Here is a 57,671-nt window from a genome sequence, read left to right on the forward strand (position 1 = left end):
CAGCAGCGGGTCCAGGTACGGCGGGAGCGGGTCGAACCGCAGCGTGCCGTGTTCCTGTTGCTGATCGGGAAGGCCAGTGCTTTCGTCGGCGCGTTGTGCACCGGTGTGTACGCAGGGTTCGCGTTATCCTTCCTGCGAGGCGTGAGCGCCTCGGGACCTCGTAACAGAGTGATCATGGCCGGCCTCGCCGCTGTGATCTCAGTGCTGGTCGTCACGGCCGGATTGTTGCTGGAACGTGCGTGTCGTATTCCCGAGGACCCCGACGAGACCGCCTAACATGACGGTCCATGGGGTCAAGGGGTAGCCGCCGTCGAACCAGGACCACCGTTCTCACCGTCGCCAACGCTCTGCTGATCGTTGTCTGTCTCGGTGTCAGCGTTGCGCTGTTCACTCAGAACACCTGGATTCTCCGCACCGCAGCGATTGCTGCGGTGGCGGTAGCGATTGCTGCCTCGGTGCTGTTTCGCCATCAATTGCTGGTCGAACGGCTCGCCCACGCCGACGAACGCGTGCAGGTCGCGCAGGAGTACTCGCGAATCACCAGTGCCCGCGTGGTCGAGAACGCGGAGTTCGTCGACCTGATGCAGCGCCGGCTGGACAAGATTGATGCCCGCCTGGACAAGATCGACGAAGAGGTCGCCACGGTCGTTGCCGCAGGCGACAAACACTCCCAGGCCGACGCGCCGACCGTCGTCGATCTCAAGCTCCGCGGTCTCGCCGCCTCCTGAGACCCGGCAAACGCGTTCCGTGACTCAGGTAGGTTCTGGGTTGTGGATCTCGCTCAGCTGCTGAAAGTCGCCCAGGCTGCCGTCGACCAAGGACGGACAGTGACCGATACCCGGGGACCCGGGACGCTCACGTTCAAGAGTGATCGCGACATGGCGTCCGAGGTCGACTTCGCGGTCGAGCGGAAGATCCGGGAGTTCCTGGAGCGCGAGACGCCGCAGATCGGGATCGAGGGCGAGGAGGAAGGCGGCCCGACCGAGGGCACCCGCTGGGTCCTCGACCCGATCGACGGGACGGTCAACTTCGTCCACGGTGCTCCGTTGTGGGCGATCTCGCTCGGTTTGATCGTTGATGATCGAGCGGTCGCCGGCGTGATCGATCATCCGCCGCTCGGCACCCGGTACGCCGCGGCCGAGGGGCTGGGCGCGACCTGCAACGGCAAGCCGATCCGGGGCGGTGAGTGCACCAATCTGCGCGAGTCCCTGATCGCCATGGGTGACTATGCGATCAGCGAGGACGCGGCCGAGATCAACCCGAAGCGGATGGAACTGCACAACCTGCTGGTCCCGCGGGTGCAGCGACTCCGCCAGATCGGTACGGCGGCGACCGCGCTGACCTGGACCGCGAACGGTTTCTTCGACGCGACGATCATGTACTCGAACAAGCCGTGGGACACGATGGCCGGAGTCTCGATCTGCCGCGAGGCCGGTCTGCAGGTCCTCGACCTCGACGGCAGTCAGCACTCCCCGGCCTCCCGCGGCACCTTCGCGGTCGCGCCCGCACTCGCCGACGAACTCACCGAGCTGATCGCCCAATCCGGCGTACAGGGTGTCACCGCGAAATAGCCGGGCCGGGTCGTGGGTTGTCTTCTCGTATGACGACCCTTGGCATCATCGGAAGTGGAAACATCGGGACCGTAGTGGCGAAGCTCGCGGTCGCGGCAGGTATAGACGTCGTACTGGCCAACTCGCGCGGACCGGAGAGCCTGCGGGAGAAGGCCGCTGAGCTGGGTGTCCGAGCCGGTACGGCGGTGGAGGCCGCCGAGGCGGGCGATGTCGTGGTGGTGACGATCCCGCTCGGCCGGTACGCCGAGGTCCCGGTCGAGCCGCTCGTCGGCAAGGTCGTGATCGACACCATGAACTACTACCCGAGCCGCGAAGGCCGGATCGAAGAACTCGACAACGAGACCAGCAACGTGGCCGACCTCCTGCAGCGGCACCTGCCGGAGTCGCGCACGGTCAAGGTGTTCAACAACATCGCCGCGATCAACCTGCTCAACCTGGCCCGGCCCAGCGGTGCCGAGGACCGCAGCGCGCTCCCGCTCGCGGGCAACGACGCTGACGCCCGCAAGACGGTGGCAGAGCTGCTGGACCAGCTGGGTTGGGACGCGGTGGACATCGGCCCGCTGAGCGAGAGCTGGCGGATCGAGACGGAGACCGCCGTGTACGTCGACCCGTACGTCTCCGAAGGCAGTTCGCTGGAGCGGATCATGGGCGGGTACGACGACCCCGGCAAGACCGCCCCGGCCGCGGACATCGAGAAGCTCGTCGCCACGGCCTACCGCCCACCGGTCAAGGACCGCCAGTTCTAGTTACTTGTCTATGTCGCCGACGACGAAGAACATGCTGCCGAGGATGGCGATCATGTCCGGGATCATCGTGCCGGGCAGGAGTGCCGGCAGGGCGGAGATGTTGTTGAAGCTGGCGGAGCGGAGTTTGAGGCGCCACGGCGTCTTGTCGCCGCGGGACACCAGGTAGTAGCCGTTGATGCCGAGCGGGCTTTCGGTCCAGGCGTAGGTCTGGCCCTCGGGGACCTTGAGGATCTTGGGGAGCCGGACATTCACGGGGCCTGCCGGCATCGACGCGAGCTTGTCGATGCACGCGTCGACGAGGTCGAGCGACACCTTCACTTGCTCAAGCAGCACCCAGAAGCGCGCGAAGCAGTCGCCGTCGGGTCGGGTGACCACCCGGAGCACGTCCTGGAGGTCGCCGTACGCGAGGTAGGGCTCGTCGCGGCGGAGGTCCGCGTCGACCCCGGAAGCCCGGGCGATCGGGCCAGAGACGCCGTACTGGGCGACGAGCTCGGGGGAGAGCTTGCCGATGCCGACCGTGCGGGCGCGGAAGATCTCGTTGCCGAGGATCAGGTTCTCGATGTCGGGCAGCCGCTTGCGGACCGCGGCGGAGGCGTCGGCGGTGCGGCCGAGCCAGCCGTGCGGCAGGTCTTCCTTGAGGCCGCCGACCCGGTTGAACATGTAGTGCATCCGGCCGCCGGACAGCTCCTCCAGCACGCCCTGGATGGTCTCGCGCTCGCGGAACGCGTAGAAGACCGGTGTGATCGCGCCCAGCTCGAGCGGGTACGAGCCGAGGAACATCAGGTGGTTGAGGACCCGGTTCAGCTCGGCGAGCAGGGTGCGCAGCCAGACCGCGCGGACCGGCACCTCCAGCCCCATCATCCGCTCGACCGCCAGTACGACGCCAAGCTCGTTGGCGAACGCGGACAGCCAGTCGTGCCGGTTCGCGAGCACGATGATCTGCCGGTAGTCGCGGACCTCGAACAGCTTCTCCGCACCGCGGTGCATGTAGCCGACGATCGGCTCGCAGCCCGCGATCCGCTCGCCGTCCAGAGTCAGCCGCAGCCGCAGTACGCCGTGCGTCGCCGGGTGCTGTGGACCGATGTTGAGCACCATGTCGGTGGTCGGCAACTGCGAGTCGTCCCCGGTCCCACCCCGCTCGAACGCAGGGTCGAATCCGGCCGCTCCCGCGCCGACACCGACCACCTTCTCGATACTCATAACCCCTAGTGTGCCGTGAGCACTGGAGCTTGGCGCTGCTGACGCCCAGGCACGCACCTCGCGGGCCTTGAGGAACAGCCACGATGGACCCGCATCGAGGCTGCCCCTCAAGCCCCCCGATGCACGCACCTGGACGCCAGCATCGTTCAAGCTCCAGCACTCACGGCACACTTCGTGACAGGCTGGGTGTGTGGACGACCTCTTTGCACCCTCCGATGTCAGCTGGACGCCGGTGTCACCGCAGCTCGCCTCGGTCCGGCGAGTCAGTGCGGCGATCACGGCCGGAGTGTTCGGGATCGCGGTGCTGCTCGCGCTCGGACTGACCCTGAGCTGGCTGTACGGCGTACTCGGGCTGGTCCTGGTCGCGGCCCTGTTCGGCTGGTCGTGGGTGCTGATCGGCCGCAACCAGCGCTCGTGGAAGTACGCCGAGCGCGAGGACGAGCTGATGGTCAGCCACGGGATCCTGTTCCGCGAACTGATCGTGGTGCCCTACGGGCGGATGCAGTTCGTGGACGTGGCCGCCGGGCCGCTGGAGCGCGCGTTCGGGATCGCCACGGTCGAGCTGCACACGGCCACCCCGGCGACCGACGCCAAGATCCCCGGTCTGCACCCGGATGAGGCCGCCCGGCTGCGGGACCGGCTGTCCGCTCTCGGCCAGGCACAGGCGTGGGGCCTGTGACAGAGCCGACCCCGCCCCCAGTGGTCGAGCAGATGGGTGCACGCCTGCACCCGCTGACGCCGTTCGTGAAGGGCTGGGGGTACTTCGTTGTCGCTGCGGTCGCCCTGGTCAACAACGAGGGCCTGCGCAGCAATCTGGAGGTCGCCGGCATCGGACTGGCCGGCGTACTGGTCGGTGGCATCCTGCTCGGCGCACTGTCCTGGTGGTTCACCAAGTGGCAGCTGACCGACGAGGCGATCCGGGTAGACAGCGGCTTCCTGTTCCGGCGGACCCGGATCATCCGGTTCGACCGCATCCAGGCGATCGACGTGGCGCAGCCCTTCGTGGCCCGGCTGTTCGGCATGGCCGAGCTGCGGATGGACGTGGCCGGCGGTGGCAAGAGCGACGGCAAACTGAGCTACTTCAAGTACGCCGATGCCGGCCAGCTGCGCACGACCCTGTTGGTGCGCGCCAAGGGCGAGCAGGTAGCCCAGCAGCAGGGCCAGGAGCAGCAGGACGAGGCCCCGCCGCTGCTGGTCGTTCCGACCAGCCGTCTGCTCGGTGCGACCCTGCTGTCGTCCACAGTCCTCGGCAGCGCTGCCGCACTGATCTGGTTGATCGTCGCGACCATGGTGTTCGAGTTCCACGTCGGTCTGTTCGCCGGACTGCCGCTGCTGCTCGGTGTTGTCCAACCGATCTATAAGCAGGTTGTCGGCAACCAAGGCTTCACGCTGTCCCAGACCGACCATGGCCTGCGCACCAAGCGCGGCCTGGTCGACGTACAGCGCCAAACCATCCCACCGGGTCGCGTCCAGGGCTTGCTGATCACCGAGCCACTCATCTGGCGTCTGCTGGGCTGGTCCCGGGTCGAGCTGGACATCGCAGGTGTCGCAGGTAGCAAAGAGGACGGCGAAAGCGAGAACGAGGGCGCACAGCTACTCCCCGTCGGCGAGCGCAGCGAGGTGGCCGCCGTACTGGCCCGTGTCCTCCCTGGCTTCAACCTGGACGCCATCGACCTGCAGCGCGCCCCCGAGCGCGTCAAATGGCTCCGGCCGATCGGCTGGCGCTACCTGGCCTACGGCGCCGACGAGCAGGTCTTCGTCACCACCAACGGCTGGATCAGCCGCCGTACGTCGATCGTCCTGCACCACAAGACCCAGTCCGTCCGCCTCACCCAGGGCCCCCTCCAGCGCCGCCTCAACCTGGCCAACGTGCACATCGACACTCCCCAAGGCCCCACCAACGCCGTAGCCCTACACCGCTCCGCCGAAGAAGCCGCCTGGCTCACCCAAGCCCAAGCCCACCAGGCCAGGCAGGCACGCCAGGCCATCGAGACCACCCGATCCGACCAGTCCTAAGCAGTGCCCTTACAGCTGCAACTTTTGTGGTCTGGTCCGCATCGGGTGGGTATGAAGACTTTGAAGCGTGCTGCTGCGGTGACCGCGTCCGTCGTACTGCTGGGAAGCGTGGCTGCGGCAACTGGGGGTACGGCGGTGGCTGCGCCGGCCGCGGCCTGTAAGGCGTCGCTGGCATCGATCAACAGTGCCGGCGACTGGAACGTGACCGACGTCGACGGGACGAAGCCGCCGACCAGTGCGAGCGGGACTCCCGTGCACCTGTTCCCGGCGGGTACGGCGAAGATCGCCTCCCGGTGGAACTGGGGGCCGGATCCGGCAGGGTCGTCGTACACCGGGTTTGTCGTTCTCGGCTCGACCTTGAACCAGTCGGTCTACTCGTACTCGGAGACGACCGGTCAGTGGGATCACCGGCTGACGAAGATCGCGGACGGGTGGGACAAGTTCACCATGGTGGAGGAGTCGTTCGTTTCGTCCACCAGGAACGCTCGGTACGGGCTTCGGAACGACGGTGTGCTGTTCCGCTGGACATCGGGCTGGAACACCGTTGCGTCGGCGCCGGGGTTCGCAGGGGTCAAGGCGATGACGCTGATCAGCCAGACCGCCAGCTATGACACGTTTCTGGCCACCACCAAGGCCGGTGTGCTCCAGACGATTCGCATTCCGACTACTGCGCCGCTGAAGCCGGTTGTGAAGACTGTGCGGGGTTCCACCTGGCAGGGCTTCGAGACGCTGGTTGCGGACAAGTGCGGCACGGGCACACTGCTCACTGCGATCGACCGGGACACCAACTCGGCGTACGTGTACTCGATCGGTCACGCGACCGGTACGACTACCCCGATCACCAACCTCGGCAAGCTGTCCACGAGTTTCGCCGACCCGGTCTACTCCCGGTTCAGCACCGACGACGATCTGCCGCTGGCCGGCGAGTGACCGAGCTGACAGAGGTAGCCGCAACTTGTTGCGGTCGGCCCGCATCGTGATGGATATGGAGACCAAGGACGTGTTCAAGCGCGCCGCAGCGGTGGCGGCATCCGGAGTGCTGGTGGGAAGTCTGGCTGTGGTGACCGGCGGGACGGCGAACGCTGCGGTGACCGGTATCGCGGCTGAGCCGTGCCATGTGTCGATGCACGCGGTCGCCGAGACCGGCAAGCGGTCGTTCCCGAGCGTGGTCGGGTGGACGCCGCCGGCGCTCAGCCGCGGCGGGTACGCGCCCACGTTCACCTCGGGCACGCCGAAGATCGCTTCGCGGATGAACTGGGGCGCCGATCCGGGCGGGTCGTCGATCGTCGGCTACGTCGTTCTCGGGTCGAGCCTGTACCGGTCGGTCGACATCCACACCGACGGTGAAGGCGGTGGGACCGGCGAGTTCGAGCACACGGAGACGAAGATCGCCGACGGCTGGGACAAGTTCACGATGATCGAGGAGTCCTGGGCCGGGACCACGCCGACCGCGCGGAACGCGCGCTACGGGCTGCGGAACGACGGTGTCCTGTTCCGCTGGACCAACGGCTTCAAGACGGTCGCCTCGGCGCCCGGGTTCACCGGGATCAAGGCGATGACGCTGATCAGCCAGACCGCGACGTACGACACCTTCCTGGCCAACACCAAGGCCGGTGTCCTGCAGACGATCCGGATCCCGACCACAACGCCGCTGAAGCCGGTCGTGAAGACAGTGCGCGGTTCCACCTGGCAGGGCTTCGAGATGATGGTCGCGGACCGGTGCGGGACCGGTGTGCTGCTCACTGCGATCGACAAGGACACCAAGTCGGCGTACGTGTACAAGCTCGGTCACGCGACCGGCACGACCACACCGATCACCAACCTCGGCAAGCTGAACGAGCCGTTGGGTGACGTGGCCTACTCGCGCTACACGGTCGACGCCACTCCGCCGCTCGCCGGCGAGTGACTGAGTACCCAGCCGAACGCTCCTAGGCCACTGCGGTCCAGGAGCTCAGCGGCCTCACCGGCTGTAGACAGGGCGGTCAGATAGCCGGTGGGGTCGCTGGTGGCTTGGGCGAGCGGCGGACGGCGGGCCGAGACGCCCAGTTGGGTAAGAGCGTCGTACTGCGTCTGCAGGCTGCCGTTGACCGCGGCCGCCAGCGAGTCCAGCGCCACATGGGCCGTGATGTCACAGGTGCCGTCCAGCACGGGCTCGCACTCACGGCCGCCGCGGAAACCCGTCAGGGTCCCGTACGGCGGTCTGTCGTCGGCTACATGCCCGTAGTCGATGGCCAGTGCGGTCCCGTGCTGGATGCGGTCGACCACGCCGGCCCACGCCTCGTCTCGGGGGAGTCCGATCTCGGCCCGGTCGCCTGGCTCGCCAGTCCACCACCGCTGCAGCCACTCCAGGTCGTTGCCCTCGACAACATCACCTGGTGTTAGTTCAGCGGTCAGATAATGCGGTACGCCGTCCTCGTCCCACTCGGCCAGTTCGCAAGGGACGTTGTCGAGCCATTCGTTGGCCACGACCAGACCGGTCAGTTCGTCGGGCAGTTGGTCGTCCAGCTCGATCTCGACCACCTTCAGACCCTCGGCCCGCAGTACTCGGCCCAGCTCACCAGAGCCGGCGGCGATATCGGTCACCTGGTCAGCACCGACCTGACGCGCCAGCCGCGCGATTGCACGACCGAACAGCTCGGACGCGTGCACCGACGTACGGAAGTGGGCTGCCGGCCGCTCACGCCGGTAGAAGCCTTCCGGGCCGTAGAGCGCCTGCTGCCAGGCGACGCGGTAGGTCATCCGCCCAGCGGGACGGTGTCGAACTGGCTCCACACGCCGTTCTTGTCCTCGCGCCACAGGCCCAGCTCGGCCAGCCGGACGACGGGCGCTGGTTCGGCGTCCAGAACGGTCTGTGCCTCGGCCACCACGGTCGGACCGCCCTGCTTGGACGACGAGATGGTCAGATGCGGATGTGGGTCCGCGAACTCACCGCCGTACGGCGGGCACTCGGGGAACGCCGCGTAGACGCTCGCCAGCAGCCCACGGACCGCATCGAAGGGCTCCGGTCGTAGCCACGCGGTGCCGTTCGGGAACTGACCGGCCGTCGGGAAGCTGAGGTCGAACGGCTGCACGGACCGGGTGACTGCCCGCAGCCGGTCCACATCGTCCTCAGTGGGCTCTACGACCCACGGGACCAGCACTGTCACGTGAGGTGGGATGAGCTCGGTCAGCGGGACGTGTGGTCGCGCACTGGACCGTGACACCGAACGCCAGCGATCCGTGTACGCCGCCAGTTCGGGGACTGTGATCAGAATCGCGGTCAGTTCCGTGCGAGCGGCCCAGGCATCGTTCACCACACCATCCTCGCATCGTGGGTGCCTCGTCGAGGGTCGTTGGCACGCCTGGCGGCGCCCCAGACGCCCGCTGGCGGCGTTGTCGTCGTCGCGAGATGCTCCGCATCGCGCTCCTCCTCCGCCTTGCCAGCGAACGACTGGACCACCGCCAGACGCACCAACGACCCTCGACGAGGCACTAGGCTGACTGGGAGCTCGTCTGGTACCCCGCCCGGGGACTGGAACGACGAAGAGAGTGAACAGATGGAACGGATCGGCTTGATCGGAGCCGGCCGGGCCGGAACCGCCCTGGGAGCAGCCATGGCGGCAGCCGGGTATCCCTTGGCCGGAGTCTCCGCGCGGTCGAGCGCGTCACGTGATCGCGCCGCCCGCCTCCTTCCGCATGTGCCGGTGCTGTCGCCCGAAGAGGTGACCGCCCGCGCCGACGTCGTGCTGGTTGCTGTGCCGGACACCGCGATCGAAGCGGTTGCGCACAAGCTTCCACTGACCACCGAGCAGTACGTCGTGCATCTGTCGGGTGCGCACGGGTTAGCGCCACTGCACGGGCTCCAGGCGGTCCCGGTGGCGCTGCATCCGCCGATGACTTTCACCGGTGTCGACGCCGTTGACCTGCAGGACGTGGTTTTCACCGCGACCGCGCCGGATGCGGCTCGCGAGGTCGTGGAACGGTTGGTGAAGGCACTTGGCGCACAGGTGCAGTGGGTGGCCGACGAGGAGCGGGCGCGCTATCACGCCGGTGTGGTGCATGCCGCCAATCACCTCACCACCTTGCTGTCCCAAGCATTCGCCGTACTGCGAGAAGCCGGTGTAAACGACCCTTCTGCAACACTCCGGCCACTCCTGACGGCAACCCTCGACAACACGCTGCGATCCGGTCATCATGCGCTCACCGGACCGATCGCCCGGGGCGATGTCGACACAGTGGCAGCACATCTGGCAGGACTGCACGGCCGCACAGCGAGCACGTACGCCGAGCTGGCGCGGGCGACGGTGGACCTGGTGGTGGCGGACGGACGGCTGGACGCGGGCACGGCAGCCCGGTTCGGCGAGGTGCTGGAGCGGTATCGGACAGGGGAGGCACCGCGATGAGACTGACCCAGACCAAGGCGGAACTGCGGGCGGCGACGGCGGTCCGGCCGCGCGCGGTGGTGATGACGATGGGCGCGCTGCACGAGGGACATGCGGCGTTGCTGGCCGAGGCGCGCGAACGCGTCGGCCCTGAGGGCAGTGTGGTGCTGACGATCTTCGTGAACCCGTTGCAGTTCGGGCCGACCGAGGACTTCGACCGCTACCCACGCACCCTGGCCAGCGACCTGGCGATCGCGAAGAACGAGGGGGTCGACCTGGTCTTCAACCCGTCCCGCGACGAGCTCTACCCGAACGAGCCCTCGATCACCGTGCACCCCGGACCACTGGCCGACGAGCTGGAGGGGATGGTCCGGCCGGGTCACTTCGGCGGTGTCCTGACGGTGGTGTCGAAGCTGCTGCACCTCACCCAGCCGGATCTGGCGCTGTTCGGTGAGAAGGACTACCAGCAGCTCACCCTGATCCGCGAGATGGTGTGTGACCTCGATTGGAACGTCGACATCGTGCCGGTGCCGACAGTTCGCGAGCCCGACGGTCTCGCCATGTCCTCACGCAATCGGTACCTCGACGAGACCGAGCGTGACGAGGCGCTGGTCCTCTACCGCGCTCTTACGGCCGGTGCGAAGGCCGGCATGAACGGACCGGACGCCGTACTGGCTGCTGCGCACTCCGAGCTGGAGGCGGTTCCGTCGGTCAAGATCGACTACCTGGCCCTGCGTGCGCCCGACCTGGGGCCGGTCATCGGCCCAGGCGAGGCCCGCATGCTCATCGCTGCCCGAGTGGGTCAGACTCGTCTCATTGACAACATTTCCATCACGCTCCGATGAAATCGGTTGATACGGTCCTTGAATGACTGCCCCCGCTGTCCCGCAACGGCTGGCTGCACCTGAGCCGGGCTGGACCGACACTGTCGACGTAGTGGTGATTGGCTCGGGTATCGCCGGGCTGACCGCTGCACTCAAGGCCCGTGAGCTCGGGACCGTGCTGGTGGTGACGAAAGACGTTGTCGCCTCCGGCTCGACCCAGTGGGCCCAGGGCGGCATCGCTGCCGCGCTCAGCCCCGAGGACTCACCGGAAGAGCATCTGCAGGACACCCTGGTCGCAGGGGCCGGACTGTGCGACCCAGACGCCGTACGGGCGCTGGTGACCGAAGGGCCTGATGCTGTTCGGGACCTGATCGAGCTGGGGGCTCGGTTCGACACCCAGGCCAACGGTGAGATCTCGCTGACGCGTGAGGGCGGGCACCACCGCAACCGCATCGCGCACTCGGGCGGTGACGCTACGGGTGCGGAGATCGAGCGTGCGCTGGTCGCTGCGGTGAAGCGGGCGCCGGACATCCGCCTGATCGAGCATGCGCTCGTCATCGACCTGCTGCGCGCCGAGGACGGCGCTGTAGCCGGTGTGACGCTGCACGTGATGGGTGAGGGCCAGCTCGACGGTATCGGCGCGATCCGCAGCCGCGTGGTGATTCTGGCGTCCGGTGGTCTTGGTCAGCTGTATGCCGCGACCACCAACCCCAGCGTCTCGACCGGCGACGGTATGGCGCTCGCACTGCGGGCCGGCGCGAAGGTGCGCGACCTGGAGTTCGTGCAGTTCCACCCGACCGTGCTGTGGCTGGGCAAGAGTGCGAAAGGCCAGCAGCCGTTGGTCTCCGAGGCTGTCCGCGGTGAGGGTGCGTTCCTCGTCGACCACGAGGGCAAACGCTTCATGGAGGGGCAGCACGAGCTGGCCGACCTGGCCCCGCGCGACATCGTGGCGAAGGCGATCACCCGGCAGATGCTTGCCGCTGGCAAGGATCACGTGTATCTGGATGCCCGGCACTTCGGTGATGAGAAGTGGCGGGTGCGATTCCCGACCATCCTGGCGTCCTGCCGCTCGCACGGTATCGATCCGGTCCGTGAGCTGATCCCGGTCGCACCTGCGTGCCACTACTCGTCCGGTGGCGTGTGGACCGACCTGAACGGGCAGACTTCGGTGCCAGGTCTCTATGCGTGTGGTGAAGTCGCGTGTACCGGTGTCCACGGTGCCAACCGGCTCGCCTCGAACTCCCTGCTCGAAGGACTCGTGTTCGCGCACCGCATCGCCGCTCACCTGGCCAAGGGCCTTCCGCAGCTGCGGGAACCGGCTGTCGACACGCGCGTCCCCGGTCTGGTCGATGCGGACGTCGTACCGGAGTTGCAGCGGGTGATGACCGTCGGAGCCGGAGTAATCCGGAGCGCGTCCGGTCTGGCCGAGGCAGGTGCCGCGGTGGCCAAGCTGATCGAGCAGCCGGCCGGTGAGCCCGGCACTCCGGGCTGGGAGGCGACCAACCTGGTGACGGTCGCCTCTGCCCTGATCGCTGCCGGCACTGTGCGCGAGGAGAGCCGCGGCTCGCACTGGCGCGAGGACCACCCGGATCGCGACGACCAGCACTGGTCAGGCAATCTGGACCTGACACTGCTCGCCGACGGTGAGCGTGCCCGCCCCGGAGCGACCTTCGTTCCGCAGAGCAAGGAGAATCGGCAAGATGGATGACACCGTCGACCGGCAGTGGGTCGGTGACCTCGTGCGAGCCACGCTCGAGGAGGACCTCGCCGGTGGTGTGGACGTCACGACGACCGCCACGGTCGACCCGGACCAGGTCTCGGTCGCCGAACTGGTCGCCCGGGCCGACGGCGTGGTCGCCGGGCTGGAGATTGCCGAACTGGTGATTCGGCAGGTCGCAGCCCCCGAGCAGGTCGAGCTGGAGTACTCCGTGGCCGATGGCGCGTCGGTACGGCGGGGCGACGTGCTGATGACGATTCGCGGCAAGACCCAGCAGTTGCTGATTGCCGAGCGCACGTCGCTCAACCTCCTCTGTCACCTGTCCGGTGTGGCCACGCTGACCCGGCGCTGGGTGGATGCGGTCGAGGGCACCGGTGCGGTCATCCGGGACACCCGCAAGACGATGCCGCTGTTGCGCTCACTCGAGAAGTACGCCGTGCGCTGTGGTGGCGGTAAGAACCACCGCATGGGTCTGTCCGACGCCGCACTGATCAAGGACAACCACGTGATCGCGGCCGGTGGCGTGGCTGAGGCGTTCCGGCTGGTGCGCAAGGCCTTCCCGGAGATCGCCGTCGAGGTCGAGGTGGACTCGGTCGAGGACGCGTTGATCGCAGTGGAGGCCGGTGCCGAGCTGATCCTGCTCGACAACATGGATGTCCCACTGCTGCGGGAGGCCGTCGAGAAGGTGGCCGGCCGCGCGAAGCTGGAGGCGTCTGGCGGGCTGACGCTCGACAAGGCCCGGGAGGTCGCCGAGACCGGCGTGAACTTCCTGGCGGTCGGTGCGCTCACGCACTCCGCACCGGTGCTGGACATCGCCCTGGACCTCAAGGCCGTCTGATGTTGCTGGCCGTCGCAGTCGAGAACACCAGGACCCTTGTGGGACTGGTGTTCGAGGGCACGGTCAAACGCCACTGGTGGGTCGGCACGGACTCCCGCCGTACGGCGGACGAGTGGGCGGTGCTGATCCAGGGACTGCTCACCGGTGAGGCCCCGGTGTCGGGGATCGCGGTCTGCTCCGCCGTACCGCAGGTGCTGCACGAGTTCCGCGACCTGGTCACGCGCTACTACCAGGACGTGCCGAGTGTCGTGGTGGAGCCCGGTGTGAAGACCGGGCTGCCAGTGCTGGTCGACAATCCGCGTGAGGTCGGCACCGACCGGATCGCCAACGCACTCGCTGCGGTCCAGCTGTACGGCGCTCCCTGTCTGGTCGTCGACGTCGGTACGGCGATCACCATCGACGTGGTCAACCCGGCCGGTGCGTTCGCCGGGGGAGTGATTGCCCCCGGCATCGAGACTGCGACCGATGCACTGGGTGATGTGGCTGCCCAGCTCCGCCGCGTCGAACTGGTCCGGCCACGCACTCTGGTCGCCAAGAACACGGTCGAGGCACTGCAGTCCGGCGCTGTGCACGGTTTCGCCGCCATGGTCGACGGCCTGGTCGACCGGATCCGCACCGACCAGTCCTTCGCTCCGGACACACCCGTCGTACTGACCGGCGCCTTGGCGTCGCTACTGCTGCGCGACCTCGCGACACCGGTCCAGCACGAGCCCTTGCTCGCCTTGCGCGGCCTGCACCAGGCCTACGCGCGCAACCACTCTTAGCTCCCGCACGGTATATCGTGCAGCCGTCGGTTGTGAGGCAGCTGAGACGAGGTGGTTGGGGTGCGGCGGATACTCGCCGTTGCGCTGGTCGTTGTGACCAGTGGGTCTTTGCTGACCGCCTGTACGGCGGATGCGTCGCCGTCGGCCGTGTCTGTCGGCTGGGTGGGGGCTGCGAAGAACTCCGTCCGGGTGACGTGGAAGGACGCCGACGCGCCGAACCGGATCACGATCGAGGGTGTGCTCAGCGAAGGGCCGTCGTACGTCCAGTACCTGCCGGCTACGCAGCCGAACAGTTGGGACATCCCGACCTCGGCGTTCCCGCCGGACGGCAACTACCGCGTGGTCGTCACCAACGGGACGACGAAGGAAGGGCTGACCGGTAAGCCGGCCAAGTCGCCGGTGTTCGACACCGACGGACCGGTCCGGCCGAGCTCGGCGTTCGCGGTCGCCCAGGGCCGTGGCGTGCTGATCCGCTGGGCGGTACCGGCTGCACCGCAGGACTTCACCCCGAACGACCCGCTGGATGTGGACGGTCCGAAGGCGCAGAAGTACGTGCCGATGATCGGCCGGCCCGGTAGCCAGCCCGCACCGATCGGTCCGGGGACCACCTCACCCCGGCAGGTGATCAACAGCATCAAGCCGCCGTTCCTGTTCCAGTTGCGCACCGAGAACGAGTGGTCGAGCAATCTCGGTGGACAGGTGGTCGGTCTGACCAGTTCGGCGACAGTGTTCGTTCCGCCGCGGGCGCAGTACAGCCTGCCGGTCCGGGTGCGGGGCCGTGTGGTCCTGCAGGAGACGTTCTGCGCTGCCGAGACGAACTGTGCGCTGCAGCAGACCACGTCGGCAGGGATACCGCTGACCGTGCTGACCCAGGTGACGCCAAAGGCGCGCTGGAGTCCGGTGGCTCGTGGGAAGACCACGGCTGGTGGGCACTACGACATCCCGGTCGTCACTGCTGGTAGCCGTCCGTACAAGGTCGTGGCGAGTCCCTACGCCAAGCCGGGCGTCCTGACGAGTGAGTCAGCCAGTCCGGCGGTCTTCACCCGCGCAGTGGTCCGGCTGCTCGCCGGTGGGTACCTCGGCGGCAACAACAAGAAGCGTGGCGAGATGGTCACCGTCTTCGCCAGAGTGGCTCCGGCGTCCACGTCCGTGGCGACCCTGCAGCTGTGGAACCGGCAGACCCGCAGGTGGCAGTCCGTGAAGCTGGTGGCGTTGCGCCGCGGGCAGGCGGTCTTCGGCTTCAAGATCAATGCCGTCGGCACCTATTCGTACCGCTGGGTGCTGCCACCGGCAGCCTCCGGGGGCCGCAACATGGACGGCCTGACGACTCCGAAGCTGGACCTGCGGATCCGGCCCTAGGCCTCGGCGGACTCGGTCTCCAGGACCGGCTCCTCGGTGCGGTGCTTGCGGCGGATCTTGAAGTACGCGTACGCCGCGACCGCGCCGACGACGACCACCACGAGCGCCCAGATCGACAGCTGGCCGAAGATCTTGTCCGCGTTGTCACCGATGTGGAAGGCAACGATCCCGATCGTGGTGGACCAGGCGATCCCGCCGGTCGCGTTCGCGATCAGGAACTTCGGGTAGGGCATCCGCAGGGTGCCGGCCATCGGGCCGGCGAAGATCCGGAGCAGCGCGACGAACCGGCCGAAGAAGACCGTCCAGACGCCGTACCGGTGGAAGTACTTCTCGGCGCGCTCGATCCGGTCCGGCGAGAAGTGCTTGAACCGGCGGCCGAGCCGGTCGAACAGGCCGCGGCCGGCCCGGCGGCCGATGTAGTAGCCGATCGAGTCGCCGATGATCGCACCCGCCGCGGCGGCGCCGATCACCCACTCGAGCCGCAGGTCGCCCTGTGACGACAGCAGTGCCGCAGCGATCAGCGTGGTCTCGCCCGGCAGCGGCACTCCCATACTCTCGATGCCGATGACGAGCCCCACCACCAGGTACGCCAGGACAGCCAATCCACCGGTCGGTATCGCGATCGCGAGCGCTTCCCCCATGTACCCATAGTTACATCGGTCGGCAACCAGTTAACTGACCTGTGAGGTACTTCGGGGGAAATTCAGGGTTGCGGTGCCTCACCGGACGGTACGACGGTGAACATGATGTGGATCGAACGGGTGCCCTCGGGGTGGTCGGCCGCCGTCCGTCCCTTCCGGTAGCCGTTGACCAGCTTCTGCAGGTCGGCGCCGAGCTGTTCGGCCTCTTCATGGGTGAGCCACACCCGGGAGCGGCTCATCGCGCTGATGTCGTCCCAGGGGTCGTCACCGGGCAGCTTGTCGAACAGCTCGAGCATCCGGTCGGTGGCGACGCGCATCATCGCCTGATTGGCGGTGCGGCCGGCCATCGAGGACTGTGACGGGATCACCATGCCCTGCGCGGGCGCGCGCCACGGGCGCTCCCGGCCGTCGGTCGACTCGGCCCGTTCGACAATGCCCCAGCGCTCCAGCGCCCGGAGGTGGTAGCTCATCGCGGACGGAGTCAGTCCGGCCAGCTCCGCGCACTCGGTCGCAGTCAGCACCCTGCCGCTGTAGAGCTCGTCGATGACCAGCTGCCGGGCCGGGTGCGCCAGGGCGCGGATCGCCCGCGGATCGGTCAGCACCACCTTCTTCTCGCCCACCGCGCCAGCCTAGCCGCGCCCACCCCGGGCACCCGCCCCTCACCCTCGTCCCCAAAGGTGGGTCGCCTTCTCTTTGTGCACGAGATCCATCTTTGTGTATCCACCAACCACTTTTGGGGGCTCTGCATGGTTGGTGGGTTCCCAAAGATGAGCGGGGTGCACAAAGAGCAGCGGACCCACCTTTGGGCGCGGGGTGGGTGGGGTGGGTTGACGGTGGGGGATGTGAAGGGTTTACTTCAGGTTTGTGAAGCAAACCCTTCAGATTTCGCTGTGGTCGAACCGGGACATGCGGCTGGTCTTGCCGGCGCGGGCTGTGTCGTACGCAGGGGACGCGATCGCGATGGTCGCGTTGATGCTCCGGGTGAAGGACTACGGCGGTACGACGGGGATCACGATCCTGCTGCTGGCATTCGCCGTACCGACCGTGGTGATGATTCCGGTCGCCGGGCGGATCGTGGACAGCTACGACTCGCGGGTCGTGCTGGTCTCGTCGACAGTGCTGCAGGCGGTGGCCGGGGTGGCGCTCGCGTTCAGTCACGACCTGGTGAGCACGGTGGCTCTGGTCTGTGTGCTGCAGGTGGGACAGGCGGTGGCCGGGCCGTGCTGGGGTGCACTGATCCCGCGGATCGTGGGGGAGGAGCAGGTCGGCCGGGCTACTGGGACCAGTCAGGCTCTGGTCGGGGTGGCGATGCTGGTCGGGTCGGCGACCGGTGGGTTGCTGGTGGAGTGGATCGGCGGTCGCGATGCGCTGCTGGTCGACGCGGTGACCTTTGGATTGCTCGCTGTGGTCGCCGGAGTGGTGCGGACTCGGCGTCGGCCGGTCCCTGGAGTGGTCAAGGAGAGTGGCGGGTTCAGTGCTGGCCTGCGGACCTTGCTGGGCGATCCGCTGTTGCGAGTGCTGGTGGTGTGCCTGTGGCTGTTCGTGGTGGTCGGCGAGGCCGTGAACGTGGTCGAGGTCTTCCTGGTGACCGATGAGGTCGGGCTGAATGCGGCCGGCTACGGCTGGGTGCTGGCGGCACAGGGGGCCGGTGCGATCGCCGGTGCCTGGGGCAGCGGCCGATTGGCCACGTCCGCCGGCCGGGCGCGCGCCGTACTGGCTGGGATGGCCGGCATCGGGCTGGGCGTGGTGTGCATGGGCCTGGCGAATGGTGTGGTGCTGCTAGTCGTCGGGGCGGTGGTCACCGGGGCCGGGGGTGGTCTGCTCAACGCGGCCAGCAGCACGCTCATCGTCACGCGGGTTGCTGAGGAGCTGCGGGGTCGGGTGGTCGCCGCGCTCTCCGGGACCGTCCGGGCGTGCAGTCTGGCCGCGCTGCCGCTCGGTGGGTTGCTAGGCGGTCTGCTCGGGCCGCGGATGACGTTCGTGGGGTGCGGAGTGGTGTGTGCGGTGGGAGCGATGGCCGCTGCTCTGCTGGTGGCCAGGACAAAGGATTCGGCTGTGGAGGTGGTCAGTCACTAGCCTTGGCACATGACTGATACACACGTGGACCCGACTGACGACCTGCCGGAGCAGATGCGGGTTCGCCGGGAGAAGCGTGACCGCCTGCTGGCGGAAGGAGTGCAGCCCTACCCGATCTCGGTAGCGCGGACGCACCTGCTGAAGGACCTGCGCGCCACGTACGACGGCCAGGAGCTGGAGCCCGACACGAAGACCGGCGAGCAGGTCTCGGTGGTTGGTCGGGTCATCTTCCTGCGTAACACCGGCAAGCTCTGCTTCGTCCGGCTGCGTGAGGGGGACGGAACCGAGCTGCAGGTGATGCTGTCGCTGGCCGACCTCGGTGAGGAGGAGCTGGCCCGGTTCAAGCAGCTCGTCGACATCGGTGACCTGCTCGCCGTCCAGGGCGAGGTCGTCACGAGTCGCCGCGGAGAGCTGTCGGTGCAGGCGACCGGCTGGCAGATGGCTGCCAAGACGCTGCGCCCGCTACCGAACGAGCACAAGCCGCTGAACGAGGAGGCGCGCGTCCGGCTCCGGTACGTCGACCTGATCGTGCGGCCGGAAGCCCGCGACATGGTCCGGATCAAGGCCGCGGTACTGAAGTCGCTGCGGGCCACCTTCGACGGGCAGGACTTCGTCGAGGTCGAGACGCCCGTCCTGCAGCTCACCAACGGCGGTGCCGCGGCCCGGCCGTTCAGCACCCACCTGAACGCGTTCGACCAGGAGATGAAGCTGCGGATCGCGCTCGAGCTCGATCTGAAGCGCGCGATGATCGGCGGTGTCGACCGGGTCTACGAGATCGGCCGCACGTTCCGCAACGAGGGCCTGGATTCCACCCATGCCGCGGAATTCTCGATGATCGAGGCGTATCAGGCGTACGGCGATTACGACACGATGGCCGAACTCCTGCAGGAGCTGATCCGCAACGCCGGCCGGGCGATCGGCCGGACCACGGTCACCGCCCGCGACGGTTCGGAGATCGACTTCGAGCAGCCGTTCCGGCATGCGACGCTTTTCGGGTTGCTGTCCGAGGCGGTCGGCGAGAGTGTCGACCAGACCACGGATCTGCCCGCCCTGCTCAAGTTGGCCGAGCAGCACGAGGTCGAGCTGCAACCGGGCCGGAATGCCGGTGAGATCGCCGTCGACTTGTTCGAGAAGCTGGCCGAGCACACGCTCATCCAGCCCACCTTTGTCCGTGACTATCCGGAGTCGGCGCGGCCGCTGGCCAAGCCGCACCGGGAAATCCCGGGGCTGGTCGAGGCCTTCGACCTGTTCGTCAACGGGGTCGAGCTCGGGGTCGCGTACTCGGAGCTGAACGACCCGGTGATCCAGCGCGATCGCCTGGTGGAGCAGTCGTTGCTGGCCGCGGCCGGTGATCCCGAGGCGATGGATCTCGACGAGGACTTCCTGCGCGCGATGGAGTTCGGGATGCCGCCGGCCGGCGGTCTCGGGATGGGACTGGACCGGTTGATCATGCTGTTCACCGGCGCCGGTATACGGGAGACGATTCTCTTCCCGTTGCTCCGGCCGGAGTGATTCGCTGATTTTCCCCGAAGCGGGCCGTGGATGCTGCATAGCACATCCGCGGCCCGCTGCATTTTCCGGGGCTATTTGAATACGGAAGGTCACGAGGTGGGCGTCACAACTTTCCGGAACATTCCCGACGGAGAATGACAAGTGGGTGGTTTGTGCGGTACAAATCAGGTGCAAACAATTCGGCAGGGGATTGTGCCCGGTGACGGGTGCAGGAAGGATTGTCATCGATGGCGCAAAGGGTGCAGGTGGTCCTCGAGGACGATCTCGACGGCGGTAAGGCCGACGAGACCGTGACCTTCGGGCTGGACGGGACGACGTACGAGATCGACCTTTCCAAGAAGAATGCCGCCAAGCTGCGCGACGCCCTCGCCGGGTACGTCGGCTCGGCCCGCCGGGTGGCCGGCCGCCGCGGCGCCGCCGGACGGGCCCGCGGTCGCGGCCGGTCCGCATCGGACTCCGCCGACATCCGGGCCTGGGCCAAGGAGAACGGCTACGAGGTCAGCGAGCGCGGCCGGATCTCGGCCGAGGTGCGCGCGGCGTACAACGAAGCCAAGTAATTTCGGCAAGGACTTGCGATCCCGGTACCCTTGAGGGCCGAAGTCGTGGGCGGGATGTGTCCGCAGAAAGCGCGGACCATCCCGCCTTCGGCGTGTCATGGGGAGCTCCGCTCCCTTGGGGGATCGTCCGCATTCCGGTTGTTTCAGGATGTGGACATCCCGGTCGCGACGGACGGTCGCCGGAGTGCCTGACCCGGCAGTCATCCAGCAGGAATTCGCTGGTGGCGAACATGCTGTCCGATCGTGGTCAGGCGGGAACACCCTGGAGATCCGTGGGGTTGTTCCCTTGTGATGCCGCCCGGGTGTCCGATCCAACAGTGATTGTTTGTTCGCCCAGAGCGAGCTTGTAGGTACCGGGGACTAGCATGCATGTACGGGGGTCGGCCCACACGGCACGTCCGACTCCTCTGAGGCAAGGAGCGCTTTGGCGATGTTTGAACGATTTACGGACCGCGCCCGTCGGGTAGTCGTCCTGGCTCAGGAAGAGGCCAGGATGCTCAGCCACAACTACATCGGGACCGAGCACATCCTGCTCGGCCTGATCCACGAGGGTGAAGGTGTCGCCGCCAAGGCTCTCGAGAGCCTGGGTATCTCGCTCGAGGCCGTCCGCTCCCAGGTCGAGGAGATCATCGGCCAGGGGCAGCAGGCACCGAGCGGGCACATCCCGTTCACCCCCCGCGCCAAGAAGGTGCTGGAGCTCTCCCTGCGCGAGGCCCTGCAGCTGGGCCACAACTACATCGGCACGGAGCACATCCTGCTCGGCCTCATCCGCGAGGGTGAGGGTGTCGCAGCGCAGGTCCTGGTCAAGCTCGGTGCGGACCTGAACAAGGTCCGGCAGCAGGTCATCCAGCTGCTGAGCGGGTACCAGGGCAAGGAGCCGACCACCGCCGGTGGGGCCACCACCGAAGGTGCGCCGAGCAGCTCCCTGGTGCTCGACCAGTTCGGCCGGAACTACACCCAGTCCGCTCGTGAGGCGAAGCTCGACCCGGTGATCGGGCGCGAGACCGAGATCGAGCGGGTCATGCAGGTGCTGTCCCGGCGGACCAAGAACAACCCTGTCCTGATCGGTGAGCCGGGTGTCGGCAAGACGGCGATCGTGGAGGGTCTGGCTCAGCAGATCGTCCGTGGCGACGTCCCGGAGACGCTCAAGGACAAGCAGATCTACTCCCTCGACCTCGGCGCCCTGGTGGCGGGTTCCCGCTACCGCGGTGACTTCGAGGAGCGCCTGAAGAAGGTGCTGAAGGAGATCCGCACCCGCGGTGACATCGTGCTGTTCATCGACGAGATCCACACCCTCGTCGGGGCCGGTGCGGCCGAGGGCGCGATCGACGCGGCGAGCATCCTGAAGCCGATGCTGGCCCGCGGCGAGCTGCAGACCATCGGTGCGACCACCCTCGACGAGTACCGCAAGTACGTCGAGAAGGACGCCGCGCTGGAGCGCCGGTTCCAGCCGATCCAGGTCGCCGAGCCCTCGATCGCGCACACGATCGAGATCCTCAAGGGTCTGCGCGACCGCTACGAGGCGCACCACCGGGTGACCATCACCGATGCCGCGCTGGTGAACGCCGCGCAGATGGCCGACCGCTACATCTCCGACCGGTTCCTCCCGGACAAGGCGATCGACCTGATCGACGAGGCCGGGGCCCGGTTGCGGATCCGCCGGATGACGGCTCCGCCGGACCTGCGCGAGTTCGACGAGAAGATCGCGAACGTGCGCCGGGAGAAGGAGTCGGCGATCGATGCTCAGGACTTCGAGCGCGCCGCGGGGCTCCGCGACGACGAGAAGAAGCTGATCAACGCGAAGGCCGAGCGCGAGAAGCAGTGGAAGGCCGGCGACATGGATGTCGTCGCCGAGGTCGACGAGGAGCTGATCGCCGAGGTGCTCAGCACCGCGACCGGTATCCCCGTCTTCAAGCTGACCGAGGAGGAGTCCTCGCGACTGCTCGACATGGAGAAGGTGCTGGCCAAGCAGTACATCGGCCAGACCGACGCCGTGAAGGCGCTGTCCCGCTCGATCCGGCGCACCCGCGCCGGCCTGAAGGACCCGCGCCGCCCGAGCGGCTCGTTCATCTTCGCCGGCCCGTCCGGCGTCGGTAAGACCGAGCTGTCGAAGGTGCTGACCGAGTTCCTGTTCGGCGACCAGAACGCGCTGATCAGCCTCGACATGTCGGAGTACTCGGAGAAGCACACGGCCTCCCGGCTGTTCGGCTCGCCTCCCGGTTACGTCGGCTACGAAGAGGGTGGCCAGCTGACCGAGAAGGTCCGCCGCAAGCCGTTCTCCGTGGTGCTGTTCGACGAGGTGGAGAAGGCCCACCCGGACATCTTCAACTCGTTGCTGCAGATCCTGGACGAAGGTCGCCTGACCGACGCCCAGGGCCGCGTGGTCGACTTCAAGAACACGGTCATCATCATGACCACCAACCTGGGCACCAAGGACATCTCGAAGGGTGCGCTCGGTTTCTCGCAGACCGCGGACACCTCGGGCTCGTACGAGCGGATGAAGTCCAAGGTGACGGAGGAGCTGAAGCAGCACTTCCGCCCGGAGTTCCTGAACCGTGTCGACGAGATCGTGGTCTTCCACCAGCACAGCAAGGACGACATCGTCAAGATCGTCGACCTGATGCTGGCCCAGGTGGAGGAGCGCCTGAAGGACAAGGACATGGGCATCGAGCTCACGCCGGCGGCGAAGGCACTGGTCGCCGACCGTGGCTTCGACCCGGTCCTGGGTGCCCGCCCGCTGCGCCGCGCACTCCAGCGCGACGTGGAGGACGTCCTCGCCGAGAAGATCCTGTTCGGGGAGCTGCGGCCCGGCCAGATCGTCCTGGTCGACGTCGCACCGGAGGACACCGTGGACGCCGACGGCCTGCGCGAGTACTTCACCTTCACCGGGACGCCGAAGTCCGGCGCTTCCGAGCTGGAGCTGACGGACCTCGCAGCCGGTGGCACCGCCTCGGGTCTGCAGGACTCGTAAACCAGTAAGTCAGCGAAGGGCCCCACACCTCGGTGTGAGGCCCTTCGGCGTTCAGGGGAGTACGACGACCTTCCCGGTCGCCTGGTCGGATTCCAGGTACGCGTGGGCCGCGGCGATCTCGCCCAGTGCGAAGGTCCGGTCGAGGTTCGGCTGGTAGGCGCCGGCCTCGACCTGGTCGACGATCCCCTGCAACGCCACGGTGTTCCCGGCAGTGTCCTTGCTGTGGAACGACGTCAGTTTGGTCCCGGACGGGATGGCGGCGATCGGCTCGAAGTCGGGTACCAGCCACCCGCTGAGCGACCCCGACACGCAGACGCTGCCACCGCGTCGTACGAGCTGCAACGAGTCGAGCGCCGTCCGGGCACCGACGAGATCGAGGACGTGGTCCGGTCCATCCGGCCACACAGCCCGTACGGCGGCTGCCGGCGAACCGCCGTCGTCGAGCAACGCGTGGGTGGTGTGCAGCCCACTGAGCTTGGCGGGTTGGCGAGTGGTCCCCGCGGTCTCGACGCCGAGGGCGGTCGCGATCGACGCGGCCGCCATCCCGACCGACGACGTACCGCCACGGATGAGGAGGCGGTCGCCCGCTGCGACTCCAAGTGCGTCCAGCGAGCCCTGCGCGGTCAGGTACGTCTCGGGCAGCGCCGCCAGCACCTCCCACGGCAGCGTCGTGGTGATCGGCATCAGCAGTTCGTTCGGCAGTACGGCGTACTCGGCGTACCCGCCGTCGAACGCGCGGCCCATCTCGCCCATCACGGCCGCGACCGTCGTCCCCGCGGGCAACCGGGCATCGGTGGACTCCGCCACGACGCCGACGCACTCGATCCCGAGGATGCGCGGCAAGGTGACGCTCGGCGAATGTCCCTGGCGGGTCCTGAGCTCGGAACGGTTCAGGCCCGCACCCTTGATCTCGACCAGGCTCCAGCCGGCTCGAACGGCCGGAATCGGGACCTTCCGAAACTCCAGCACCTCTGGCCCACCGGCCCGGACACACACTGCGGCTCGCATCATGCATCCACTGTCGACGCTGCTGATGCTGGCCGACCACCGGTAGGATGCCAAGTTATGCCTGATGCCCGCCAAACCCCTGAAGCCTCTCGGCTGTGGCCCTCAGGTGGTGTTCACCTGTGGCGCTCGGGCGGCGTCAGCTCGCTGCACGCCCATTCACAGGGCCACCTGGTGTACGCCGCCAGTGGCGTGCTGTCCGTGCAAACAGTCCGCGGTACGTCGGTTGTGCCGGCCAATCGGGTCGCGTGGACACCGGCCGGGTTCCAGCACTCGCATCGGGCGCACAGCACCACGGACATGCGGATTCTGTTCCTGCCCGTCTCGCTGGCTCGCCGAGTGCCTGAGCATCCGGTCGTCTTCACCGCCTCCGCGCTGGCCCGCGAAGTCATCCTCGCGCTCACGGGTGAGCAGAACTATGACAGCGGCGCCGAGGCCCGGCTCCGACGCGTGCTGGTCGACGAGTTGCGGGACGCCGACGAACTGGCGTTGCACCTGCCGGAACCCGCCGACGACAGGCTGCAGGCGATCGCGCGGCTCCTCGCCGACAATCCCGCCGAGAACAGGTCGCTGGCCGAGCTTGGGCGCACCATCGGCGCCAGTGCCCGGACTCTCAGCCGGTTGTTTCACGATGAGCTCGGGATGACGTTCTACGAGTGGCGAACGCAGCTTCGCATCTGTCACGCGCTCGTCCTGCTGGCCGACAACCGCACCACGACCGAGGTCGCTCATGCCTGCGGCTGGTCCAATCCGAGTGGTTTCATCGAAGCCTTCGCTGCCCTGGTCGGTACCACGCCTGGCCGCTATCGTGCGGGTTTTCCCGCGAGGTCCTGACCAGACATTCGACGGTGCTCGAAAGGTGTCCGGATTCGGGCGGGTGCGGCAATTGCGCTTCTACACTGCGAAGATGCCGTCGAGGCTCCGCATCGATCTGCTCGGACCGCTCACCGTCCGCAGCGGTGCGGCGGCAATTTCGGTCGGGCCGTTAAGGCAGCAGGCGATGTTCGCGGTACTGGCATTGAATGCGGATCGCGTGCTGACCCCGGAACAGTTGCTCGATCTGGTCTGGGATGACGACCCACCGCCGACCGGGATCAAGGTCGTGCCGACCTACGTGTACCGGATCCGGAAGTCGCTGCCTGATGCTCGGCTGGAACGGACGACGGCGGGATACGTGCTGCGGCTCGATGCCGGAGTGCTTGATCTGGAACGCTTTGAGACGACAGTGCGGGCTGCCGGTCAGCACAGTGATCCGGAAGAGGCGCTAGCGCTCCATGAGCAGGCGTTGGCGTTGTTCCGCGGCCAGCCGTTGAGCGGTCTGCCGGGGCAGTACCTCGCCGGACAACGCCGCCGGATCGCCGAACGCCGGGAGAAGGCGCTCGGCACGCGCATCCAGTTGCAGCTCGCCGCCGGTCGGCACGTCGAAGCGATCCCGGAGCTGATCGGCTTGGTCGCTGACCATCCGTTCGACGAACGGTTCGCCGTACTGCTGATGAACGCGCTGGCTGGGAGCGGCCGACAGGCCGAGGCACTCGAGACCTATCAACGGGTACGGCGAACGCTCGTCGAACAACTCGGAATCGAGCCAGGCCCCGAACTGCGCGCTGCCCAGCAAACGCTGTTGCGGATCGAGGCGCCTGCGGTGCCGTCGCGCAACGAACTCCCGTACGGCGGCGCTGCGTTCGCCGGTCGTGCCGCGGAACTGGCCGAGGTCGTTGCCACCCTGCGAACGACTGCTGGATCCGCACCGCCGGTGCTGGCGATCGACGGGATGGCGGGGATCGGCAAGACCGCGCTGGCGGTCCAGGCCGGGCATCTGCTGGCGACGCAGTACCCGGATGGCCAGTTGTTCGTCGATCTGCACGGGCACACGCCGGGGCGCGAGCCACTCGGGACCGAGCAGGCGGTCGACCACCTGCTGCGCGGCATCGGCGTACCGGCGGATCAGATTCCTGGCTGCCTCGGGGATCGGCTGTCGTTGTGGCGCGCGAAGTCGGCGCGGCTGCGGTTGCTGGTCGTCCTGGACAACGCGCCGGATGCGGAGACCGTGCGGCCATTGTTGCCGGGGGCATCGGATTGTGCGGTGCTGGTGACGAGCCGACGGTTGCTGGTCGAGCTGGATGCCAAGCGCCGGCTCGGCCTTGGCCTGCTGGCGATGGACGATGCGATCGCGCTGCTGATCGAGATCGCCGGGCCGGATCGGCATGGTGGCGACGAGTCTGCGGTTCGTGAGTTGGCTGAGCATTGCGGACGGTTGCCGTTGGCGTTGCGGATCGCCGGTGCGCGGTTGCGGCATCGGCCGGCCTGGTCGATGCAGCACTTGAACCAGCGGCTGCGCGGACGGCGTCGGTTGCGCGAGCTCGATGGCGATTCGAACGGCGTCCGGTCGGCGTTCGCGGTCTCGTATGAGCATCTGCCTGAGGATCAGCGTCGGATGTTCGCGTGTCTTGGGTTGTTCCCTGGCAAGGATTTCGACGCGAAGGCAGCGGCGGCGCTCGCCGGGATCGACGTACCGGCGGCTGAGGTGCTGCTGGAGAACTTGGTGGATGCGAGCTTGTTGCTGGCGCCGCGGCCCGGGCGGTACGAGTTCCATGACTTGCTGCGTGGCTATGCCACCGAGGTCGCCGATGACGCGAAGGCAGTCAGCCGACTCGTTGAGCACTACCTAGCGATGGCTGGTTGGGAGGACTCTGAGCGGCCGAATTTGCTTGCTGCGTTGGAGGTTGCGGAGGATGCGGCCACGGTGCGGTTCGCGTTGGTGCTGGCTCCTTACCTGCATGACCGGAGCCGGTTGGACGAATTGGACGCCGTGCTGACGATCGGGCTGGCTGCTGCGGTCCGGCGGCAGGATGCGGTCGGTGAGGCGCGGCTGCTGTTCCTGCGTGGGAACTTCGGGCAATTCCGTTGTGGGCCGCAGAAGGGATTGTGCGATCTGCGCCGGGCCGCGGAGCTGGCGCCGGAGGACGAACCGGGGTTGCGGGCGCGCATCCTGGGATCGTTGGGCTACACGCAGGGCACCCTGGATCCGTCGTCGAGTCATGCCGACCTACTCCGTACGTCGTTGCGTCTCGCGCATCTGGCCGGGGATCGCGAGGCGGTCGTCGAGACGCTGGGTCGGCTTGCTGCGTTGGCGGTTCGGCAGCACGGGTTCGCTATGGCGTTGGAGTACTACGAGCGGGCGTTGGAGTTGGCGCGTGAGATCGGTGACGAGCGACTCGAACCCGAACTGCTGAACGGCATCGCGGTCTGCCGTCTCGCGGCGGACGATCCGCTGCCGGCTCTCGAAGCGACGCGCACCGCGCAACGCCTGGCCGCCATTCACGAGCTGGACTTCTCGATGAGCTACGCCTTGTGTCATCAAGGTGAGGCGCACCGCCGGCTCGGCCGCACCAAGCTGGCCGTCGAGATTCACGAGCAGGCGCTCACGCTGGCGATCGGCAACTGCACCCACCTCGATGAGGTCGACGCTCGACTCCACCTGGGCCGTAGTCTCCTCAGTGCCGGTCGTGGGGAGTCGGCTGCCGAGCAGTTCGATCTGGCGCTCCGCCTCAGCCAGGACCGCGATCACGCGCTGGGCATCGTCGAAGCCCTCACCGGCTTGGCTGATTGCGCGCAACAGCCTGCCCGGGCCGACCGCCTCCTCCGCAGGGCCCGTGACGTGGCTACAGAGGCCGGGTACGGCGCTCTGGCCACCGGCTTGGAGTATCGCCTCGAGCACCGCGGTCGGGGCGTAGCAACGCGCTACACGCCGGCGATCTAGGGTTCGCGGCGCCGGAGCCGGCTGATGGTGCGGGTGATGGTTGCCGGGTCCGGTGTGTGGTGGCTGGTGCATTGGGCCAGCAGGTGGGCTGTGGTGGTCGCGAGCCAGCAGACCGTGGTCACGAGGGCGATGGCTGGGCCGGGGCCGGGCCAGGTGTCGCCCAGGGCTTCCACCTGACCTGCTTGGTAGGCACCGGCCAGCAACAGCAGAGTGATGACGGCGACGATGCAGGCCGCGGCCTGGGCCTTGTGACCGGGTTTGAGGACCAGCAACGCGACTGTGGCGAGCAGACCGACCAGCCAGGTCAGGGCTAGCTGTGGCTGGGTTTCTATGCCCAGTTGCCAGACAGAGAGACCGAGTCGGCGGCTGTAGGTCCATGGCAGGAGCAGTGTGAAGCCGGTGACCAGTGCGGCCAGCAGTCCGGCTCGGGCGAACCACCTGTGCTCGTTGACGGCCAGCTTCTGCTCGGCAGCGGCCAGACGGATCGGCAGCTCTTCATCCGGGAGTGCGCTCATCGGGCGGCCTCCAGACGGACCAGGTCGTTGCCCAGTTGGAAGTACAGCGCTTGGCCGATCACGGTCACCTGATCCGCAGCCTGTGGCACACCTTGGGCCGGACCGGCGAGCACAGTGACCCGGCCGGCATCCACTCGCAGGAGGCGCAGTGCGTCGTACCCCCAGAGCTTTCCGTCGGGTCCAACGAACCAGGTCCCGGGTGCATCGCTGAGCGGCCGCAGCTCACCGTTGACCACAACTCGTCGTACGCCGTCTGGTCCGTAGAGGTTCAGATCTGGGTGCACTGTGGTCCGGCCACGCAGCAAATGTACGGCACGTTTGGGATCCGCAAGGGTCCACCACACTCCGCCTTGGCCGTCGGGCGCCCAAACGTGGGCAGCGAGCGGGAGCCGGATCCGCACCAGCTTCCCGGTCGCATCGAGTCCGAGTTGCGTACCCACACCGGACGAACCAACCGTCTCGACGGGCGGCAGTACGGTCGCGCGGAAGTTCGTCGTACCGCGCACTGGTGTGCGTCGATCGCAGCGGGGCTGCGGGTCGGGTGCAGGTGGGTACGTCGATGCGGCGCTGGCCGCATCGGGGATCTGCAGGATCTGACCACCGCCGCCCGGCGAAGTCCCCAGCAGCACCGAACCATCCGGTCGCGCCTCGATACTGCTGACTCCGTCGGCGCCACCGGGCAGCTTCCGCAGTACGCCGTCCGGTGTGATCACCGAGGTCGGCGCTCCACCACCGAGCCAGACGTTGCCGCGCACATCGACCGCGAACGCATCGACCGTCATCGACGAGCTGGCAGCGTCCCTGCTCAACAGACAGCCGGCCGGAGCCACCCCGGTCAGCTGCTGAGTCGCTCCGCCGCGACGCGCCATCGCCAGACCGGTCTCGCTGGTCCGCCAGACCGTCGTACCGTCCGGGCCACTGGACACCGCATTGCCGGGCGCGCCCGCTCCCGGGTTGAACGCGAAGTCATGCAACCGCATCCCAGGGCGGAGCTGGTTGGCGGGAATCTGCCAGGTGGTCGAGCCACCCCACACCACAATCGAGCGGTCTGCGTTCCGATGGCTCAGCGCCGGTCCGACGCCTGAGGCAAGGACTTCCACCCCGGGAGTCACGTAATACTTGCCGTCGGGGTCCTTGTGGCTGAGGCTGATGTCCGCCTGCGGCAAGTCGAGTGGGACGGACAGAACCGCCCACGGCTTGCCGCCTGCTCCACCGGCTAGCAACACGAGGCGATTGTCGGTGACACCCCACAGAGCCGGTGCGGTAGGACCGTGGTTCAGCGTCACCTCGGGTAGCGCGACACCGTCGTCGTACGCAAAGACTGTTGAGCTCTCCGACCCTGTCCGCCCCAGCAGCCAGTGCCCGGGTGAACCGTCCAGGGTGCTCGCAAACGAGTCGAGCGGATCAGATGTGCCGATAGCGACCCTCATCCCGAGTCGATCGACCAGCTGACCGCCATGGAGGTCCAGCATCCGATACGGCACACCCACAGTCGTCTCCGGCCTGTACGTCGTACCTGTCGCGGCCGGAGCGAGTAGTCCGGCCACTGCGCCGACGCCGCCGAGCAGAACCAGCAGGCGACCACCGATCAGCCCGGTGGCAATCAGAAGGACCGCAAGCACCAGTGCGGTCCACGCGCCGACACCCGGGCGATACCCGACGCCGTTCGGCAGTACTGGTGGCAGCCACAGCAGGTGCGCGGCCAGCCCGGCCACGGTCGCCGAACCGCAGCCGACGGCCGCCAGACGTCGTACCAGACCCCGAGTGGCCAGGGTCGCGATGGCGAGCGCGCAGATGATCAGCGCCCAGATCCGAGCCGGCGGGATCTCCCAGAGCTGCACCCGGATCAGCCCGGCGTCCGCGAGCCCGACCGCGACCGGATCCCGCAGCTCACGCCACGGCAGCACGGTCGAGAGCAGAACCAGTACGGCGAGGATGCCGGTCGCGAGCGGCATGATCCGGCCCCGGACCGGAGTCCACTTCGCGGTCTGGTCGAGCATTCGGACAAAGAGTGCCCGCAATTCGGACTGATTCAGCGGTTCAGCGGACGGGTTCGGCGAGTCGTTCCCAAGTGTTGGTTCAGGCGTCATCGGACGCCGGAACAACTGGGTAGCCCAGTAACCGGCAACTGCTGTTGCGATGGTTCCGCAGGCCAGGGTGCCGATCACAGCCGGTGAGAAAGAACAGCTCGGCCGACCCTGCTGGACGAATCCGGTCCAGGCCACCATGGTGACCACGGCGACCGCCGCCGTACCCCATCCGCGGACCAGCCGGCGTAGCTCGAAACGCTCGGCACACAAGCGATCCACGAGGATCAGCAGCACGATCACGACCGGCAGCAGGAGGGCCGCGGACCGGCCGCCGACCGGCTGGATGCTGGCCCGCCAGAGGTAACAGCCTGTGCCGGTCCGGCCTGGTAGCAGGACTGCGAACAGGGCTCCGACCGCAAGACACGCAAGCACTACACCGGGTTTGCCGGTTCGTCGTATGGTCCTACGATGCGTGAGCGATTCGATACGGATCAGTGCTGCCGCCGCCTGCGATTCGGTGGGCAGATCGCGCAGCGGCATGAAAAAGAAGTTACCTGGCACCCATGTATCGCGTTGTAACCCTGTGACCACGTTGATGGGACCCGGACTGTCGGAAAGGGGGCCGAGGATGGAATCATCTCGTCGCATGGACGCGCCGCGTCTGCCCCTGACCCAGGAACCGGTCGTCGACACCGGTTCCTTTGGTGTGCGGCAAGCGGGCGGAGTGCTCGAGCGCGCCCAGCGAATCGCCGACACCCTGCGCGAACAGGCGGAGTACGAGAACGACCTGGCTCGCGAGGAAGCCGAGCGCGCCCGGACCGAGACCGAGCAGCTCCGGGCTGCGGCCGAGGCGGCGGCGCAGAAGCTGCGGTCCGACGCCACCTCGTCCGCGCAGCGCCTGCTCAACGATGCCGAGCGCGCGGCTGAGCAGCTGCGCGTTGAGTCCGAGACCGAGGCGGAGCGCGTCCGGTCCGAGGCCCAGGAGACCGCCGAGCGCCTGCAGGCCGAGTCCACCGCGGAGGCCGAGCGAGTACGCCGGGAAGCGGCCGAGGCGGCTGAGAAGCTCCGCGCGGAGTCGACAGCCGAGGCGGAGCGTGTTCGTACCGAGGCAACGACACTCGCCGAGCGGATGACCGCGGGCGCCGAGCACGCTGCCGAGCAATTGCGTGTGACGGTCGCGGACGAAGTGGCCAAGCGGCGCAGCGAATCCGAATCGGCCGCCGAGCAACTGCGCAACGAGACCCAGGCGACCGCCGATCGGGTCCGCGCCGAGTCGCAGGCCGCGGCCGATCGCCGGATCCAGGGCGCTGAGACCGAAGCCGCCCGGGTGAAGGCAGAGGCAGAAGCCGAGGCCGATCGGGTCAAGCAGCAGGCCGAGTCCGCGGCGTACCGGTTGCGGGAAAGCTCCGAGGCCGAAGCCAGTCGGGTCAAGGAAGAGGCCGACGAGCTGCTCGTCGCCGCCCGCGAGGCTCGTGAAGCGGCCGAGCTGATGGTCGACCGGGCCGGCCGCGAAGCGCAGCAGTTGGTTGCCGATGCCGGTGAGCAAGCCGCGCTGGTGTCGCAGGCCGCCGTACAGAACGAAGCTGAGCTGATCGCTCGCTCCGAGACCGAGGCCGCCGATCTGCGGGCCGCGGTCGAGCTCGAGGTCGAGGCCGCCCGGGAGAAGTCGCGGGCCCAGATCGCCGAAGCGCACGCCGAGATCGAGCGGCTGCGGGGTGAGAACCGCGCCGAGCTGGAGCGCCGCACGGCCGAGCTCGAGGAGACCGAGCGGGCCAAACTGGCCGCGATCTCGCTGGAGATCGACAAGCTCCGGGCCGAGGCCGTGGCCGAGATTGCCGAACGCAAGGCCGAGGCCGAGCTGTCCAACGAGCGGCTGATGGCCGACGCGCGGGCGCAGGCCAAGCTGGTCGTCGACTCCATCGAGGCCGACCGGCGGAACGCGACCGGTGAGGCCCAGCGGATCGTCGAGGACGCGAACAGGGCGGCCGAGACGGCGATGGCCGAGGCCGAGAAGCAGACGCTGTGGAGCAAGAAGACTGTCGACGACCTGATCGGTACCGCCGAGGCCGAGGCACAGGCGATCCGCGAGCAGGCCGCCGCCCAGGCGAGTGAGCTGCTGCTGCAGAAGCGCGCGCACCTGCGCCGCGTGGTCGGCCGCTCGACCAGCCGGCTCAAGCAGACCCAGGAAGCGATCGCCAAGGAGAACGCCGAGCTCACCGCGCTCGCCGAGCACACCTTGGAGACGGCCTCCACGCAGGCCGAGGCGACGCTGTCCACGGCCCGGCACGAGGCCGAGAAGGTGACCGCGCAGGCGCAGGCCCGGGCCGATCGGGTGAAGGCCGCGGCCGAACTCGAGGCCAAGGAGATCGTCGACCGGGCCACCCGGCGCGAGACCGAGGCCCAGTCCAGCACCCAGGTTCTGCGCGAGCGTGCGGCCAAGGATCTCGCCGACGCCCAGCGCCAGTCCCACGAGCTGATCCGCAAGTCCCGTGCCGAGGCGCAGCAACTCGAGGCGCAGGCCCGCGAGCATGCGGACGATCTGCGCTCGCAGGCCCGTAAACTACTCGCCGATGCCGAGGCGAGGGTCGCGGCTTTGAACCAGCGCCGCGACGAGATCACCAAGGAGCTCACCCAGCTTTCGGGTGTGATCGAGGCACTCGCTGTACCGGGGTTCCGCCCAGGTGGTGGAATGTCCTCCAGTGAGGGTTCCACGGGGGAATCAGGATGAGGACGTGACAGTCAGATCCTTGTCAGTGACAATGTGTGATCCACCCACCCAATTAAGTGAGTATCGGAAAACATGAGCAGTGAAAGCCCAACCCCGTTCCGTACCGTTCTGCGTGGCTACGAGCCCGCTCAGGTGGACCAGCACATCCGTGAGCTGACCACCTCGCTGACCGCGCTGCAGCAGCAGTCCGAGCAGCTCCAGCGGCACGTCCAGGAGCTCCAGCAGCGCACCGACGCCGCGGAATCGGCCGTGATCTCCGCCCAGGAGGACCACAAGGACCGTGCCCCGACGTTCACCGAGTTCGGTGAGCGGGTCGCGAAGATCCTGTCGCTGGCCGATGACGAGGCCCGTGACCTGGTGACCCGTGCGCGGACCGACGCCGAGGCGATCGTCGCCGACGGTGAGGCGCACGCGAAGAAGGTCCGCAAGGAGGCCGAGCAGTACTCCCTGGACTGGAAGAGCGAGGTCGACGCGGAGGCGGCTCGCATCCTCGAGGAGGCCCGTACCCAGGCCGACGACATGCGCGACGAGGCCGAGCGCGACGCGACCGCCCGCCGGTCCGAGGCGCAGGCGCTCTACGAGCAGGAGCGGGCCAAGTCCGCTCAGGCCGCGGCCGCCTTCGAGACCACCCTGGCCGAGCGCCGGGGCAAGGTCGAGCAGGAGTTCGCCGCCCGCACGGCGCTGGCCGAGCAGCAGCTGGCTGCCGTCACCGACCGCGCCGCACAGGTGCAGCGCGAGGCCGACCGGTCGCGTTCCGAGGCCGAGCGGTTGTCGCAGCAGCAGCTGGCCGACGCGAACCGTCAGGCCCAGGAGATCGTCGCCGCCGCGAAGGACAAGTCCGAGCGGATCCGCGCCGAGTCCGAGCGCGAGCTCGCGGCCGCGACGCAGCGCCGGGACAGCATCAACGCGCAGCTGACCAACGTCCGCCAGATGCTGGCGACGCTGTCCGGCCAGCCCGCGATGCCGCTCGACCTGCTGGCCGACGACGACGCCGAAGCGACCACCGGCAGCAAGAAGAACTGAAGTACGACGTCAAAGGGCCGGCTCGTTCCGCGAGCCGGCCTTTGCGCGTTAGTCAGGCAGGTAGGCGGTAGCGGTTGCGCGGTAGCGGCTCGACGAGGCCGTCGGCAACCAGGCCGTCCAGGGCGCGTTCGCGTTGGACGTGGTCCTGCCAGCACGCGTCGAGTGCATTCTTCGGTACGGCGCCACGCTCCGACCGCAGTACGGCGAGCAGTCGGCCGCGCACCTGTCGATCCGTGCCCTCGTAGGTCTGGCCCTTCCGCGGCGGACCCTCGTACGGCGGACTCCCGGCCAGCACCCACGCGCACTGGCTGCGGATCGGGCAGTCGCCGCAGCTCGGCGTACGGGCTGTGCAGATCAGCGCACCGAGCTCCATGGACGCCACTGCCCAGCGGGCTGCGGTGCGGACGTCGTCGGGCAGAGCTGTCACGGCCAGACGCTGGTCGGCCGCAGTGGGGGAGATGGTCGGCTGTGCGACGCCGGTGAGGGCCCTGGCGAGCACCCGACGCACGTTGGTGTCGACAACCGCGTGGCGCTGACCGAACGCGAACGAGGCGATCGCAGCGGCGGTGTAGGTGCCTACACCCGGCAGAGCGAGCAGTGCGGCGTGGTCGTCCGGCACCTCACCACCATGGCGCTCCACAATCGCCTGTGCTGCCGCATGCAGCCGCAGGGCGCGCCGGGGGTACCCGAGCCGGTCCCAGGCCCGCACAGCCTCACCTGGCGGCTCTGCGGCCAGGTCTGCCGGTTTCGGCCACCGCTCCAACCACCTCTGGTACGCCGGGAGCACGCGCGCGACCGGTGTCTGCTGCAGCATGAACTCGCTGACCATGACTGCCCACGGACCCGCAGCGGGGTCCCGCCACGGCAGTACGCGCGCATTGGCGTCGTACCACTGCAGAACAGAGGTGTACAGAGAGGTGAGCGGCGAGCCTGACTGGTCGAGCACAGAGCCGATATTAAGGTGCCAGCATGAGCAGCCTGCTCCATCCGGTCGGGCACCTGCCCGCCAGCGTGTACTGGTTCCGTCGGGGACTGGTGCTGTTCGTCTTGGCGCTGCTGTTCTTCCTGATCTTTCAGCTGGTCCCTGGTGGCGGCGATCCGCAGAAGTCGGCGGCGGTCAACGACCCACAGCAGACCCCGACGCCGACCCCGGCTGCCAAGCCGTCGAAGACGCCCACCCCGAAGCCGAGTGAGAAGCCGTCCAAGACGGCCCCGCCGGAGGACGTGAAGTGCTCCGCGTCGAACGTCCGGGTCGAGGCGATGCCGGCCTCCCGCCGGATCACCTCGGGTGCTGCGCTGAACTTCGTGGTCCGGTTCGAGGCGGTCTCCGACGAGTGCAAGGCGACCATCGACCCGGATTCGCTGACCGTCTCGGTCACGTCCGGTGCTGATCTGATCTGGACCACGAGCCATTGTGGGCAAGCGATTCCGAAGGCCACGCTGGTCGTTGCCAAGGGCAAAGAAGCTGCCAGCACGGTGGTCTGGAACGGGCATCGGTCCGGCCCCGGCTGCCTGCCTGGACAGCCGGTGGCCAAACCGGGGACCTATGTGGTCAAGGCCGAGTTCTCCGGCCGCGAATCAACCGCGCAAGCCTTCACGATCGCCTGACGCCGCAGTCGCATCCGACTGCCGACGTACCGGCGAGGCGAAGAGAAGTGCCGCGATCAGACCGATCACCAGGACGGCGGCCGGCAGGATCATCGCGTCCGCCATCGCGTCGCTGAAGCCCTGATGCAGCGCCTCCGGCAACCTCCCGCCGGACGCAGCGCCCTCACCACTGGCCATCGCTGGTAGGTAGTGCGCGAGCCGCGACTCCATCAGTACGGCGATGCCCGCGCTACCGAGAACCGCGCCGACCTGGCGAGTTGTGTTGTAGACGCCCGCGCCGGCTCCCGCTTGGTGCATCGGGAGGTTCCGAGTCGCGGTGCTGCCGATCGGGGCCCACATGAAGCCGTTCGCGACACCCATCAACGCCATCGGCAGCAGGAGCTCCCAGATCGGCAGGTCGGGAGAGATGATCTGGCTCAGCCAGAACAGCGCCACCACATTGCAGGCCAGACCGAACCCGGCGATGAATCGGGGTGGAGTGGTGTCGACCAACCGGCCGACGAACGGCGCCAGTACACCGGAGATGATTGCCATCGGCGCCAAGAGCAGCGCGGCCTTGGTCGGGCTCAGACCGCGAACGGCCTGCGCGTAGAGCATCAGCGGGAACGCCATCGCCGTGACCGCGAAGCCGACCGTGGTGATGGACACGTTGGCCAGTGAGAAGTTGCGATCCCGGAAAAGGGCCAAGGGCAACAATGGCTCGTTGCGGTTGCGAGACTGCCAGAACACGAACAGCCCGAGCAGGACGAGACCCGCGATGATCAGCGACCAGACCGAGATCGGCCCGGTGATCTTGCCCCAGTCGTACTTCTGGCCTTCCTGGATCCCGAACACCAGCAGGAACAGACCGATCGTGCTCAGCGCGACTCCGAGCAAGTCGAACTTGTGCTCGTGAGTCGGCAGGTCCGGGACGAGCCGCATCGCCAGTACGAAACCGATCACGCCGACCGGGATGTTGACGAAGAAGATCCACTGCCAGCCCAAGCCGTCGACGAGGACTCCACCGAGAATTGGGCCGACCAGGATCGCCACACCGGCGGTCGCGCCCCAGAGGCTCATCGCCCGACCGCGCTGATCCGGCGGGAAGATCCGCGTGATCACCGCCATCGTCTGCGGCGTCACCATCGACGCACCGAGCCCTTGCACGACACGAGCCACGATCAGCATCGCGATCGACGACGTGAGTCCACACCACAACGAGGCGAGCGTGAACACGGTCAAGCCGGTCAGGTACATCTTCTTCGGACCGATCCGGTCGCCGAGACGACCGGTCACCAGCAACGGAACGGCGTACGCGAGCAGGTAGGCGCTCGTCACCCAGATGACGTTGCCGACATCGGTACCGAAGTCGTTCAGGATCGACGGGGTCGCGACCGACACGATCGTCGAGTCGACCAGGATCATGAAGAACCCGACCACCAGCGCCCACAGCGCCGGCCACGGCCTCACTTCTTCTCGCGGGGTTGCCATTCCAGGTCCTTGCTCTCTATCCGTCCGATGGTGGTCGCCAGCCAGTCGCGTTCAGCCACGAGCTGACTCTGCAGGTACCCGATCGCAAGCCAGTAAGGCTCCGGAACCTCGCGGGAGCGGACGTTCTCGACGGCGTCGTCGAGCTCCTGGATGAAGTCGTCGAGGTGGGCGATCCGGCGCCGGAACCGCAGTACGGCGTCGTCCTCGGCCAGGTTGTGCGCCTCACTCAGCACCGCGGGGAACAGCGGGTATTCGTAGACGTAGGTCTCGATCGCACTCTCCACCCGCCGCCGCAACGCCTCCGCGCCGGCCGGGGTGATCTCGTACGTCGTTCGTTCGGGGCGGTTACCGGCCCGTTCGGTACCGGTCGCGCGAATGAATTCCTGGCCGGCCAGCCGCTCCACCGTGTGGTAGAGCGAACCCGGCCGGGTCTTCACGATCCGGTCGTTCCGGCGGCTCTTCAGCAACTGGAACATCTCGTAGGCGTGCATCGGGCTCTCGTGCAACAGAGCCAGCACCGCCATCGCCAACGGCGTCAGCTCCGCCATCATCCTCCACCCGGATTGTTCCGTGCTGAATGTTCCAAGTGGAGTATTACGCGGTCAGGCCAGAAAACACAACCTGCGGCCTGGGGTCAGACGTAGCGTTCGAGGATGCTGGATTCGGCCAGGCGGGAGAGACCTTCGCGGACCGTGCGGGCGCGGTTCTCGCCGACGCCTTCGACGGTTTGCAGGTCGTCGATGCTGGCGGCCAGGAGCTTCTGCAGGTGGCCGAAGTGCTCGATGAGTCGGTCGATGACGGCACCGGGCAGGCGGGGGACCTTGGCGAGCAGGCGGTAGCCGCGCGGGGTGACCGCGGCGTCGAGCTGCTCGGCGCCGCCGAGTTGCAGGGCGCGGGCGACCTGGCCGATGTCGAGCAGGTCGGTCGGGCTGACCGCGTCCAGCTCGAGCAGTACGTCGTCCGCCGTCTTGGCGCGGCGGCCGCTGGCCGGCGGGAGGTAGTCGCGGACGACGAGCTCGCGCTCACCGGCGACCCCGGCGACCAGTTCGTTCAGCTGCAGGGTGAGCAGGCGACCGTCGGTGCCGAGCTCGACCACGTAGCCGTCGATCTCGGTGGCGATCCGGCGGACCATCTCGAGCCGCTGCGCGACCGCGGCCACGTCGCGAACCGTCACCAGGTCCTCGATCTCCAGCGCGGACAGCGTGCCGGAGACCTCGTCGAGGCGCAGCTTGTACCGCTCGAGGGTGGCCAGCGCCTGGTTCGCCCGGGACAGGATCGCTCCGGAGTCCTCGAGCACGTAGCGCTGGTCGTCGACGTACAAGGCGATGATGTGCATCGACTGCGACACCGAGATCACCGGGAACCCGGTCTGCCGGGCGACCCGGTCGGCGGTGCGGTGCCGGGTACCGGTCTCGTCGGTCTGGATCGACGGGTCCGGCATCAGGTGCACGGCGGCCCGCATCAGCTTGGTGGCGTCGCGGTCGAGCACGATCGCGCCGTCCATCTTGCTCAGTTCCCGCAGACCGGTAGCGGTGAACTCGATGCCGATCTCGAAACCGCCGGTCGAGATCGAGTCCACGACCTTGTCATGTCCCAGGACCAGCAGGGCGCCGGTGCGGCCGCGCAGGATCCGCTCCAGGCCTTCACGCAGTTCGGTACCGGGTGCCACCGCCGCGAGGGTCGCGCGCATCCGGGCGCCGGTGCTGTTTTTGTCGGTGTTCGGGGCCACGGAAGGTGAGTCTATGCGGTTGTCCGGCGGTGATGGGTGCTAAGTCCCCGCCGACCGCACTCGCGGGGACCCTCGGTCCGATTGAACTTGCACCTGCGCGTGCACGCGCCCGTGCATCTGGACCGTGCAGTACCGGATTCCCGCGTGAACGGGCTTCGGGAGCCGATGGCCCCTGTCGCGTCAGGGGGTGCGGACGACCTGACCGGCGTACGAGAGGCCGCCGCCGAATCCGAACAACAACACCGGCGCGCCGGACGGAATCTCGCGCTTCTCGACCAGCTTCGACCACGCGATCGGGATACTCGCCGCGGACGTGTTCCCGGACTCGACCACGTCCCGCGCGATCACCGCGTTGACCGCGCCGAGGCGCTTGGCCAGCGGCTCGATGATCCGCAGGTTGGCCTGGTGCAGGATGACCCCGCCAAGCTCCTCCGGGGTGACGCCGGCCTTCTCACACACCTGACGCGCGATCACCGGCAGCTGCGTGGTCGTCCACCGGAAGACGCTCTGGCCCTCCTGGGCGAACTGGTTCGTCGGCGCCTCGATCCGGACCGCGTCCGACATCTCCGGCACCGAGCCCCAGACGACCGGCCCGATCTCCGGCTCGTCACTCGCGACAAGCACGGCCGCACCGGCCCCGTCACCAATCAGCACGCAGGTCGTGCGATCGGTCCAGTCGGTGAAGTCACTCAACTTCTCGACCCCGATCACCACCGCCTTGGACGCAGCACCCGCCCGAATCGCATGGTCCGCAGTCGCCAACGCATGCGCGAAACCGGAGCACGCCGTGTTCATGTCGATGGCCGCCGGGCTGCTCAGCCCGAGCCGGGCGGCGACCCGGGCGGCCATGTTCGGTGACCGATCCAGCGCCGTACAGGTGGCGACGATGACGTAGTCGATCTCGGTCTTGTCGATCCCGGCGTTCGCGATCGCCTTGTCGGCAGCCCGCCAAGCCATCTCGTCGACCTGCTCATCAGGCGCCGCGATCCGGCGCTCCTTGATGCCGACCCGACTCTGGATCCACTCGTCATTGGTCTCGACCATCGTCGCCAGCTCGGCGTTGGTCAGCACCCGCTCCGGCTGATAGTGGCCGAGCGCGACAACTTTGGATCCGCTCATCTGATGCTCCTGCGGTCATCCGGCGGACGCCGGGCGGGGGCGCGGGGTTCGGCACTGAACCCAGCCTGGGGGGCTACCCCAGAGTACGTTCCTCGGTCACCCCGTGGGCATCCCTGGTCTCACGCCGCACGTAAAGGTGTGGTCAGGAACACAGGATCAGGTGAGGCCGGCGGCTATCAGGGCTGAGCGGAGGTCGGGGGCGGCGAAGGTCCGGAGGCCGTACTTGGCCTGGATGTCCATGGGTTTGAGGTCTTTGCTGCGGTTCGGGATGTCGGCGGGGATGATCGCCTTGGTGAAGCCGAGACGGGCGGCTTCGGCGAGGCGTTTCTCCAGGCCGCCGACGCGGCGGACCTCGCCGGCCAGGCCGACTTCGCCGATGGCGATCAGGCCGGGGTGGATGGGTTTGTCCATCATCGAGGAGGCGACGGCGATGGCGACGGCCAGGTCGGCGACGGGTTCGGTGATCTTCACACCGCCGACAGTGGCGACGTACACCTCTTGGTCGTGCAGTTTCAGGCCGGCACGGTTGCCCAGGACGGCGAGGACCATGGCGACGCGCTGCGATTCGAGACCGGACGTCGTACGGCGAGGTTGGGGGGCGGCGGATGGGCCGACCAGGGCCTGGACCTCGGCGAGTAGTGGGCGGCGGCCCTCCATCATCACGGTGACGCAGGTGCCGGCGACTGGTTCGGCGTGCTCGGAGACGAACAGGCCGGTCGGGTCGGTGACCTCGACGATGCCGGTGTCGACCATGTCGAAACAGCCGACCTCGTCGGACGGGCCGAACCGGTTCTTGGTCGCGCGCACCATCCGGAACCCGGAGTGCCGGTCGCCGTCGAACGCGAGCACGACATCGACCAGGTGCTCCAGCATCCGCGGACCGGCGATCGCACCCTCCTTGGTGACGTGACCGACCAGGACGACCGCGATGTGCCGCTCCTTCGCCAACCGCACCAGCGCGCCGGTGACCTCGCGAACCTGCGTGACACCACCGGGCGCCCCGTCGACCTCTGGATGCGCCATCGTTTGCACCGAGTCGATCACCAGGAACGCCGGCTCCACCGCGTCGACCTGACTGACCACCGCGCCGAGGTCGGTCTCCGCCGCCAAGTACAACTCGTCGACCAGTGCATCGGTCCGCCCGGCCCGCAACCGCACCTGAGCCGCCGACTCCTCACCCGACACATACAACGTGCGTTGCCCACTGCGCGCGGACTGCGCCGCAACCTCCAGCAGCAGCGTCGACTTGCCGACGCCCGGCTCACCGGCTAGCAGGATCACCGCACCCGGTACGACGCCACCCCCGAGCACCCGGTCGAGCTCACCGATCCCGGTCGGCCGCGACTCGGCCTCGATCGCGGACACCTTGGCGATCGGCATCGCCGGCGAAGTCACCGGCCCGGCCGAGATCCGCGCCGCCTTCGCCGCCCCGACCTCCTGCACCGTCCCCCAGGCCTGGCACTCACCACACCGCCCGATCCAGCGCGCCGACGTCCACCCGCACTCCGCGCACGCGAACGCCGACTTCCCCTTAGCAGTGACCACCTTCGCCATACCGCTCAACCTATAACCGGCCGCCGACAAAACCGCAGAACCTCAGCGTGAGCGACGATCGTGGAGCCACCTGCGGAACCGGGCCGGCCAGGGCAGGTGCGGAGGTGGTCCCGGGCTCGGCGGTGCGGACGACGTGTCCCCGACCTCCTTCAAGTACCTCGCGAGAAGCGGGCTCTCCGACGTACGGAGACCGGCGCTGTCCTCGAGATACTCAGCCGCCTTCTTCAGGTTGCCGGCGACGGCCTGCGCCGAGCCGAGGTGCTGGAGGCAGCGGGCCTGTGCCTCCCGATCGTCGATGTCGGCGTTGAGGTGTGCCGCATGCCGCCACCAACCCTCGGCTTCGCGCGGATTCTTCCGCATCCACGCCGCCACCCCGATCAGTTCCGACGCGTGCGCCTCGCCGCTGACGTCGCCGGCGGCAGTGGCCCGGGCGATGGCCGCGTGCAGATGGTCCACGGCACCTTCGGCGTCGTGCCGGTACAACTGAACGACCGCGAGGTTGACGAGAATCGTGATCTCGGCCGTCAGGTCCGGTCCGGGCCGCCGCAACCGCGCGTCGTCCAGCCGGTTCCGTGCGGTCTCCAAGGCTTCGTCGCGATCGCTACCCGCGGACGTCCCGGCCGCCCGGTGCAGACTCGACAGTGCTCGCTCCACGTGCCGGCGAGTCGTCATCGCGGCCGCCGTGCGGCCATTGGGCGCCAGCTCGCTCGAGATCCCGAGCCACAAGGTGGCCGACCGGAGATCGCCAATCATCCGGTACGCCGTCGCCGTCCGGGCCGCCGCAAGTTCCTTCAGGTCGCTCCGCCCGCATCCCTCACCGACCGTCCTGAGGAACTCGCTCAGCTTCAGCAGCGCGTCCGGATCGGCCTGCCGGACGTACCAGAGCTCGAGTGCGTCGCAGATTCGGGCCAGGTCATCGGCGTTCTCCGGTCCCGGCTTGTCGGATTGCAGCACCTCGCGCAGCCGGTCCGCGTTCATGGCGTACCACTCGGCCGCGTCCATGCCGCCGCTCTTCGACCCGAGCGCGACCATCCACTGCTCGGCCTCCTCTGCTGCCAGGTGCAGTTCCGACGTGGTGACCACTCGCCCGCTACGGGCCCGGCGGATCGCGTTCAGCACGGCCGGTGCGTTGTAGACGATCGCGATCACGCCGAGAACCACAGTGAGCGCGATCCCGATGCGCTGGATCCAGCCGCCGCTGTCAAGGCTCTGCGTCAGCAGTTCCGATGCGAGCCCGGACAGCAGACCGGTGGCGAGTGCACCGATCGCAAACCCCAGCCGACGTCCCAAGGGCGCCTGCTCAGGCTTCTGCTCGGCTTCCGTCACGGCTTGCTCCCAGTGGTCAGACCGCGCACCACTGTCGACCAGAACGACAGCAGCAGCACCACCGGCAGCACAGATGCGACGACGGCTGCTGCTGCGACTGTCCCGCCCGACGCGGCGAACTGACGAGCCTCACCCCACAACACCAGCGACAACGGCGTCGTACCCGGACCACTGATCAGGAACCCGACGATGAAGTCGTTCCACACCATCGAAAACTCCAGGACCGCAACGGCGACGAGTGCAGGCCGATAGGTCCGCTGCACCGTTGCCAGTACGGCGCTCTGTCGCGCAGACCCCTGCAGTGCCTCGGAGACCAGCGCCGGCGGTGCGGCCGCGAACGCGGACCGCAGGAGCAACACAGCGAACGGCAGACCGGCAGCCGCGTGCACCAGAGCCAACGCGACCCGCGACCCGGCGAGCCCCGCAGCCTCGATCGCGTCGCGCAAGGGAGCGGCGTACATCTGCACCGGCGTCACCGCGAGGACAACGAACACCGACATCACCACGCGCCCCAACCAGGTCGGCAAGCCGCCCCACGCGACCAGATAGGCAGTCGGTACGGCGATCGACAGCAGGACTGCCGTGGCTGCGGCGGCAATGAGCGCTGTGGACAGCAAGGCGCGGAGCAGGCCTGCGTTCGCGGCATCGGCGAACGACGAGAACCCGAGACCCGACAGCGACCACCAACCGCGCAGACCGGCCTCCCGTGGCGAGTGGAGCGCAGTGGCGACCAGCACCACGGCCGGGAAGATCCAGACCAGGCTGACGACGAAGCCGGCAGTCCACCCGATGCGCCGCGCTCGCTTGCTGGGCGTCGGCCGGCCCAAGGCCGGGTCCTGGCGGGTCACCGGTACCGGCATTGCCCAGCGCCGCCGGCGCAGCCCGCGGACCCCGATCAGCCCGACGGTGGCCACGATGGCGAACAACACGACGCCGAGTGCCGCCGTACGTCCGGAGGGGTCGCCGCTCGTGGTGGCACGCCACCAGTTGAGGCCGAGTACGTCGGCGGACTGCTGCATCGGCCCCGGGACGGCGATCAGCACCAGGTCGAAGATGCGGACTGCCGCGACCACCACCGTCAGTGTGACGACACCGGTGATCGGCCGGAGCAGTGGGATCTCCACGGCCCACAGGCGGCGCCATCCGGTGACACCCTCCGCAGCGATCGTCCGGGTGACGTCGTCGGGGATCGCGTCCAGGCCGGCGCGGAACAACGAGACGATGTACCCGAGCCAGGTCCAGCCGAACGCAGACACCAGCACCACCCAGAACAGGCTGGGCCCGAGCCATACCGGACTCGATCCGAACAGCGCGGACCACACCGCGGTCACCGTCCCGCGTTCAGGCGCCGGGTCGAAGAGCAGCCGGAACGTCACGCCGGACACCAGGACCGACACGGCGAACGGGACCACCAGCGCAGGTTGCAGGAACGGTGTCAGTCCGGGCAGCCGATAGCTCAGCAGTGCAAGGAAGAACCCGACGACGACGAGCCCGAACGCAACGAGCACCCAGAGGAGGCTGTTGCGCACCGCATGCAGTGCGGCCGGGTCGCCCATCACTGCGAAGTTGCCGAAGCCGAAGCCGCCCGGTGTGCGGAACGCTGTCACCACGGTGACACCGATCGGAATCAGCAGAACGCAGCCGAGCAGCAGAGCCGGCAGACCCAGGAGATACGGGCCGGCCGGTCGCCGGGGCCGTCCGGGGACCGGCCGTCCGCTGACCCCGCGGCCGACGACCTCAAGCGTCAGGTCGTTCGTCTCCAGACCCATCAGCCCTCGACCTCCCGCATCTCGTTGACAGCCGCGTCCACTGCCTCCGGCAGGACAGCGGCGCCGCGACCGCCGACCTTGACGAGGAAGTCCGTCAGTACCCGCCGCAGCCCGTTGGTGTCGCCGAGGCGGCCGAGCCGATCGGACAGGTCGAACTGCAGCAGTTCGCCGGGAGCGGCCAGCTGTTCGGCGAGGCGGGTGAGCTCAGGGGAGTAGCCCTTGACCCGTGCGTCGCTCAGGAACCCGCCCTCCTTGATCCATGGGTCCACGGCTGCTGGTGCAGCCAGTCGTCGGACGAGATCGCGGGCGTCGTCGGTGGTGGGCTTCTGCAGCACCATCACGTCGGCGCCGACCACTACTGGTGCATGGGCGCCCGGGACGAGGGGCGGGAAGGTGAAGAGCCCGACGTCCCTCGGGTCCGCCGCGAACTGCCGCACCACCGGCTCGGCGAAGTCGGATGCCAGGACCATGGCGGCTCTGCGATGACCGAACACCTCGATGATCGCGTCCGGGAACTGCTGCACGAGCGAACGCTGCACTCCGCCCGCGAGACCGCCAGGAGCCGACCACATCGTACCCAGCAACCGCAGAGCTGCAGCGAACTGCGGCTGTCGCGACGGACGCGGATCGGCGGCTGTCGCAAGTCCTGCGTAGACAGCGGGCGCAATGCCCAACAGCACGTTCTCGAAGAAGTCGGTGAGCACCCAACCGTCCCCGGCAGCCAGCGACAGTGGCCTGATACCGGCCTGGGCCAGGGTCCGGTTGACCGCCAGCCAGTCCGGCCACGACGTAGGTGGCTGGAGGCCGGCCGCCCGGAAGACCGAGGGCCGGTACCAGACCGCGGACTTGTGCGCTGTCTTGAACGGGATGCCGTACGTCGCCCCGTCGTGCACCAGGAGCTCGTCCCAGAGCGCGGACCGCCTGGCGAGGTCCGCAGGCATCGGCTCCAGATCGCGCAGGTGACGGGGGACCAGACCGGGCTGCGGCAGCATCACCAGATCCGGGGGCCGCGTGCTGCGAGCGCCGAACGCGCTGGAGATGTCGTCACCGAGTGGCACGACCTCGACCGTGTAGTCGAGGTCGCCGAGACTGTCGAGCACTCTGTGGAACGCCCGGAGCTCCTGTCCACCCCAGCTCACGGCGACCCGGACGCTGCGACGCAGGCCGAGCACATCGTTCGAGCAACCCGCGACCAGTAAGGCAGCGGCGCCGAGGAATGCTCTGCGGCTACTCCTCATGGCGAAAGCCTGCTGTGCGCGCGGCGCTGGTCGTGATCAGCAGGACTGCGCTGGAGCGGAGATCTGGGTTGCTGCTGATCGCCAGCAGCGATCCCCAGGTCGGCAGACCGTTCGCGTCCTCGAGCAGGAGCACGCGTGGGTGCGCGCCGAGCGCACGAGCCACACCGGCCAGTCGGCGGCGACCTGGTGTCAACTGGTGCGGGTAGCGATCCAGCAGGTTCTCGACGCCGCAGTTGGTCGCCCTGGTGTGGCTTTGTTGCCGAGCCTCTCTCGTGGTGAGTCGGCGGGCCGCCTTGTGCCCGTGCACGATGTTGCCCAGCACCGTCAGATGCGGCAACAGGCCCCCTTCGGCCGGCACCAGTCGCACCAGTCGCTGCGGTCCACCCGCTCGCACGACGACCCCCTCGGGCGGGTCCTCTGCCCCGGTCACCAGGTCGGCGAGCCGACGACGGTCCGCTGCCGACGGCAGCACGACCGCTCGCAGCTCGCCGATGTCGACCCGAAGCTGCGCCGGCAGCCCTGGCACATGTTCGAGCAGCAGACCGTCCATGTCGTTGCTGACGCCTCCCGAGCTGGTCCGTCAACCCTTCTGCAGTCATCGGCGATCGCGCAACTCCAACGGGGTGTCGTTTCAGAACCGGTTCAGAAGGTCTTGCTCCAGAGGTTGATCGCGTAGTCGACCTCGACGCCTGAGTGCTCGGCGATGAAGCGGTCGGCGTCCGCAGGGGTGAACTCGATGCGGATGACGGCCTCGAGGTCGGCGCGGGTCTCGAAGCGCCAGCCCATGTCGAGTGGGGTGCGCTGCCAGCCGTGTCCGGCCCAGAACCGCTCGACCACGGGGGCCTTGATCATCGGGTACGCCGAACTGAACCAGCGACCGAACGTCGACCGGCTGCCGTCGTTGTCGATCACGAACGCCGTACCGCCGCGCCGCATCACCCGGTCGAGTTCGGCGAGGCCCGGCTCACAGCCCGGCCCGAAGAAGTACGCCCAGCGCGCGTGCATCACGTCCACCGACGAGTCCGGCACCGGCAACTGCTGTGCGGTTCCCTGCCGGACCTCGACGTTCGCCAAGCCCCCGGTACGACGACGAGCCGCATCGGCCAGCGCGCCATGCGGCTCCACGCCGACCACTCGCGCTGCGGTCGCTGCGAACCGCGGGAGGTGGAAGCCAGTTCCGCAGCCGATGTCGAGGACGGTGGAGCCGGCCCAGTCGCGGATCGCTCGCATCGCCGGTTCGATGACGCCGTTCGGGTCGACGGCGTGGTTCTCGATCTCGTACACCTTCGGGTGGTGCCAGATGTTGGGGCTCGGGATGCCGCCCTCCGCAATGCTCACGCTGTAGAGCGTATTGACTGCTTGGTCGTAGCGGCGAGCAGGGCGACCGGGATCAGGAGCAGACCGCACAGTACGGCGAGCCAGTGGAACCCCAGGTACGCCAGAACCGGCCCGGAGCCAGTACCGGAGACCGAAGCGAGCACCCCCATCGTGAGATCCGACAGCCCCTGAGCAGACGTGCGGATGTCGTCGGGGACCGAGCGCGACAGCAGAGTGGACCCAGCCACCAGACAGGCGGACCAGCCGAGCCCCAGCAGGATCAGCGCCGCAGCGGTCAGCCCGTGCGCGCTATCCGGCGCCAGCGCAGCCACTGTCATTGCCATGGCGAGGATGGCCAGTCCAATGCCGATGGTGGGGATGCGGCCGAGGCGGTCCGCCAGCCAGCCCATCACCGGCGACAGGGCGTACATCCCAGCGACATGTGCGCTGATGACGACGCCCACGATGGTCAGTGAGGCGCCATGGTGCTGCAGGTGGACCGAGGTCATCGACATCACCCCGACCATCACCGCATGGGCAGTAGCGATCGCCAGCAGACCCAGCCGGGCGTGCGGGATCGCCATGACCAGCCGGAACGTCGCAACCAGCGGCTGCCGTTCCAGGAGAGCAGTCTGCGGACGCGGCAGCCGGCGGAGTCCGAACCAGACAGTCACCAGGCTCAGCGCCAGTGCGACCACCGAGAACAGATACGGACCAGTCAGCGGCAGTACGCCGAGAGAGTCGCCGACACTGCCACCCACGCCCGTCAGGTTCGGCCCGATGACCACGCCGATGGTTGTCGCCCACACGACCAGCGACAGCGCACGTGCGACATGGGCTGGGTCGGCCGCGTCAGTAGCGGCGTACCGGGACTGCAGGTTGGCGGCGGAGCCGCTGCCGAACAGGCAGCCGGCCGCCAGCAGCAGTGCGAGCGAGCCGATCTGCGCAGCGACGATGCTGAGCACCGCACCGGCCGTAGCGATCACATAGCCGATGGACAGCGACACCCGTCGACCCCGGGACCGAGCCAGCCGAGCCAGCGGTACGGCGAGGATCGCGCCGCCCAGCGTGGTCGACGTGGCGACCAGACCGGCCATCGACGTGGATCCGGAGATCCGCTCGGCCAGGAGTCCTGCGACCGCGAACCCGCTGGCCACCGCCACTCCGCCGAGCACGTTGCTCGCCACCAGTACCCGGACGGTCGTTCGCTGCAGGTCGGCGGTCACCCGACCACTCTCTCATCTACCTGACAGCGCAGGCGCAATATTAGAATAGGGTTGCATAAATACCCCTGCCTGGTTTGGAGCCACGGATGCCCGACATCGCGATCGTCCCTGCGCCGCGCGAACTCACCGTCGACGAGGGTCGCTGGATCACCGCGGATCCGGTCGCCGAGGCGATCCGCGACGTGGTGGAGAACCTTGGTGAGACCGAGTACCGGATCGACGTGACCGCGGAGGGTGCGCGGCTGACGGCTGGCTCCGAGGATGCGCTTCGGCACGCCGAGACGACGTACGGGCAGTTGCTGGACGCGGCTGAGCCGGCCGAGGACGGGAAGGTCGCCGTACCGGCGGTGCGGATCGCGGACGAGCCGCAGTTCGCTTGGCGTGGGGTGATGCTGGACGTCGCCCGGCACTTCATGCCGAAGGACTTCGTCCTCAAGGTGATCGACGTGCTCGCCCTGCACCGGCTGAACACGCTGCACTTCCACCTCACCGACGACCAGGGCTGGCGCGTCGAGATCGAGGCCTACCCGCGGCTCACCGAGGTCGGTGCGTGGCGCGACGAGACCATGGTCGGCAAGATGTCGCACCTGCAGACCGACTTCGAGTACGACGGCACCCGGCACGGCGGTTTCTACACCAAGGCCGACCTGCGCGAGATCGTCGCGTACGCCGCCGAGCGCGGGATCACCGTGGTCCCGGAGATCGACCTGCCGGGTCACATGCAGGCGGCGATCGCGGCGTACCCGGAGCTCGGCAACTTCCCCGAGAACCAGCTGACCGTCCGGCAGGTCTGGGGGATCAGCGACGACGTCCTGAACGTGAACGACGAGACCGTCGAGTTCGTCCGGACTGTGCTGCGGGAGGTGCTGGACATCTTCCCGAGCCCGTACATCCACCTCGGCGGTGACGAGTGCCCGTCGGTGCAGTGGCGGGCGGCGGACGACGCGCAGAAGCGGCAGGCCGACCTCGGTCTGGAGGACGCTGCGCAACTGCAGGGCTGGTTCACCGAGCAGGTCGCCGTCGTGCTGGAGGAGGCCGGCCGGCGGATCGTCGGCTGGGACGAGATGGTCGAGACCGACTGCCCGAAGGACGCCGTCATCATGGCGTGGCGCAGCGCCGAGCGCGGCGAGGTTGCGGTCAAGGCCGGCCATCAGACGGTGATGACGCCGTGCGAGTCGGTCTACTTCGACTACTACCAGGGCGACCCGGCCACCGAGCCGCTCGCGATCGGCAACTTCATCCCGCTGGAGAAGGTGTACGACTTCGACGTGATCCCAGCCGGCCTGACCGAAGCGGAGGCCGCGCTCATCATCGGCACCCAGTGCAACGTCTGGACGGAGTACATGGAGGGCCCGGAGCAGGTCGGCTACATGCTGCTCCCGCGACTGTCCGCCCTGGCCGAACGCGCCTGGGGTTCCCCCAAGATCTCGTACGACGAATTCCTCGGCCGGCTGCGTCCCCACCTGGCGCGCATCGAGTCGTTGGGTGTGAACTACCGTCCGTTGGACTAGGAGGGCATCTGGGGACTTCACGCCTACTGCGCAGCACTCGGCACGGCACCTCGCCGCACTGGTGCAAAGACCACGATGGAAAAACATCGAGGCCTTCGCCCCAGCACGCCGAGCTACCGCGCCGAGCACTTGCTCGCTACGGCGTGAAGTCCCCAGACACCCTCCAACTTTCCTGACCTTTCAGTTGCTGAGGGGATAACGAAATTCCCCTCAGCACTGTTAGCTGGGATAGACGCCGAGCGGAGGTGCTCATGACCGCAGTGGGACCACTGGACGCTATGTTCCTGCTCGGCGAGAGCCGGGAGCAGCCGATGCATGTCGGCGGGCTGATGTTGTTCGAGCTTCCCGAAGGTGCTGGGCGGGATCATGTTTTCCCGGAGGGGACGCGGGATTTCGTCTCCCGGCTGTACCACGACATTCTCGATGCGCCTCGGGTGAATCCGGTGTTCTCGCGGCGGGTGCGTAATCGGGCGCTGGATCTCGGCTACTGGTCGTGGGAGCAGGACGATGCGATCGACCTCGAGTACCACGTCCGGCTGTCCGGGCTGGCTCGGCCGGGGCGGTTCCGCGAGCTGTTCGAGCTCACCAGTCGGCTGCACGGCACCCTGCTCGACCGGCATCGGCCGCTCTGGGAGATCCACCTGATCGAAGGGGTGGAGGGTCGCCGGTTCGCGGTCTACAGCAAGATCCACCACTCGATGATCGACGGCGTGACCGCGCTGAAGTGGATGCAGGACACCCTCACGACGGATCCGACGCGGACAGAGATGCCGGCTACTTACGCACTGCCGTCGAAGGAGTCTGTGTCGGGAAGCGGCGGTGGAGTTCCGACTGCTACTGAACTGTTGACTGCAATTGGCCGTACGCCGGGTCGTGTCGCCCGTTCGGTGGGTGATGTCGGGAAGATGCTGGCGAATGTCGCCGGGTTGACGCCTGTTGGACTGAAGAGTTTGTTGCACGAACACTCGTCCGTGGCGTTCCAGGCGCCGCGGACGATCTTCAACCAGGGGATTACCGGGGCTCGGCGGTTCGCGGCGCAGTCGTGGCCGATCGAGCGGTTGGAGAAGGTGCGGGCGATCACCGGGTCGACGCTGAACGACGTACTGCTCGCGATGTGTTCCGGTGCCTTGCGCAACTATCTGCTGGAGCAGAACGCCTTACCTGACAAGCCTTTGACGGCAATGGTGCCGGTGTCGCTCAGAGGTAAGGATGATGCACCGGGTGGCGGCAATGCACTCTCCACACTCATCGCGGATCTCGCGACAGATGAGGCGGACGCCGAGCAGCGGATCAAGCGGATCACCGTGTCGACGACGTACAGCAAGGGGGTGTTGTCCGAGCTCAGCCCGTTGCAGAACCTGATGGTCGGGGCGCTCGGGTTCGCCGCGGCGGGTCCGTCCGCGGTGCTGCCGGGGGTCGCCGGGCTCACGAATCCGCCGTACAACCTGGTGATCTCGAACGTGCCCGGCCCGGCCGAGAGTCCGTTGTACTGGAACCGCTCTCGCCTGCTCGGCATGTATCCGGCGAGCATCGTGATGAACGGCCAGGCGCTGAACATCAGCGTCACCAGCTACGACCACCAACTGCACTTCGGCCTGGTCGGCTGCCGCCGTACCGTCCCCCATCTGCAACGGCTGCTCGGACATCTCGAGACGTCACTGGCCGAGCTGGAGAACATCCACTAGCTCTCCGAGCAACCGAAACCCGCAGTCCGCGGCGATCGTTGCGGCCTGTACGGCGGCCTCGGTCGCGGCCGCTTGTTCGCCGATCGCGCGCCGCGCCCGGGACAGCGTGATCAGCGCCTCGGCTTCGAGGTACGGGTAGGTTCCGCGCGCGAGCGGGAGGCAGGTCTCGATCCACCGCACGGCGGCGGGAGCGTCGCCGAGGGCGAGCTGGACCTGGGCGACCGTCGCGGCAGTCTTGGCCTGGGCCGCCGGGTCGTGGATGGCGATCGCTAGTTCGTAGGCCCGGTGAGCGGCCTGCAGTGCGGCCGGTCCGTCGCCGCGCTGGACGTACAACCTGGCCAGCTCGTCCAGGGTCGACAGCTCACCGCGAGGGTACGAACGGCGCTGGTGGGCATCCAGTACGTCGCTCAGCAGCGCGGCCGCGTGGTCGGACTCGCCCAGCTGCCGCACCGCGCTCGCCAGGTTCCCCCGGATGGCGAGAGTCGCCATGTCGGGCCCGGTGTCGCTGACCTGCAGGGCGGCCCCGAACAGGTCGGCTGCCTCCTGCAATTCGCCCTGATACAACCGGATCATCCCGAGACTGTTCAGCACGATCGCGCGGAGGTGGCCGTGCTGGTCGTTCTCGGTCAGCTCGAGCGCGCGATGGGTCCACAGGTCCGCGTCGGCGAGTTTGCCGCGCAGCTGGTGAAGCCATCCGATCAGGTAGGCCAGGTAGGCGGTGGCTGCGGGCCAGCCGATGGCCACCGCGAGCGCGTAGCCGGACAGACCGTCGGACAGTGCTTCGTCGTCCCGTCCGATGGCGCCGACGGCCTGGCTGCGGCTGATAAGCATCGCCACCCGGGCGACATCGTCGCCGGCCGCCTCGGCAGCCGCCAGTCCGGTCTCGGTTACCGGGAGCCAGCCGTCGACATGCCTGCGGAGCAGGAAATATCCCCGGAGTTGGTCGACGATCCGCCAGGACAGCGACCGGTGGTCGGAGTGCGCCGGGTTCTGCACGACCGCCAGCAGAGCAGTGACTTCTTCGTCGAGCCAATCGAGCGCTTCGGCTCGCGACCCGAAGACGGTGCCCGGCGCGGGATGGGCAGCGAGCCGTACGAGTTCCGGGTGCACGAGATCCATCGCGGCCGTCGTCACCTCGAGGTACCAGGCGTACAGCCGGGCCTGGGCGGCGGTGCCCTCGGCGTCGTCGGCGAGCAGGCGGCGCGAGTAGAGACCGAGCAGATCGTGGAACCGGAAACGGTTCTTCGTGTGCTGCAGGAGCATGTTGGCCTCGAGCAGCACCTCGAGGACCCGATCCGCCGCCGCCGTCGGGATGCCGAGCAGCACTCCGGCGCTCTCGGCACTGAAGTCGTCGCCAGGGTGCAGGCTGCACAGCCGGAACGCACGCTGGGCGTCGGCGCTCAGGTCTGCGTAGCTCAGGTCGAAACTGCTGAGCACACTCGACTCGCCGAGGCTGAGCTCGGTGAGCCTTCGGTTGCCGTCCTCCAACCGGTGCGCTAGATCGGCAACCGTCCACTGCCGCCGGGTGGCGAGTCTTGCGCCGGCGATGCGCAGTGCGAGGGGGAGCCGGGCGCAGGCCTCCGCGAGCGCACTCACCCCCGACCGATCGTCATCGAGCCGTCGGGGGCCGGCGGTAGCGGCGATCAGCAGGACCGCGTCGTCGTGCGGGAGCGGCTCGAGGTCCACGACGTGGGTGGTGGCAAGGTCCGGCAGCCGCCGTCGGCAGGTGATGATTACGTCGCTACCACCGGCACCTGGGAGCAGCGGCCGGATCTGCGCTGCGTCCTGGGCGTTGTCGAGCAGGACCAGCATCCGGCGGTCGGCGAGTTCGCTGCGCAACAGCGCGGCTGCTTCGGCGGCATCGGTTCCGATCCGTCGTCCCGGTATGCCGAGGGCGCGGAGAAAGCGGCCGAGGATCTGCAGCGGTTCCGGGGCCACCGCGTCGGCGCCGCGCAGGTCGGCGTACAGCTGACCGTCCGGGTACTGCGAGCGGAGGCGATGGGCGGCGGCCAGGGCGAGGGCGGTCTTGCCGACTCCGGGGATCCCGCTGATCAGGACCGCACGCGACGACAGCGCGCCGGGCCGGGCGAGCGCCGTACAGATTGCTGTGAGCTCGTCCGCGCGGCCGACGAAGTCCGGAGGTGCGGACGGCGTCTGCTGGACAACTGCTCGTTCTGGCGGCGCCCCACGCCGGAGCACCTCGAGGTGGGCCGCGCGCAGCCCTTCGCCGGGGTCGATGCCGAGCTGGCCGGCGAGGGCGGACCGGATCCGGTCGTATGCCGCGAGCGCCTCGGCCTGGCGATCCGCAGCCGCGAGGGTCTGGATCAGCTCGACATGGAGTGGCTCATCGAGTTCTTGCTGCCCGGCCAGCTCGCGCAAGGGACGCAGTGCCAGCTCCGGCTGATCGGTCTCCCGCGCCAGCCTGCCGAAGGTTCGGACGGCGGCGGCGTACTCGTTCGCGATCGCGACGTAGAGCGGGCTGGTGTCGATCAGCTCGACATCGGTGTACCCACGCCACAGGTCGACAGCCTGCGAAAGCTTGGCCAAGGTGGCTGGCTCGTCTGTCAGAGCACGGAACGCCAGCAAATCAAGGCTTTCGGCGCCGACTGCCAGCCGGTAGCCGGCTGGTCCGCCGACGATCACTTCGGGCGCCGGACTGCCGGTCTCGAGCAGTCGCCGCAACCGGGCGACGCGGGTCTGCAAGAGGCTCACCGCGTTACTGGGGACGTCGTGCGGCCAGAGCAGATCGATGAGCTCGGCCTGACCGACCGTCGTACCGGCGCTGAGAGCGAGCCGGGCCAGCAACACGCGCTGCGGACCACCGATCGGTACGGCGACCTCGCCATGCCAGACGTCGAGCGGGCCAAGCACCCGTATGCGCAGCGGCCCGCTGACGTCGGTGGTGGGAGTGGTGACGGCTCGACCGGCTTTGGCAGCTGCCCGAAGCTTCTCGACGTCCGCGGTGTTCAGCGCGAGGGCCGCGGCGAGCGCATCGATCGAGTCCGGCTTCGGGCCACGGCTCCGGCCCTGTTCCAGATCACGGATCGCCCCGGTACTGAGGCCGGCCAGGTCCGCGAGCTCCCGCTGCGTCTTGCCCGCGTCCTGACGGAGATTGCGCAGCAGGTCACCGAAGCCGCTCTCCCGGGGCGTGGGCACAACGAGCATCCTACGCACCACCGGAGGCCCGGACGGCCGGTCAGTGGACCGGCCGCCCGTCATTCATTGCTCAGCCGCACACCCCGGTGACCCACTGGTGGGACCGGAGCAGCTCCGGGGTGACGAAATCCCCGCGGCCGCCGCGCGGAGTGCAGCCGGCGGTGTTGACGTAGCCGACTCGCGAGTAGTAACGAACGCCGGTCAAGCTGCTGTTGGTCCCGTTGTTGCGGACCGATTTCGGCGCGACGTCGTCGGCCCAGGAACAGATCCCCGGGGCGGCCAGCCAGTTGGCGTCGTTGCCGGACCAACGGCATACGGCGCCGAGTCCGCCTCGGGCGGAATAGAAACAGATGTTGCCACTGGCGCAGTCCCACGCTGCTACGAGCTCCTGCGTCTCCTCGTTCCAGACCTGTCCGGTCTGCTCCGCGTACTGCACCATCTCCGCGTTGGTGGGCTTCTTCTCGATGGGCGCGGCATTGGCCGGTGCGGACAGCACCAGCACGGTCGCAACGGCGCCCAGAACGGCGATCAACGATTTCCGGAAAGTATTCATGCGCCGACGCTACGAACCGCAACCGCCGCGGCACTGTCCGTACCGCGCCCGTACTAGATCCGTACGACGCCTGTCGGGGTCTCGAACCGGGCGGCGATCAGGCCTGGCTGACCGTTCGGCCCGGCCCACTGCACGTCCAGGTCGTCGAGGAGGTGGTCGGCGGGGTGGCCGATCCAGTCGGTGACGCGGACTGGGTCGCCGGCGATTTCGAGGGCGGTCAGGCGGAGGTCTTTGCCGCCGACTGACGGGTGCTGAGTGAGGTCGTCCCAGTGGATGAAGAAGGGGAGTTGCGGGTCGGCGATCAGGCCTTTGACGCCGATCTGGCGCCAGGTCAGGTTCACGCCGTCGGGGCGGTGGCGGTTGCCGGGGACGGACTCGCGGCCGAGCCGGCGCTCCATCCGGACCATGTCGCGGATCGCGACCACCCAGCCGAGCCAGCCGCCGCCGAGCTCCTTGCGGGCGCGGACGGCCTGGCCGAACGGCGCCTTGTCGGAGGCGGGGTGGTCGAGGACGTCGACGACCTCGATGTAGCGGTCGTTCTCCAGCGGGAGGATGTAGTTGATCGTCCCGAACCGTGGGTGGACACCACCGTCGACGAACTCCGCACCGAGCAGCGCGGACAGCCGTTCGACAGTCGCCAGGCACCCATCAGGGCCGGCTGCGTACGACAGATGATCCAGACGCATGCCAGCATTCTTGCCCCAAATTCCGCCGGTTGGGGCGGAATGGAGTGTCGGTTGCGTGTCGGTCAGCGGGATGCGGGGTGCGGCAGCACGGGGCGGGCCGCCTCGAGACGCTGCCGGCAGAGGTCGGCAAGGACGTCGTACGCCTTGAGACCCATCAGCGTCTGCAGCTCGACCTTGCTCGACTCGAAGACCGCCTCGACCCCGATATGCGCCTCGGTGTTTCCGGTGCAGTACCAGTTCAGGTCGTGGCCGCCGGGGCCCCAGCCGCGGCGGTCGTACTCACCGATGCCGACCTCCGTGTACGTCGTCCCGTCGGGGCGCTCCACCTCGCGGAACGTCCGGCGGATCGGCAGCTGCCAGCAGACGTCGGGCTTGGTCTCGACGAAGTGCACACCCTTCTTCAGGGCCAGGCCGTGCAGCGAGCAGCCGCCCATGCCGCCGTTGAAGCCGGGGCGGTTCAGGAAGATGCAGGCACCCTCCCAGACCCGGGTCTTGCGGTCGCCGTCGTCGTCGGTCTCGACCCAGCCGTTCCGCTTGCCCTCCTTGCGGAACTGCCAGTCCTCCTTGGTCAGCTCCTTCACGTATTCCTTGACGCGGTTCTCGTCCTCGTCGTCGGAGAAGTGCGCGCCGAGCGTGCAGCACCCGTCGTTCGGCCGGCCTTTGTAGATACCGGCGCAACCACCGCCGAAGATGCAGGTCCAGTTCGACGTCAGCCAGGTCAGGTCGCAGCGGAACACCTGATCCGGATCGTCAGGATCGGTGAACTCCACCCACGCACGCGGAAAATCAAGAGAAACCTCGGGCACTCGTGAAGCGTACGCGCCCGTTGCCGCGAACTGCGAACGGCAACTCCGAAACAACTCCTCCACCCTGAGTGAAGTACTTTGTGAGGTATGCGGCTCGGCGTACTCGACGTAGGTTCCAACACTGTCCACCTGCTCGTGGTGGATGCGCACCGCGGTGCCGCACCGCTGCCGGCGTACTCGCACAAGACCGAGTTACGGCTGGCCGAGCACCTCGACAAGGACGGCCGGATCGCGGACGCGGGCGCCGACGAACTGGTCGCGTTCATCTCCGAGGCCGCCGAGCTGGCCGAGGACAAGGGCTGCGAGTCGGTGATGGCGTTCGCGACCTCCGCGCTGCGCGAGGCGCCGAACGGCGAGAAGGTGCTGGCGCGGGTGCGCGCCGAGAGCACGGTCGACCTCCAGGTGCTGAGCGGGGTCGACGAGGCCCGCCTGACCTTCCTCGCCGTACGGCGTTGGTTCGGCTGGTCGTCGGGTCGGCTCGCGGTGTTCGACATCGGCGGTGGCTCGCTGGAGATCGCGGCCGGGTCCGACGAGGAGCCGACGGTCGCGGTGTCGGTGCCGCTCGGCGCCGGCCGGTTGACCCGGGAAGGCGTTCATCAGGATCCGCCGGACAAGGACGAGGTCCGCGCGCTCCGCAAACGGATCCGGATGGAGATGGCCGCGGTCGCGGGCGGCGTACTGCGGGCCGGTAAGCCGCAGCGTGC

50 protein-coding genes (1 of these 50 running past the window's edge) are annotated in these 57,671 nt (G+C 68.1%); 26 read left to right on the top strand and 24 right to left on the bottom strand.

The window, feature by feature from the left end; translation table 11 throughout:
• The 4 genes from ABD231_RS13190 to ABD231_RS13205 form a co-directional block, all read left to right on the top strand.
• Positions 1-276, top strand: a 276-nt coding sequence (locus tag ABD231_RS13190) for a DUF3180 domain-containing protein (protein ID WP_344149969.1), incomplete at its 5' end; no start/stop codon positions are given.
• An 11-nt stretch (positions 277-287) separates the two neighbouring features.
• Entirely contained in the window at positions 288-728 is a 441-nt protein-coding gene (locus ABD231_RS13195; RefSeq protein ID WP_344149971.1) for a hypothetical protein, read from the top strand.
• A gap of 42 nt (positions 729-770) precedes the next feature.
• Positions 771-1,571, top strand: a complete 801-nt coding sequence (locus tag ABD231_RS13200) for an inositol monophosphatase family protein (protein ID WP_344149973.1) — start codon at positions 771-773, stop codon at positions 1,569-1,571.
• Positions 1,568-2,317 carry an NADPH-dependent F420 reductase gene (locus tag ABD231_RS13205; protein WP_344150123.1) on the top strand — a complete coding sequence of 250 codons (750 nt, stop codon included), beginning with the start codon at positions 1,568-1,570 and terminating at the stop codon, positions 2,315-2,317. Before ABD231_RS13200 ends, ABD231_RS13205 begins: the two co-directional genes overlap by 4 nt.
• Here the strand turns inward: ABD231_RS13205 and ABD231_RS13210 are convergent, their stop codons facing one another.
• Entirely contained in the window at positions 2,318-3,517 is a 1,200-nt protein-coding gene (locus tag ABD231_RS13210) for an NADH-quinone oxidoreductase subunit D (protein WP_344149975.1), read from the bottom strand.
• A 190-nt stretch (positions 3,518-3,707) separates the two neighbouring features.
• Between ABD231_RS13210 and ABD231_RS13215 the strand changes: the two genes are divergently transcribed.
• From ABD231_RS13215 to ABD231_RS13230, 4 genes are read left to right on the top strand one after another with little or no spacing between them, the layout of a single operon-like run.
• Entirely contained in the window at positions 3,708-4,196 is a 489-nt protein-coding gene (locus ABD231_RS13215; protein ID WP_344149977.1) for a PH domain-containing protein, read from the top strand.
• The gene (locus ABD231_RS13220) at positions 4,193-5,533 is read left to right on the top strand and encodes a PH domain-containing protein (RefSeq protein WP_344149979.1); all 1,341 of its coding nucleotides are present in this window, start codon (positions 4,193-4,195) and stop codon (positions 5,531-5,533) included. The genes ABD231_RS13215 and ABD231_RS13220 overlap by 4 nt, the downstream gene beginning before the upstream one ends.
• Positions 5,534-5,584: 51 nt before the next feature.
• Entirely contained in the window at positions 5,585-6,463 is an 879-nt protein-coding gene (locus ABD231_RS13225; protein WP_344149981.1) for a hypothetical protein, read from the top strand.
• Between the two features lie 55 nt (positions 6,464-6,518).
• Entirely contained in the window at positions 6,519-7,439 is a 921-nt protein-coding gene (locus ABD231_RS13230) for a hypothetical protein (RefSeq protein WP_344149983.1), read from the top strand.
• Here the strand turns inward: ABD231_RS13230 and ABD231_RS13235 are convergent.
• Together ABD231_RS13235 and ABD231_RS13240 are read right to left on the bottom strand one after the other, a co-directional pair.
• Entirely contained in the window at positions 7,400-8,272 is an 873-nt protein-coding gene (locus ABD231_RS13235) for an SAM-dependent methyltransferase (protein ID WP_344149985.1), read from the bottom strand. The genes ABD231_RS13230 and ABD231_RS13235 overlap by 40 nt on opposite strands.
• Positions 8,269-8,826 carry a 2'-5' RNA ligase family protein gene (locus tag ABD231_RS13240; protein WP_344149987.1) on the bottom strand — a complete coding sequence of 186 codons (558 nt, stop codon included), beginning with the start codon at positions 8,824-8,826 and terminating at the stop codon, positions 8,269-8,271. Before ABD231_RS13240 ends, ABD231_RS13235 begins: the two co-directional genes overlap by 4 nt.
• A 243-nt stretch (positions 8,827-9,069) precedes the next feature.
• Here ABD231_RS13240 and ABD231_RS13245 point away from each other — a divergent pair, with 243 nt between their 5' ends.
• The 6 genes from ABD231_RS13245 to ABD231_RS13270 are packed head-to-tail and all read left to right on the top strand — an operon-like array spanning position 9,070 to position 15,396.
• On the top strand, positions 9,070-9,915 hold the full coding sequence (locus ABD231_RS13245) for a Rossmann-like and DUF2520 domain-containing protein (RefSeq protein WP_344149989.1): 846 nt from the start codon (positions 9,070-9,072) through the stop codon (positions 9,913-9,915).
• Positions 9,912-10,739: a pantoate--beta-alanine ligase gene (gene panC, locus ABD231_RS13250; RefSeq protein ID WP_344149991.1), complete on the top strand. Its 828-nt coding sequence runs from the start codon at positions 9,912-9,914 to the stop codon at positions 10,737-10,739. The genes ABD231_RS13245 and panC overlap by 4 nt, the downstream gene beginning before the upstream one ends.
• Before the next feature lie 22 nt (positions 10,740-10,761).
• Complete coding sequence (locus ABD231_RS13255) at positions 10,762-12,426, top strand: L-aspartate oxidase (RefSeq protein ID WP_344149993.1); 1,665 nt, start codon at positions 10,762-10,764, stop codon at positions 12,424-12,426.
• A complete protein-coding gene (nadC, locus tag ABD231_RS13260; RefSeq protein ID WP_344149995.1) occupies positions 12,419-13,273 on the top strand; it encodes a carboxylating nicotinate-nucleotide diphosphorylase in 855 nt (284 codons plus the stop codon). The genes ABD231_RS13255 and nadC overlap by 8 nt, the downstream gene beginning before the upstream one ends.
• A complete protein-coding gene (locus ABD231_RS13265; RefSeq protein WP_344149997.1) occupies positions 13,273-14,037 on the top strand; it encodes a type III pantothenate kinase in 765 nt (254 codons plus the stop codon). The genes nadC and ABD231_RS13265 overlap by 1 nt, the downstream gene beginning before the upstream one ends.
• Before the next feature lie 60 nt (positions 14,038-14,097).
• On the top strand, positions 14,098-15,396 hold the full coding sequence (locus tag ABD231_RS13270) for a hypothetical protein (RefSeq protein ID WP_344149999.1): 1,299 nt from the start codon (positions 14,098-14,100) through the stop codon (positions 15,394-15,396).
• On the opposite strand, the gene ABD231_RS13275 is transcribed toward ABD231_RS13270, so the two are convergent.
• Positions 15,393-16,037, bottom strand: coding sequence for a DedA family protein (locus ABD231_RS13275; protein WP_344150001.1), 645 nt, complete (start codon positions 16,035-16,037; stop codon positions 15,393-15,395). The genes ABD231_RS13270 and ABD231_RS13275 overlap by 4 nt on opposite strands.
• Positions 16,038-16,099: 62 nt before the next feature.
• Positions 16,100-16,657, bottom strand: a complete 558-nt coding sequence (locus tag ABD231_RS13280) for a helix-turn-helix domain-containing protein (RefSeq protein ID WP_344150003.1) — start codon at positions 16,655-16,657, stop codon at positions 16,100-16,102.
• A gap of 286 nt (positions 16,658-16,943) precedes the next feature.
• Here ABD231_RS13280 and ABD231_RS13285 point away from each other — a divergent pair, with 286 nt between their 5' ends.
• The 4 genes from ABD231_RS13285 (at position 16,944) to ABD231_RS13300 (ending at position 23,153) form a co-directional block, all read left to right on the top strand.
• Positions 16,944-18,113 (top strand): MFS transporter, encoded by a 1,170-nt coding sequence (locus ABD231_RS13285; RefSeq protein ID WP_344150005.1) that lies wholly within the window; start codon positions 16,944-16,946, stop codon positions 18,111-18,113.
• Between the two features lie 9 nt (positions 18,114-18,122).
• Positions 18,123-19,625, top strand: coding sequence for a lysine--tRNA ligase (gene lysS, locus ABD231_RS13290; protein ID WP_344150007.1), 1,503 nt, complete (start codon positions 18,123-18,125; stop codon positions 19,623-19,625).
• A gap of 227 nt (positions 19,626-19,852) precedes the next feature.
• Positions 19,853-20,182, top strand: coding sequence for a histone-like nucleoid-structuring protein Lsr2 (locus tag ABD231_RS13295; protein ID WP_132401678.1), 330 nt, complete (start codon positions 19,853-19,855; stop codon positions 20,180-20,182).
• 430 nt (positions 20,183-20,612) lie between these two features.
• Positions 20,613-23,153, top strand: coding sequence for an ATP-dependent Clp protease ATP-binding subunit (locus tag ABD231_RS13300; RefSeq protein ID WP_344150012.1), 2,541 nt, complete (start codon positions 20,613-20,615; stop codon positions 23,151-23,153).
• A gap of 51 nt (positions 23,154-23,204) precedes the next feature.
• Here ABD231_RS13300 and ABD231_RS13305 read toward each other — a convergent pair whose 3' ends face one another.
• The gene (locus ABD231_RS13305; protein ID WP_344150014.1) at positions 23,205-24,164 is read right to left on the bottom strand and encodes a zinc-binding dehydrogenase; all 960 of its coding nucleotides are present in this window, start codon (positions 24,162-24,164) and stop codon (positions 23,205-23,207) included.
• Between the two features lie 54 nt (positions 24,165-24,218).
• Here ABD231_RS13305 and ABD231_RS13310 point away from each other — a divergent pair, with 54 nt between their 5' ends.
• Positions 24,219-24,992 (top strand): helix-turn-helix domain-containing protein, encoded by a 774-nt coding sequence (locus tag ABD231_RS13310; protein ID WP_344150016.1) that lies wholly within the window; start codon positions 24,219-24,221, stop codon positions 24,990-24,992.
• A 73-nt stretch (positions 24,993-25,065) separates the two neighbouring features.
• On the top strand, positions 25,066-27,918 hold the full coding sequence (locus tag ABD231_RS13315; protein ID WP_344150018.1) for an AfsR/SARP family transcriptional regulator: 2,853 nt from the start codon (positions 25,066-25,068) through the stop codon (positions 27,916-27,918).
• Here ABD231_RS13315 and ABD231_RS13320 read toward each other — a convergent pair.
• Positions 27,915-28,433 (bottom strand): hypothetical protein, encoded by a 519-nt coding sequence (locus tag ABD231_RS13320; protein WP_344150020.1) that lies wholly within the window; start codon positions 28,431-28,433, stop codon positions 27,915-27,917. The two genes, ABD231_RS13315 and ABD231_RS13320, sit on opposite strands and share 4 nt — an antisense overlap.
• Positions 28,430-30,895 (bottom strand): hypothetical protein, encoded by a 2,466-nt coding sequence (locus ABD231_RS13325; protein ID WP_344150022.1) that lies wholly within the window; start codon positions 30,893-30,895, stop codon positions 28,430-28,432. The genes ABD231_RS13320 and ABD231_RS13325 overlap by 4 nt, the downstream gene beginning before the upstream one ends.
• A 214-nt stretch (positions 30,896-31,109) precedes the next feature.
• On the opposite strand from ABD231_RS13325, the gene ABD231_RS13330 reads away from it, so the two are divergent.
• Together ABD231_RS13330 and ABD231_RS13335 are read left to right on the top strand one after the other, a co-directional pair.
• A complete protein-coding gene (locus ABD231_RS13330) occupies positions 31,110-33,191 on the top strand; it encodes a kinetoplast-associated-like protein (RefSeq protein ID WP_344150025.1) in 2,082 nt (693 codons plus the stop codon).
• 72 nt (positions 33,192-33,263) lie between these two features.
• Complete coding sequence (locus ABD231_RS13335; protein ID WP_344150027.1) at positions 33,264-34,214, top strand: DivIVA domain-containing protein; 951 nt, start codon at positions 33,264-33,266, stop codon at positions 34,212-34,214.
• 52 nt (positions 34,215-34,266) lie between these two features.
• On the opposite strand, the gene ABD231_RS13340 is transcribed toward ABD231_RS13335, so the two are convergent.
• Positions 34,267-35,160 (bottom strand): HhH-GPD family protein, encoded by an 894-nt coding sequence (locus tag ABD231_RS13340; RefSeq protein ID WP_344150029.1) that lies wholly within the window; start codon positions 35,158-35,160, stop codon positions 34,267-34,269.
• A 23-nt stretch (positions 35,161-35,183) separates the two neighbouring features.
• Between ABD231_RS13340 and ABD231_RS13345 the strand changes: the two genes are divergently transcribed.
• Positions 35,184-35,822 carry a hypothetical protein gene (locus ABD231_RS13345; protein ID WP_344150031.1) on the top strand — a complete coding sequence of 213 codons (639 nt, stop codon included), beginning with the start codon at positions 35,184-35,186 and terminating at the stop codon, positions 35,820-35,822.
• On the opposite strand, the gene ABD231_RS13350 is transcribed toward ABD231_RS13345, so the two are convergent.
• From ABD231_RS13350 to ABD231_RS13400, 11 genes are all read right to left on the bottom strand, one after another.
• Positions 35,793-37,292: a DHA2 family efflux MFS transporter permease subunit gene (locus ABD231_RS13350; RefSeq protein WP_344150033.1), complete on the bottom strand. Its 1,500-nt coding sequence runs from the start codon at positions 37,290-37,292 to the stop codon at positions 35,793-35,795. The genes ABD231_RS13345 and ABD231_RS13350 overlap by 30 nt on opposite strands.
• Positions 37,268-37,843, bottom strand: coding sequence for a PadR family transcriptional regulator (locus ABD231_RS13355; RefSeq protein ID WP_344150035.1), 576 nt, complete (start codon positions 37,841-37,843; stop codon positions 37,268-37,270). Before ABD231_RS13355 ends, ABD231_RS13350 begins: the two co-directional genes overlap by 25 nt.
• Positions 37,844-37,926: 83 nt before the next feature.
• On the bottom strand, positions 37,927-38,982 hold the full coding sequence (gene disA / locus ABD231_RS13360) for a DNA integrity scanning diadenylate cyclase DisA (protein ID WP_380158856.1): 1,056 nt from the start codon (positions 38,980-38,982) through the stop codon (positions 37,927-37,929).
• A 219-nt stretch (positions 38,983-39,201) separates the two neighbouring features.
• Entirely contained in the window at positions 39,202-40,140 is a 939-nt protein-coding gene (locus ABD231_RS13365; RefSeq protein WP_344150039.1) for a beta-ketoacyl-ACP synthase III, read from the bottom strand.
• 156 nt (positions 40,141-40,296) lie between these two features.
• Positions 40,297-41,694 carry a DNA repair protein RadA gene (gene radA / locus ABD231_RS13370; RefSeq protein WP_344150041.1) on the bottom strand — a complete coding sequence of 466 codons (1,398 nt, stop codon included), beginning with the start codon at positions 41,692-41,694 and terminating at the stop codon, positions 40,297-40,299.
• Between the two features lie 42 nt (positions 41,695-41,736).
• Positions 41,737-43,020, bottom strand: a complete 1,284-nt coding sequence (locus ABD231_RS13375; protein ID WP_344150043.1) for a calcium:cation antiporter — start codon at positions 43,018-43,020, stop codon at positions 41,737-41,739.
• The gene (locus ABD231_RS13380; RefSeq protein ID WP_344150045.1) at positions 43,017-44,789 is read right to left on the bottom strand and encodes a sugar ABC transporter permease; all 1,773 of its coding nucleotides are present in this window, start codon (positions 44,787-44,789) and stop codon (positions 43,017-43,019) included. The genes ABD231_RS13375 and ABD231_RS13380 overlap by 4 nt, the downstream gene beginning before the upstream one ends.
• Positions 44,789-46,027: an ABC transporter substrate-binding protein gene (locus ABD231_RS13385; protein ID WP_344150047.1), complete on the bottom strand. Its 1,239-nt coding sequence runs from the start codon at positions 46,025-46,027 to the stop codon at positions 44,789-44,791. Before ABD231_RS13385 ends, ABD231_RS13380 begins: the two co-directional genes overlap by 1 nt.
• Positions 46,017-46,577 (bottom strand): P-loop NTPase family protein, encoded by a 561-nt coding sequence (locus ABD231_RS13390; protein WP_344150049.1) that lies wholly within the window; start codon positions 46,575-46,577, stop codon positions 46,017-46,019. The genes ABD231_RS13385 and ABD231_RS13390 overlap by 11 nt, the downstream gene beginning before the upstream one ends.
• A gap of 92 nt (positions 46,578-46,669) precedes the next feature.
• Positions 46,670-47,365, bottom strand: coding sequence for a class I SAM-dependent methyltransferase (locus ABD231_RS13395; protein WP_344150051.1), 696 nt, complete (start codon positions 47,363-47,365; stop codon positions 46,670-46,672).
• Positions 47,362-48,570, bottom strand: coding sequence for an MFS transporter (locus tag ABD231_RS13400; RefSeq protein ID WP_344150053.1), 1,209 nt, complete (start codon positions 48,568-48,570; stop codon positions 47,362-47,364). Before ABD231_RS13400 ends, ABD231_RS13395 begins: the two co-directional genes overlap by 4 nt.
• A gap of 86 nt (positions 48,571-48,656) precedes the next feature.
• On the opposite strand from ABD231_RS13400, the gene ABD231_RS13405 reads away from it, so the two are divergent.
• Together ABD231_RS13405 and ABD231_RS13410 are read left to right on the top strand one after the other, a co-directional pair.
• On the top strand, positions 48,657-50,081 hold the full coding sequence (locus tag ABD231_RS13405; RefSeq protein ID WP_344150055.1) for a beta-N-acetylhexosaminidase: 1,425 nt from the start codon (positions 48,657-48,659) through the stop codon (positions 50,079-50,081).
• 251 nt (positions 50,082-50,332) lie between these two features.
• A complete protein-coding gene (locus ABD231_RS13410) occupies positions 50,333-51,766 on the top strand; it encodes a WS/DGAT/MGAT family O-acyltransferase (RefSeq protein WP_344150057.1) in 1,434 nt (477 codons plus the stop codon).
• Here the strand turns inward: ABD231_RS13410 and ABD231_RS13415 are convergent.
• The 4 genes from ABD231_RS13415 to ABD231_RS13430 all read right to left on the bottom strand — a co-directional run bounded on the left by ABD231_RS13415 (position 51,737) and on the right by ABD231_RS13430 (position 56,967).
• Entirely contained in the window at positions 51,737-54,922 is a 3,186-nt protein-coding gene (locus ABD231_RS13415; RefSeq protein WP_344150059.1) for a BTAD domain-containing putative transcriptional regulator, read from the bottom strand. The two genes, ABD231_RS13410 and ABD231_RS13415, sit on opposite strands and share 30 nt — an antisense overlap.
• A 70-nt stretch (positions 54,923-54,992) precedes the next feature.
• A complete protein-coding gene (locus tag ABD231_RS13420; protein WP_344150061.1) occupies positions 54,993-55,475 on the bottom strand; it encodes a peptidase inhibitor family I36 protein in 483 nt (160 codons plus the stop codon).
• Between the two features lie 53 nt (positions 55,476-55,528).
• Positions 55,529-56,161: a VOC family protein gene (locus ABD231_RS13425; protein WP_344150063.1), complete on the bottom strand. Its 633-nt coding sequence runs from the start codon at positions 56,159-56,161 to the stop codon at positions 55,529-55,531.
• Between the two features lie 62 nt (positions 56,162-56,223).
• Positions 56,224-56,967: a DUF3109 family protein gene (locus tag ABD231_RS13430; RefSeq protein WP_344150065.1), complete on the bottom strand. Its 744-nt coding sequence runs from the start codon at positions 56,965-56,967 to the stop codon at positions 56,224-56,226.
• A gap of 87 nt (positions 56,968-57,054) precedes the next feature.
• Here ABD231_RS13430 and ABD231_RS13435 point away from each other — a divergent pair, with 87 nt between their 5' ends.
• On the top strand, positions 57,055-57,671 hold the 5' portion of the coding sequence (locus ABD231_RS13435; protein ID WP_344150067.1) for a Ppx/GppA family phosphatase. 316 nt of this gene lie beyond the right edge of the window; 617 of the gene's 933 nt are visible here — the first part of the coding sequence; its start codon is at positions 57,055-57,057; its stop codon lies off the right edge, out of view.

The organism is Kribbella yunnanensis, from assembly GCF_039529655.1.
Taxonomy (GTDB): domain Bacteria; phylum Actinomycetota; class Actinomycetes; order Propionibacteriales; family Kribbellaceae; genus Kribbella; species Kribbella yunnanensis.

What these genes read in the sequence shown, in the direction of transcription:
- ABD231_RS13195 (WP_344149971.1), top strand. Translation starts at nt 288, where the DNA reads ATGGGGTCAAGGGGTAGCCGCCGTCGAACCAGGACCACCGTTCTCACC.
- ABD231_RS13210 (WP_344149975.1), bottom strand. Translation starts at nt 3,517, where the DNA reads ATGAGTATCGAGAAGGTGGTCGGTGTCGGCGCGGGAGCGGCCGGATTC.
- ABD231_RS13225 (WP_344149981.1), top strand. Translation starts at nt 5,585, where the DNA reads ATGAAGACTTTGAAGCGTGCTGCTGCGGTGACCGCGTCCGTCGTACTG.
- ABD231_RS13230 (WP_344149983.1), top strand. Translation starts at nt 6,519, where the DNA reads ATGGAGACCAAGGACGTGTTCAAGCGCGCCGCAGCGGTGGCGGCATCC.
- ABD231_RS13235 (WP_344149985.1), bottom strand. Translation starts at nt 8,272, where the DNA reads ATGACCTACCGCGTCGCCTGGCAGCAGGCGCTCTACGGCCCGGAAGGC.
- ABD231_RS13245 (WP_344149989.1), top strand. Translation starts at nt 9,070, where the DNA reads ATGGAACGGATCGGCTTGATCGGAGCCGGCCGGGCCGGAACCGCCCTG.
- panC (WP_344149991.1), top strand. Translation starts at nt 9,912, where the DNA reads ATGAGACTGACCCAGACCAAGGCGGAACTGCGGGCGGCGACGGCGGTC.
- ABD231_RS13255 (WP_344149993.1), top strand. Translation starts at nt 10,762, where the DNA reads ATGACTGCCCCCGCTGTCCCGCAACGGCTGGCTGCACCTGAGCCGGGC.
- nadC (WP_344149995.1), top strand. Translation starts at nt 12,419, where the DNA reads ATGGATGACACCGTCGACCGGCAGTGGGTCGGTGACCTCGTGCGAGCC.
- ABD231_RS13265 (WP_344149997.1), top strand. Translation starts at nt 13,273, where the DNA reads ATGTTGCTGGCCGTCGCAGTCGAGAACACCAGGACCCTTGTGGGACTG.
- ABD231_RS13275 (WP_344150001.1), bottom strand. Translation starts at nt 16,037, where the DNA reads ATGGGGGAAGCGCTCGCGATCGCGATACCGACCGGTGGATTGGCTGTC.
- ABD231_RS13285 (WP_344150005.1), top strand. Translation starts at nt 16,944, where the DNA reads ATGCGGCTGGTCTTGCCGGCGCGGGCTGTGTCGTACGCAGGGGACGCG.
- lysS (WP_344150007.1), top strand. Translation starts at nt 18,123, where the DNA reads ATGACTGATACACACGTGGACCCGACTGACGACCTGCCGGAGCAGATG.
- ABD231_RS13295 (WP_132401678.1), top strand. Translation starts at nt 19,853, where the DNA reads ATGGCGCAAAGGGTGCAGGTGGTCCTCGAGGACGATCTCGACGGCGGT.
- ABD231_RS13300 (WP_344150012.1), top strand. Translation starts at nt 20,613, where the DNA reads ATGTTTGAACGATTTACGGACCGCGCCCGTCGGGTAGTCGTCCTGGCT.
- ABD231_RS13305 (WP_344150014.1), bottom strand. Translation starts at nt 24,164, where the DNA reads ATGATGCGAGCCGCAGTGTGTGTCCGGGCCGGTGGGCCAGAGGTGCTG.
- ABD231_RS13310 (WP_344150016.1), top strand. Translation starts at nt 24,219, where the DNA reads ATGCCTGATGCCCGCCAAACCCCTGAAGCCTCTCGGCTGTGGCCCTCA.
- ABD231_RS13315 (WP_344150018.1), top strand. Translation starts at nt 25,066, where the DNA reads ATGCCGTCGAGGCTCCGCATCGATCTGCTCGGACCGCTCACCGTCCGC.
- ABD231_RS13320 (WP_344150020.1), bottom strand. Translation starts at nt 28,433, where the DNA reads ATGAGCGCACTCCCGGATGAAGAGCTGCCGATCCGTCTGGCCGCTGCC.
- ABD231_RS13330 (WP_344150025.1), top strand. Translation starts at nt 31,110, where the DNA reads ATGGACGCGCCGCGTCTGCCCCTGACCCAGGAACCGGTCGTCGACACC.
- ABD231_RS13335 (WP_344150027.1), top strand. Translation starts at nt 33,264, where the DNA reads ATGAGCAGTGAAAGCCCAACCCCGTTCCGTACCGTTCTGCGTGGCTAC.
- ABD231_RS13345 (WP_344150031.1), top strand. Translation starts at nt 35,184, where the DNA reads ATGAGCAGCCTGCTCCATCCGGTCGGGCACCTGCCCGCCAGCGTGTAC.
- ABD231_RS13350 (WP_344150033.1), bottom strand. Translation starts at nt 37,292, where the DNA reads ATGGCAACCCCGCGAGAAGAAGTGAGGCCGTGGCCGGCGCTGTGGGCG.
- ABD231_RS13355 (WP_344150035.1), bottom strand. Translation starts at nt 37,843, where the DNA reads ATGATGGCGGAGCTGACGCCGTTGGCGATGGCGGTGCTGGCTCTGTTG.
- disA (WP_380158856.1), bottom strand. Translation starts at nt 38,982, where the DNA reads ATGCGCGCGACCCTCGCGGCGGTGGCACCCGGTACCGAACTGCGTGAA.
- ABD231_RS13365 (WP_344150039.1), bottom strand. Translation starts at nt 40,140, where the DNA reads ATGAGCGGATCCAAAGTTGTCGCGCTCGGCCACTATCAGCCGGAGCGG.
- radA (WP_344150041.1), bottom strand. Translation starts at nt 41,694, where the DNA reads ATGGCGAAGGTGGTCACTGCTAAGGGGAAGTCGGCGTTCGCGTGCGCG.
- ABD231_RS13380 (WP_344150045.1), bottom strand. Translation starts at nt 44,789, where the DNA reads ATGGGTCTGGAGACGAACGACCTGACGCTTGAGGTCGTCGGCCGCGGG.
- ABD231_RS13385 (WP_344150047.1), bottom strand. Translation starts at nt 46,027, where the DNA reads ATGAGGAGTAGCCGCAGAGCATTCCTCGGCGCCGCTGCCTTACTGGTC.
- ABD231_RS13390 (WP_344150049.1), bottom strand. Translation starts at nt 46,577, where the DNA reads ATGGACGGTCTGCTGCTCGAACATGTGCCAGGGCTGCCGGCGCAGCTT.
- ABD231_RS13405 (WP_344150055.1), top strand. Translation starts at nt 48,657, where the DNA reads ATGCCCGACATCGCGATCGTCCCTGCGCCGCGCGAACTCACCGTCGAC.
- ABD231_RS13410 (WP_344150057.1), top strand. Translation starts at nt 50,333, where the DNA reads ATGACCGCAGTGGGACCACTGGACGCTATGTTCCTGCTCGGCGAGAGC.
- ABD231_RS13420 (WP_344150061.1), bottom strand. Translation starts at nt 55,475, where the DNA reads ATGAATACTTTCCGGAAATCGTTGATCGCCGTTCTGGGCGCCGTTGCG.
- ABD231_RS13425 (WP_344150063.1), bottom strand. Translation starts at nt 56,161, where the DNA reads ATGCGTCTGGATCATCTGTCGTACGCAGCCGGCCCTGATGGGTGCCTG.